Origin of the sequence: Ectobacillus panaciterrae DSM 19096 (assembly GCF_000430785.1) — a bacterium.
Taxonomy (GTDB): Bacteria; Bacillota; Bacilli; order Bacillales; family Bacillaceae_G; genus Ectobacillus; species Ectobacillus panaciterrae.
The window spans coordinates 1-53,875 of record NZ_KE387252.1 but is presented as its reverse complement, the minus strand read 5'-3'; the positions used below and the strand labels follow the sequence as shown (position 1 = coordinate 53,875).

The window sequence follows — 53,875 nt, the reverse complement described above, 5'->3', positions numbered from 1 at the left end:
GTAGAAGCAGGAAACTGTTTCAGCACGATGAACTATCCTAAAGCGTTATGGATTGAAACCTGTAACGTTAATCTGGAGATTTCAAAATATATATTGGTTCTAAAAAATAAAATGAGAGAGGAGGACTGGTTGATTTGAGATGGTTTTATATGTTTTTATATATTTCAAATTAACCAGGAGATTTAATATGAATTTAGCACAATTTCCTAGACAACGATATACACCTACATATACACCCATTGAGAAATTACATCATTTTTCTGAAGTGCTTGGGGGTCCTTCCATTTATATTAAACGAGATGATTTACTTGGGCTGACGGCTGGTGGAAATAAAACAAGAAAACTAGAGTTCCTTGTTGCCGATGCATTGGAAAAAGGCGCGGATACGTTAATTACATGTGGAGGCATTCAATCAAATCATTGCCGTTTAACACTGGCCGCTGCTGTTAAAGAGAAAATGAAGTGTATTCTTGTATTGGAAGAGGGGCTTTTAACAAATTCTGAGCCAGATTTTAATGGTAACTATTTCCTGTATCATTTACTGGGCGCTGAAAAAGTCAAGGTTGTGCCTAATGGGACGGACTTGATGAAAGAAATGCAGAAAGTAGCTAAAGAGGTAACGGAAGAGGGATATAAACCTTATATAATTCCGGTTGGGGGATCGAATATCGTTGGTGCAACGGGATATGTTGCTTGCGCTCAGGAGATTTTGACACAGTCCTTTGATCAAGGAGTCAATGTGAATGCTGTCGTTTGTGTAAGCGGTAGCGGGGGAATGCATGCAGGTTTGGTGACTGGTTTTTATGGAAATCAAAGTAAAATACCGGTAATCGGAATAAACGTAAGTAGAGGAAAAGTGGAACAAGAAGAGAAAGTTTTTCAGCTTGTTGAAGAAACCTCAGCACACATTGGCATTCCAAATTCAATCCCTCGTGAGGCTGTTACGTGTTTTGATGAGTATGTCGGACCAGGCTATGCTTTGCCTACGCCCGAAATGGTGGAAGCTGTCAAGCTCATGGCAAGAACAGAAGGGATTTTACTGGATCCGGTATATACAGGTAAAGCAGCAGCGGGACTCATTGATTTAATACAAAAAGGCACCTTTAAGCCGGACGATAACATCCTATTTGTGCACTCTGGCGGCGCCTCAGCGTTATACGCTAATACTTCGCTCTTTTATTGAAGTTTAATTATAGTGTGACTCGTAAAAACAAAAAGAAAGATGGGCAAGGTAATATCCTCTCTTTTGTAGGGAATAAGCAACTACAATTGTTGATAAGGTTCTGGTGCAAAAAATTCAAGATAATTGCAAGTAATCTCTAAATCTTGGACATACTGATATTAGTACTCTAAACTAGGAAACTTTTCACCTCTCTATATCTCTTCTGAAGTATTTGCACCAGAACCAAACAAGGAGATAGTACGACTACTATCAAAGTTATATGGTAGGGAAGAACCGAACTAAAAAGAGTATGGAGGGGAATAGTTATGAAAAGAACAATAGGGGAAGTTGTTACTAAAATAAAAGAAAAAGAATCGAATTACGGAAAACTTGTATCATTGCATTCAGTTGTACTAAATGAATATACACATTACAAAGTCATTGTTACTGCATATTACACGAAAACACTGCAAGAAACATATACCGAAAATATAGCAGTTGAAAAAGTTTATTCACTGTCGTTTGCGAAACAAACAGCAAAAGAAGTAGCTGATGTATTAAAGCAGGAATTTCCGGCTGTTGATGTCGCAGTTCGTGTAGATAAGGTTGGGGAATAACTTTCCCCTTTTCTTTTGTATTAAATTTTATTCTTGCACCAGAACCCTGTATATGTCTATCTTATAGGAGCATAGAAAATGGGAAGTAACATTCTAAACTCCAGGAACTTGGTGATTTCAGGGCGATATCAGAACTTTTTCATAATTTCATATACCGTAAGAAATTAATATTGTATAAACTATAGAAATAGGGCATTACCAATCGCTACATGAACACAAGACTCCATTCCTTTCCTACTGATTTTATAAAAAGGATAACACCGTGTTTATTTTGAAGATATTTGTTTTTGTTTACTTGATGGAGCTCTTAAAGGAAGTAAAAATAAGATAGAAGGATATACAAGTACAACAAACATGATATCTGAATAACATAGTGAAACAAGATCATTGAGTTATAAAAACAAGGCTATGTTAAATCCTGATGTTGATTTTTACGATAAGAAAACCGCCTCGTTGAAGAGGCGGCTTATTGAGCTATCGTACCCGTTAGAGTTGAGTCCCTTTAATTTGGTTTTGCATTGATTTCCGTTAAAGTTCATGCATCACGATGTCCCACCGAGTTAAGGCAGCTTGCTGCCGGCCGCGATGCGGTTAGTCGGTGCGGATGTGTCCCGGCAATTACTTCCTCGTTCCTTGTTTCCAGGACCGAGGGTCGCCCAGACCCGGAGCGTGAATGCGGTGTTAATATGATGCACCCGACTTCTTCGAGATACTTTCACACTGCTTTACTGTTTCTATTTTTACTCTAGTAATGTATATTTCAGTTAAGTCTTCTTTTAAACGTCACTTATTTATTACCGAGTTGTTCCGCCAAACCGATTAGAAGTCCTTCATTTCCACGAATGTAGCAGAGCCGATACGAGTCCTCGTACTGAACCACTTCGCCAACGAGCTGAGCACCATACTTGGTGAGTCTGGATACCATTTCGTCAATGTCTTCAACGGTGAACATGACGCGTAGATAACCGAGGGCATTTACAGGAGCAGTTCGGTGATCTGATATAGTAGGTGGGGTGAGAAATCGCGAAAGTTCAAGTCGGCTGTGGCCATCTGGGGTAACCATCATAGCAATCTCTACACACTGTGAACCCAGCCCGGTTACGCGACCAGCCCATTCACCTTCGACAGTAGCTCTTTCTTCGAGCTTCAAGCCAATCTCCTCGAAGAAAGAGATTGCGTCATCAAGGGATTCTACAACGATGCCAACATTGTCCATTCTTAGTAATTTGTTTTTTGCCATAGTTTTATCTCCTTATGTGTACAAATTTATTACCTGATCATCTTCATATTTATTCTATTCAAGAATTACTAATTCCTTCCAAACGATTAACATCTTGTCACAGTTCATGATAACAAAGATAAGTCACAGTATAGTAAAATGTGAAATTTGGTTTTCGGATATGTCATATTAACTTTTATTCTACGAAATTCAATTCGTAATTACCGTAATAAGATCGTTTTACGTAATAAAATTACGTAGATACCCCTTTTCTAAACTCCTAATATTTTTATACTTTAACAATTCGGAGTTACGATATTATCTCCTGCTTATTATTTTTGATCATTAAACTAAACTGCCTGCTAGTTTAACAAGTATAAGCAGAAAGCCGAAGTTTGTCATTCGTGTCGGTTACAGAAAACAGGCATGATTTCACCAACATATTTTTCTTATTCGATGCTGTATTCTCATATTCCTTGCTGTCTAAGTAACGAAACCAAGCCAAATAATGTTGCAAATATTTAGTTGCAACGCCGTTAAAGCGATCCATCCACTTTTTTAAGCGGCTGTGGTAGCTGTTTACGTTTTGGATATGGTACACGCCCTTTACACGTTGCTTTCCGTCGGACTTAAATCGGTAATGAGCCAAGCCCTTTGAATTCGCATAGGAACTGAATGCTCTCCACGAATCAGTGCAAAGCACGTTTGAGTCAGATATATGACCACCAATCGCTTCATCCAATTTTGTAGTCCGAATACGTCCACGCCCAAGTACGCCAGAGTAAGTCATTTTCTGACGGTCACGGGCAACGAGTACACATACTTGGTCATTACTAATACCACGATATTTGGCTTTTCCGCCGCGTTTACGTGGCTTACGATCGGCAATATTCCGTTTGCCCTTTTCGGAGAATAAGAAATACGTTTCGTCCATTTCAACGATTCCTTGGAACGCTTCAGTTGGAATCTGCTTTAGAGCGGCAAGAATCTTATGTCGCCAGTAAAACAAGGTGACGTGTGTGACTTCACCATTTAACTGCCCTGCGCATTTTCTCAGTGAATAACCCTCAATCATACATTCAATAAAGCGAATCCAAATATGAGGTCTCCTCGTTCGTTGCAGAGGGGTATTTGTAAGGTCATTGAACGTTTGGCGACAGGACTTACAACGGTAACGTTGACGTTTAACCTCTCCAGTACGGGATTTTACAGCGTGCTTCCCAAATCGCACAACAGAATGGTTTTTGCAATGCGGGCAAACGAGTCCCTCTTTATGCTTCTGCTCTTGAATTTCATCAATCGCTCGAACTGGAACCGCCACACCCTTGGTTCGGGACTGCAAAAAGTAGATAAGCTCTCGCTTACCATTATCGTCCAATGTATCAGCAAGTCTCTTCAGTTCCTTTAAATCCATGGGTAAATCATCTCCGAACAGTGATATTACCCTAATTATAGAACAATAGTTCGTATATATCAAATATCAACAACAAAGTTTAACATAGCCAAAAACAAAAAAGAAAACCTTGCTTCACAGCAAGGCCTTTGTGTTAGGAAAGTATATCACTCATAGATATTTCAAATTCTGGGAAGATATGCGAACGGAATATATCTTCTTCATTGTAAATATAAGGTGTTCTATACATACCGTTTTCTTCAAGAATATATTGCTCCACAATTTTCTCGTTAGGATAAATAAGTAAATACTCTCTTACTTATTCGGCATATGTTACCTTTTTAGGAGGAGGTTGATTCATACTCATAAGAGACACTTCCTTAATTATCTTTAGCCTAACACCACTCATGAAAAAATACAGCTGAATTATGCTATATGTCATTATAATTTAGTCTTATTGAAAGAAATATGAATGGACTAACTACATCTTAAGTCTTAGATGTAATTAATTCTAAAGTTCATTGTGCAAGGAAATAAATTTATCTATGATAACCTTATAACAGTAAATGTAAAAACTCTACAGTATGTATAAATGAGAGGTGTTTCCGCATTAACAAATTAGTTGTGAGAAGAGGCTTACATTTTATTTAGAAAAGGGGAAAATATTTGATGAATAATAAATGGCTAAAAATATTTATTCACGCAAGTACTTGGTTTGCGCCCATTTTAGTTCCCATTATCACATATTTTATCATCTCAGATCGAGAAATTAAAAGTTTGTCCTTACAAGCATTGATATTTCATTTCGTTATCGGGCTTTTGATTGCTGTGTCTGCTTTTTTCTCTTGGATATTAATTGGTATTCCATTCCTAATTGTTTTTGGAGCAATTGCCTTACTAGCTCCTATAGTTGGCATTATTAAAGCACTCAATGAACGTCCTTTTCGATATCCTATCATTGGATCTTGGGTTGCTTAAGACTTTAGAAAATATGTACTGTAAATCCTATTCGCTCCTTCATTAGGTCAATATAAGTGTAGACAAGAGGTATAGTTTAACTGTACCTCTTGTTTATTGAAATGTGAAAACTTACCGTATGTGTACAACAGAATAGAAAAATCCAGTTGAGAACACAGCCGGTTTCAAAAGTGATACATGTTTGAGATCGCTTATTCTTCATCTAGACGTTCTAACGATTCCTCCAGTGTCTCATTTCCAAGCTGCGTATATAATACAGTCGTATCAGTAGAGGAATGCCCCAATTGCATCATAACCTGCAGCGCGTCTTTTTCTTTGTTATAGAAGTTTGTAGCAAATGTATGGCGAAGTTTATGAGGTGTTAGGCGCACGTTAAATGCTTTCGTATACTTATCTACCATATTCTGAATAGCACGAACAGACATGGGCTTATACGAACCATTTTGAAGTGTCAAAAATACAGATTGTTCATCATCTGTTGCTTTATAACGCTCTTTACGGATTTTTAAGTATTCCTGTAAATCAGAAAGGGCAGAGGGGGAAGCTGAATCTTCCTTAGCATTAATGTACTCTTGAATGTACCAGGGCAACTCTTACATATTTGTATGCAGTCGCTCTAAATGGACAGTTTGCTCTCTGCGCAAAGTATCACGCCTTGTCAAATCTTGTTGAATTTCGCATTAAATACAACTTTAACGCATAATAGTTTACATAATAATTTTATGGTTATCCGTTATAAGATAAGACTTGGTTAATAAATTCTGCATAGTCATCTAAATGATTTTCAATAATCTTTTGTACAATTTCTAAATTAACCGCTTGATAGTCATGAACTACAATATTGCGAAAGTCTACCATGCGTTAAACAAGGATTTAATGCGAAGATTAAATGTTGATGAAAAAAGAGCTAGTTCCCCTCTTTTCACTATCTATGACACATCCAAAAATTAAAAGACTTTATTTTATCCTTCAAAAACCTTAAAATATTATATATAAATATTATCAAAGTAGGTGGGTTGTTTGAGTCTAACATCATTACGTTCCAAAGCTCGCAGTACGTTAAAAGGAAGGTGGCTGTCGTTTGTTGGTTATACATTTCTAATCCTTCTTCTTAATACTACCGTACCGAAGCTATTAGAAATGCTGGATCCTTCCAAGGATAGCTTTGGAATTGGTACTGTACTTTCAATTGTTTATGGATTATTGGTTATAAGTGCATTAACACTAGGAGAAAACGCTTTGTATTTAAAAGTCACTAAGGATGAGAAAGTTTCAGTAGGTATGATTTTCTCATTTTTTTCAAACTCCAGTAGTTACGGGAAAGCAATTATATATTACATCTTATCGGGTCTGTACCTCATCCTATGGACACTTTTGTTGATTGTTCCGGGCATTATTAAAAGTTTTTCTTATGCTATGGCACCTTATATCCTTATAGAAGAGTCTGATTTAACAGCGAACCAAGCCATTACAAAAAGCCGTCAAATGATGGACGGTTATAAGTGGAAGCTATTCTGTTTATATCTCTCCTTCGCGGGATGGTTTATCCTATCCATTATAACAATTGGAATTGGATTTCTATGGCTCATTCCATATTGTCAGGCAAGTGTTGCTCATTTTTATCATGAAGTTAAAGGTGAATCCGAAGCAAAAGAGGCTACAATAATAGAAAAAGAATAAAACAAAAAGAGGGTGGAATGGGGTCTGATTTGTGTTGCCCACAATTTGAAAAAGTGGGCAACGCAAGCAGGTGGTCACCAGAAAATAGCAAAGAGAACATGATAAAAAGCCTTTTTCTTAGTATAAATACCCAAATATAACCAAATTAGATACGGAAAAGAAAAGCTGCCTCAAAAGAGTCGTTATTCAACTACCTTTTTATAACGGTTTTACCGGTACACATATTTCGCAATAAGGGTTATTAATCATATCACCAGTGTATCTTTCCAAAATGGGTTTGCTATCAATTTGATATCCATTGCTTTGTAGAGCTGGAAAAATATCAGCATATGCTTTTTGAATATCTTCTGCTGTATGTTTGACTTCGTAAATAAGGTATTTTCCACCAGAAAGTTCACTTTCGCAAATTGAATCATCCATTTGATAATCCTTTGAAATCACAATACAAGCATCAAATCTACAGTTTTCAGGAAGTGTTGTCTCTGGGTTATCTTGTGGAATTGCAAGTAGGATTGCCGATTTAAGAAGATTTTTCTCCTTAGCCCATTTTTTTAACTTCTCCATTACTTCAATATTTGCAGGGCCATATGGACCAACTCGTCGCACATAAGCGATGCGATAGTTTGGAAGTGTTTCGACTTTAAATTTCATAGATTCTTTCTTCCTTATGTCCATTTTAATATCCACATGGAATCTACCAAAAACGGACCAATATTAAAAGGAAATTCCCCAAATTCCCCGGCCTTAATTTGGTACTAATAGAACAGTTCTAATCATACTCTTATCAAAGAAAACAATAAGAAGGAGTGTAAAGTTAGGTGATAAAAGTTAAGGTTAGTTTACGGCCCATTGTTAGTAAGATAAATTTACCCACTGTTTTGAAAACAACTATACTTCCGGGTGACTCAATTGAAAGATTATTTATTGCAACCCAGGTAGGAGAGATCTTTTACATAGAAAACGGATTTATAAGGACTTTTTTAGATATTCGCCCGCGAATCATAAAACTAGGTGGTTCTAATGGTGGTTATGATGAACGGGGATTGCTAGGGCTAGCGTTTCATCCCGAATTTTATTATAACGGTCTGTTTTATCTTCATTACTCAGTAGCTGGAACACAAGGTCCCGGTGCTCTTTCTGAATCTTTTCAGCCTAACCCGTGTGATCCCAGAACCTTAAACCAAAGGTGGATAAATAGAGAAACTCAATATGATCATATTGATACAGTTGAAGAATGGATTTTACAAACGAATGGTCAACCTCAAAAACGACGGACATTACTTAACTTAAGAAGACCATTTTTAAATCATAATGGTGTCAATAGCTTAAACTTTTCACCTGAAACAGGAAAACTTGTTTTAACAACCGGAGATGGTGGATCAGGCTATGATCCATTTAATTTAAGCCAGGATAATATGGAAATAGCCGGTAAAATAATTGAAATCGACGTAGTTAAGAATACATTTATCAATAATCCACCCGTAGTCACACGTTTTAATGAACTTCCCGTACCTATTCAGGAAACGCTTACGGTAATGGCCAAAGGGGTTCGCAATATACCAGGCATTTCATTTCAAAGGTTTTATAATCAGTACATCAAATATGTGGGAAATGTCGGACAGGATCTAGTAGAGTCGATTTTTTCATTCGTTCACTATAAACCCATACCGGTTACTCAGCTTATTCAAGCTTCTTTAATGAACTCTGAACCTGACCAAGAAGGAGTTATTAACTTTGGCTGGCGAGGGTGGGAAGGTGCTTTTCCTGCTTCGATTATAAGCGGCTGCTCTGAAAAGACTTTGGATGAGAAAACAATTGTTTATTACAATGAAGCAGTAAAAACTTCAGTGAGGCGTCTTCAGCCTCTAACTAGTTATTTTCATAAAGATCCCCGACCCGATAAGTTTGGAGGAACTGCACTTACAGGAGTCCAGCCATATATGGGGAATGGAAACCCCGATTTAACGGGAAGCGTTGTGTTTACCGATCTCGCCCGAAATGAAGAATCTCAACCTCCTATTAGAGGGGTTTTAGCTTATACCAGGGTAAGAACAGATTGTAAACTAAATGATTTTAGTGTTATTGAAACCGATTATAATTTTGGGTCTCAATCAGCTTATTATGTTAATTTGGGAACGAATTTGGATCAAACCAGACTATATTTAGGGGTTTATGGCTCTATGAAAGTGACTGATTTTAACCAAGGTACTGTTTTTGAAATTGTTCCATGATTCATAACAATAAAATTCGACTTCATACCAGATAAATCTCTTTCATGGATTTAATTAAATCGAAATATAAAACAAATATGAAAAAAATGTTTTTCTCAATTCCATAACTCCTATACTTACATTAAATAAGTTTCTATTAGATATGTTATTGAACAAACCTACGTCTTTTCTTTAACAAAAAGTGAGCATTTTACTTCCTAAAGGAACATCCTTTTGTGGAGGAATGTTAGCTAGTTTTAATAATAAGCAAGTTACCGTGCCTATTAAAAAAGCAAGGCCCTATTGGCCCTGCTTGTTATTTGACTATTACTTTTCCAACCATTCCTTCCTGGAAATGGTACCGACATATCAGTTCATATGTACCGGGCTTTTTCGGTTTCACGGTAATGGTTTTTTCTTTTCCTGGCTGGACTTCGGCGTTAATTCCAAGCTTTTCCACTGTGAAGGTGTGTTTTTTCTTACCTTCGTTTTTCAATATCAACGGTGTCGTTTTTCCATTGAGAATAGTGATGACTTTCGGATTAAAGTAATCGTCGTTTAACTTGACCTCAATCGCTTTCACGGTCTCCATAGGCTGAGTTACGACACCGGATTCGGCAAATACGCCCAGTGAGCCTAGAGTTGTCACAACCACAATCATTGCAAGCAAAACGACCAATCCTGTTAACCACTTTTTCACAGACATTCGCAATCCCTCCTTATCCTTAACACTATTTTTTTCTAATTCATAAAATATTATCACTATAAAATGGGTTCCAACGTGCTTTCAAATAGTAACTCTTTGATCTGAAACAGTGAAAAGAAAAAGATCGACTCTAATGACGATCTTCTGGAATCCATTCTTATTCAACTAACCTGCCCCTTCGTTTAATAAGCCAGTTGTATCATTTCTTTTAAATACGATACCGATATATGATTCCATTGAAAATAGAAGATGGATTACTTTTGTGTTCCATCACTAGTAGTCAGCTTATATGTGAACAATTGAAGCGTAGTTTATGTATCTTATGTAGTGGGAAAGCAGGATTCCTATTTTCTTTTCACATGCCTATCTTTGCCGTCTTTTCCATATTCTCCTATAGGGCTGAATATGGCATTGGCTAAATTTATGTGAAAAGTAAAAATCCAGAATCTGTTCATGCAAGCTCTCCTAACATAAGGAGGGCTTTTTTATGCTGTTTCTCGAAAGGGGGAAGTTACTATGAAAATAAATTTATTCTCTTCACTTGAAGAAAATAAAAAGTTTGGTTGGGCGGATTTATTTGTCACTATTGTTATTTTTTCCGTTCTGTTTTCCATTTTAAAATTGGGGGCAGGGATGCGCGTTCCCTTCTCACCCATACAGCATCCTACAATTAGTTTGGATCCGAGCTATCTTCCTTATTATGCAGGCAGATCGTTGCTTCGAATGCTTATCGCCTTTGCGGCATCCTTGTTGTTCACTTTCATCTATGGACGAATTGCAGCATTCAACCGAACGGCTGAAAAAATTATGATTCCTGCCATTGATATTTTACAGTCCGTACCGGTACTTGGATTCTTATCCGTTACGGTTATTGGGTTCATGTCACTCTTTCCAGGCAGTTTATTAGGTGTAGAGTGTGCTTCTATCTTTGCAATATTTACTGGACAAGTTTGGAATATGACGTTTAGCTTTTATCATTCGTTAGCTACTATCCCTCGTGATCTTCAAGAAGCAGCAAAAATAAATAAATTGGGTAGTTGGGCACGCTTCGCCAAACTGGAAGTACCTTATTCGATGATTGGACTTGTTTGGAACAGCATGATGTCATTTGGAGGAGGATGGTTTTTCTTAGCTGCCAGCGAATCGATAACTGTTTTGAATCAAGATATTCATCTCCCTGGAATAGGGTCCTATATGGCTACTGCGGTCGATCAGGGAAATATTATGGCAATTGTGTATGCCATCATCACCATGGTAATTATGATTCTCGTAGTAGATCAACTATTCTGGCGCCCAATCGTAGCTTGGTCTCAAAAATTCAAAAATGAACAAACAGAGGCGAATGAAATTACGACTTCCTGGGTCTATAATATCATCCGCCGTGCGAGATTTTTACAATACATTATTCGTACATGTAAATCGTATATCTATAACTGGAGTGTCATGATTGCAATAAAAACGAACAAAGCAAGGGAGCAACAAAAACAATTTTCAAAACTTACGCCGATACTCAAATGGCTAATTGGGATAGTAGTAGTCATCTTTATTGCAAAGTACGTGTACGAAGGCTTCTTGGAAATCAGTAAGCTATCTGTATTGGATATTCTAAAAGTCATATGGTTTGGTATATTAACAGCATGCCGTGTGTTAGTTGCAACGCTGTTGGGAATCCTATGGACTTTGCCTATAGGTGTCATGATTGGTTTTCATCCGAAGCTTGCGCGGATAGCGCAGCCCATTGTGCAGATTTTCGCTTCCTTCCCGGCCAATATGACATTTCCATTTTTGACGATTCTCTATATTAAATATGGAGTCAATATGGAAATAGGCGCGATTCCACTGATGATGTTGGGAACCCAATGGTATATTCTATTTAATGTGATTGCAGGAGCCATGGCAATTCCATCCGATTTACGAGAAGCTGTTAAGATATTACGATTAACTCGTCTACAAACATGGAAAAAACTCATTCTTCCAGGTGTTTTCCCTTATTTAATTACAGGAGGCATTACAGCAAGTGGCGGAGCATGGAATGCAAGTATTGTTTCAGAAATCGTTTCTTGGAAAGATCATACCTTACAAGCAACAGGCTTAGGTTCCTTTATTGCTCAGGCTACAACGAAAGGGAATTGGCCACAAATTATATGGGGAATTATGGTGATGGCGATTGTTGTTGTGATGGTAAACCGTCTCTTCTGGAGAAAACTTTATACGCTAGCTGAAAAGAAATATGACATTGGATAGGGTGAGGCACATGAAAAATATATTGGTCGATGTAAATCAAGTGACAAAAAAATATGATATATCTAACACCGCAGATGTAACAATCTTAGAAAATATCAACCTTAAAATTGCTGAAGGTGAATTTGTATCGATCCTTGGACCATCCGGCTCAGGGAAGTCAACATTACTTCGTATCATTGCAGGATTGGTTGCTCCTACACAAGGTTCTGTTTCTTATAACGGTGTGCCAATCCAAGGAACAAACCCTGGAGTCAGCATGGTATTTCAGTCGTTTGCTCTTTTTCCCTGGTTGACTGTATTAGAGAATGTAAAGTTAGGACTCGAAAATAAATCCCTACTTAACGAAGAAAAAGAACGAAAGGCCCTGGAAATCATTGATATGGTGGGACTGGATGGCTTTAAGGGCGCTTATCCGAAGGAACTGTCCGGCGGAATGAGACAGAGGGTAGGGATAGGGCGTGCTTTGGCGATGGAACCAGATATTTTACTCATGGATGAACCTTTCTCAGCTTTGGATGTATTGACTGCAGAAAATTTGAAACGGGATTTGTTAGAACTTTGGACAGAGAAAAAAATCCCAACCAAATCCATTATGATGGTGACTCACAGCATTGAGGAAGCTGTATATATGTCTGACCGAGCTATCGTATTATCTCGTGATCCTGCACGAATCATTGCAGATATCCCAATCACTTTAAGTCATTGGAGAGAAAAACAGGATACTCACTTTACCGAATTAGTTGATAAAATTTATTCGATTCTAACACATCGAGAGACCAAGTCCGTTGTTGTTTCTGACACGCAGAGAAAGAAACTACAATCGATCCCTGAAGCTCCCTCTGGCGCTCTTACTGGTTTTATCGAGCTATTGGATGATTTGGGAAGCAAAGCTGACTTGTATAAATTAGCGGATCAATTCAGTTTAAACCTAGAAGATTTTTTACCTATTGTTGAAGCTACAAGCTTACTGGGGTTCGCAAATGTACAACAGGGGGATATTGATCTGACCCCTACTGGTCATCAATTTGCAGAGGCAAACGTATTAGAACGTAAAGATATTTTTAAACGACAGGTACTTAAACATGTGCCTATGATGGAAAAGATTTTATGGACCCTCCAATCAAAGTCTAACAATAAAATGCCGAGAGAATTTTTTGATGAGATTTATAAGCAGCACTTTGGTTCAGAAGAAGCAGCACATCAATTGGATATTACTATTGACTGGGGGCGTTATGCAGAGCTATTCGCTTATGAAGAAGCGACAAAGCAATTGTTTCTCGAACCAGAAGAATCACAAGAAAAATATACTTTTTAATGGGGACAGGACTCCATAGAATACATGTAACAAAGATTCACATGAGGTATAAAAAGAGGATTTCCTTCTGTAATCCTCTTTTTATGTAGATAGCTGTATGGAGGTGGAACATATGGTGTGGCAAGACATGGTAATCCGTTTATTCGTAGCTGTATTCGCAGGAGCATTCATTGGAACCGAACGTCAATGACGTCATCGTATGGCTGGTTTACGAACTAACGCTCTTGTTTCGTTAGGAGCTTGTTTATTTGTTTTATTGTCAGTCATGGTAGCAAAAGAATCCAGTCCTACACGTATTGCTGCTCAAGTTGTAAAATGGCCTTGATGTAAAAGTTCCCATGATATCTCATACATGTCCTTCTGGATATTATGGGGTCTGTGTAGCAACGGAGAAATATCACGTAACGAGTATTAGTGGACATAAAAATCCAATAAAGAAGTGCTTTTTGACTTTAAAAACCTAACTTTTATAGAGAGGGCAGGATTACAGATTAAATCGTAAGACTTTTTAATGCTTCATTTCCTATAAGGGTTCTGGTGCAAAAAGAATCAGATAGACAAATCATTATGAATATTACCTATTCTATGGGTAGTTTTTATTCGGAATAAAAAATTAACACCGAATTTTTATAGTGTAAAAAACAGAAATGTTCGCTATTAACCATATATTTTTATTTTGACAAAATTAGAGGTTTGCACCAGAACATTCCAAATCATATCATTGCAGTTTAATTCGACTTCTTTCAATATTCCGCTCATTTATTTGTTGGGAGACCCCCTACAACAAGATATGGTTTTTGCGGAGCAGACACCTGTTTCTTTTCCTGTTCTTTTACACGTGCAGAAATATTAAGAAGCAAACCTACAGATGCCAAATTAACAACGAGGGAGCTGCCACCAAAACTAATGAACGGGAATGGTACCCCTGTAAGCGGGAGCATGCCTGTAATGCCTCCAATGTTTACGATAGATTGAATGGCTAGCATGCTGCCAATTCCAAGAGTCAGCATGCTAGCAAATGGATCCTGACTCTTCTTGGCCAGTTGAAATGCTCGAAGCACAATGGTAAGAATTGCAGCTAAAATCACCGCAATCCCCAGAAAACCTAGTTCTTCAGAAACAATCGCCATAATAAAATCTGTATGTGGTTCTGGCAAATACCCCGTTTTTTGAATACTATTGCCAAGCCCTAGACCACGAATACCACCTGATGCAATTCCAATAAAAGAGTTTATAAGTTGAAAGCTATTTCCTGATGGGTCATGAAATGGATCGATAAATGTTTGAATACGGGCTTTCTGTACGGATGACAACTTGGCTTGTATAACAAAATATAATGCAGGTCCCAAAACCAATGCAGTTAACCCTACTCGTTTCGATAGTAAATTGATACGTGCACCAGAACAAAATGTCATCGTACCGGCTACACCAACAATTAATAAAGCAGTTCCAAGGGCGGGTTCCTTATAAATCAGAATGAATACGCTGAAAAGATACATTCCAATTCTTCCAACCCCCTGTATATAGGAATTACTTAGTTCATGCTTTTTAGCGTAAAAACGAGCTACAACAAGTATAACAGCTAATTTTGTAAATTCAGCTGGTTGCATCCCAAATATCCACGATTGTGCATGGTTAACTACAGTGCCTTTCCATAGTACCAGAACAAGAAGTGCAAGTGTGCTAATTTGAATACATAAAGCAACTCCTCTTCTTTTCCACACAGAATAACGCATTCGAAACATGATGAGTAGAGCGAATAATCCCCCTCCCATAGCTCGTAACTGTGAAACAAAAAAGTGATTGCTCGCATATCCATATCTTGTAATAGCAACAACGGAACTTGCACTGTATACCATAATAACACCAATAGTACATAATAAGATCGTTGGAAGCACTAAAGAGTAATCCAAGGACATCCATGCTTTTTTCATATTGAATCCTCTTTCTTCTATAAATATGAGTTGTTTTATTCTATACATGCATTCTTCTAGTTCTGGTGTAAAAACTTCGACATCTTGCAGTTAATCTCCAAAATTTGAACATTCTGATACTATTCATCTAAAATAGGAAATAACAGCATGAAAGCTAATGATTTAGTCCCTCTTTTTGCTCATTATAACTTAACTACTGAACGTAGTGTTAAAGAAGTTTATGGGTTACATTTGCAAAATAAAAAGGAATTCTAACGTAAAAAGTCAGATAGCGCTTTTGAATCTCTGAAGTTTATCTAGATTAAAGTCAAATCCTGTGACTTCAATAAAATTATAAAAATATATAGACTATTGATAAAAAACAAAGTATCTAAAAGATGGATATAGCCAGTACTATGTAGCAAAGAAGTTAAAGTTAGAGCGAGTCCTGGTTTGTTACTGATATGAAGCCCTTATATAGTAGGTCACAACAGATAAATTTTAATCGAAATGTAAAAAGCCATGTTCTAGGGGGTGAGGAACATGGCTTTTTTAAAATACTAAAACAGATTAGGAAATAAATGGTATTATATGTATTGAGTAGACACACCGAAGAAAGCAATGTACTGTTAACTCTGAAGGGCTACTTTTATGTTTTTGACTAGCACCACGGGTATACTTATTATGTATTACCCTTCTCATTTATTGTTTAACGCTTTAAAAGAAAGGTGAATAAACATGGCGGAATTCCGTACGGATCCATTTAATCATTCGCATAAAAGCAGAGAAAAAAGGGCGTTTAAACGTCTCCTTAAGCGATTCTTTTTATTATTTTTTGCAGCCGGAATTATCATTTCGATTCCTTGTTTCATATACTATTCTTTAAAAACTACCAAAGCTGGGTCCAACAAAATCGTACATCATGTTGTGAAAAAAAATCCGTCCCCTGAAAAGGCTACGGCTACCCAGGAGGTAGATATTAATAATGACCCTGCAATTGACGAGTACTTAAAAAGTTTAAATTTTAACGGATCTGCGTTAGTTGTGAAGGATGATAAGGTTGTTATGAATAAAGGGTATGGTTATGCCGACTTTGAAAAGAAACTCCCAAATAATTCGGAAACTGTATACTATATAGGATCGATTACAAAAGTGTTCATTTCTACTTCTATCATGCAGTTGCAAGAACAAGGGAAGTTGAATATAACAGATTCTTTATCTAAATATATCCCTGATTTTCCATATGGAAATCAAATTAAGCTGTATAATTTATTAACTCACACGTCAGGTATTCCGGAACATTCAGAACCAAACGAGAAAATTTCCCACGCTGATTTAATCAAGAAGATTGAACAAGGACATTTAATATCCCAACCAGGAACAAAATGGAATTACAGTGATTCTAACTATTCTATACTTGCATACATTGTAGAAAAAGTAACCGATGAACCGCTCGATATGTATGTTAAAGAACATATTTTTAATATAGCACGTATGAAACATACTGGGTTTGGAGAAGCATTTTACAAAGAACAGTTTGCCTCAAAAGGATATAAGCAGAAGGAAAATGAAATGATTTCACCGTCCCTTCCCGACATGTCCCAGCTATTTGGCTGCGGTGATATATACACAACTGCATATGACTTGTATTTATTTGATAAAGCTCTTTATACTGAAAAATTATTATCAAAAGACAGCTTAAAGCAGTTTTTCACTCCATTTAAACATAATTATGCCCTTGGGTTATATAGGGATCCTGGAAGCTACTCTGATCACGGTGTGCTCCCAGGATGGAACACTTTAAATAGCTTCAGCAAAAACGGAAATGAATTCATTGTGTTGCTTTCCAATGTACAAAACGGTGTAAAATCATTGGGAGCCGTGAATAATCAGATTTATGTCATGTTAAGAAATAACCATTGAACGCCTATATTTAAAGTTATAAAATTAGCCTTTTCCGTTAATAAGCAGAAGGAAATAGTGTTTATTGCACTAGCAATGCTATTTGCTTATATTGACGCGATTACAATATATTTGCGTGACTATCATAATTTTATTCCGGAATGTTTGCGTATTGATTTGCAGTTTCAAGGACAGACAGGTATAACGGCAGAGAGTATTGCCGATTAAAGAAAAAACCTCCTGTAGGGTGCATTTGGCATCTGTAGGAGGTTTTTTATTGAGGAAGTTTTAGAATTCGTAAAAAGATACAAATTATTGGATTGTGGGACACTACCTGTTAGAACAAACGGGTGGTGTTTTTTATGTCTCATTTTTTGGATTCAGTTCAACAAGAAGAATAGCGGTTTTGGAGATATTTGTTTCCGCCAGCTCGATAGCGATGGGGTACCGACCGTATTTCACGAATTTTGTATGCTAAGGATAGAAGCCTTGATACATAAAGCTTTTTAGTAGGGGGGTTAAAAACGGGTATTTAGGGTTCTTGGACTATTAAGTGTCCAGTCGTCCTAAGAATGTTTGTTTTTTGTTCCAAAACTCATTTTCGAAATCAAAGTACCATTCAATAAGATATATATCTAATCAAAGTGTTTAAAATATGGCTGTGGTTTTCCTTTTTACCAAAATTAGGTGTAAATATATCTTTACATTCAGGCTGGATTCATCTAATCCGTTGGTAAAGATATCTTTACATTGTAGGTGAGAAAATGGGAGTAAAAAACCGAATTAAGGAATTACGAACAGAACATAACATTACGCAAATTCAGATGGCTAAGGATTTACAGGTAACGAGACAAACCATTGTTGCGATTGAAAATAATCACTACAATCCTAGTTTGGAACTAGCATTAAAGTTATCGCGTTATTTTAGTACAACGGTTGAAGATATTTTTAAGTTAGACTAACATATGGATTTTAAAAATAAGGGGGCAGGGAACTTCATGAAATTGAAAAAACAAGATGAAATGGAACAATATCAAGTAGCTAAAGCTAGTAAGAATGCCTTCATTTTTTATACACTTTCTTTATTAATTTGGTCATTATATGACAATCTTACAAATCATCATTTAGGCAATGCATTCTTAATTATGTGTATAGGTAATGTTGTTTATTTCGCTAGTCTTATTATTCAAAAGAGAAAAATCGATAGGCTCGAAGAAGAAATCATTGAGGGAAATAAAATTGTAAAATTCATTAAAAGAAATAAGTATTTAATTTTAGGTGCATTATTCATTGCTGTTTTAGTCATTATTGGCTTAATTATAAAGTAGATTGAATAAATTTGTTAATATGAGTATAAAGAATTGCAATTGAAAATTGAAGATTTAATGTTTGTCTTGAATTAAAATGTATGCATTAAAATACCAAATCCTTTGGCTATTATATAAAAAAGCAGAAAGGACTCAAATATCCTCTTCTGCTTTTTCCTGCATTAATGAAATTCTACATCTATTCTTCTCTTGTTATCGTTTTTTAATTTTGGAATATGTACCTCTAGTACACCATTCTTATAAGATGCTTTTACACCTTCGTTTGACACTGTGCCTGGAAGTGACACAGACCGATTAAAATGCCCAACAAACCGCTCCTGTCTATGTATGCGTCCTTCCCTTATTTCATTTGTTCGATTGATTGTTCCACTAATAGTAAGCTTATTGTTTTCTATATCAATGTTTACATCTTCTTTCTTTTCCAGTCCGGGGATATCACAAATTGCGACAACCTCATTTTCTGTTTCATGAACATCTATTCGCAGTCCCAAAAAATGATCTTCAAGTCCCCGGTTAGTCGTTGGAAAATCCATAAAAAAGCGATCAAACTCTCGTCTTACATTGTCAAGATGACGAAATGGTTCATAAGGTATTAACGCCATTTTATTTCCCTCCACTTCATTTATTTAGCCAACATTATATTTTTCAGATTTAATCCATATTATTCAGAGTAACACCTCATGCTTATGAAGATATTGTTTAGAATTGGGAGCATTACAGCTGCTATGATGGGGCTATTTGTAATTTTGGGTATAGTCTCATATTTTAACGGAACTGCTCCATCATAAAATAACTGCCGATAATGTAACGTTATGTAAAGAAGCTAGCTAAGAGCTAGCTTCTTCATTCTTTAGGAATACCAATACTTCATGTTACGTAATGCTCACATGAATATGGGATATAAAAGGACAGAAGTAGTCGCTGGCATAATGTTTATTACTATATACAAGTGAATAAAAAAACCGTCTTTTGATAGTGGGGGGAGATCATCCGGCGACGTGCAGAAGCGCTCAAACCTTCATAATGGTTCATGCAAGGGTAAACCAGAGAGAAGAAGCATACCATACTCCCTTTTGGTTGCACATAGCACATGGACATGTCGAATTTATAATTCACTCATATATAGTTTTCTACGCCGGGAGCCAGATTTGGAATATAGAACCTTCGCCTTCCTTGCTCTTAACTTGTATAGTTCCTCCATGAATGTCTATGAGGGATTTTGTTATCGCTAACCCCAGTCCGGCTCCTCCATATTTTCGAGACCGTGATGACTCTATTCTATAGAACCTGTCAAACAAATGAGATACATGCTCTTTCGGAATTCCAGGGCCATTGTCTTGAACAGCCAGCAAAATTCCTTGGGAATCCCATTCCAGCGATACCCTTATGATACCGGTCTTCGAATCTGTGTGCTGCACTGCGTTATGATACAGGTTGAGAATAACTTGTTTTATTTTGTCCTGATCAAACGTCGCTTTTACATTCGGCATTATGGAAAAGATGACTTTTCTTTCTCCGGCAAGCAATCGAAGTTGTGACTCCATCTCGTAAATCACGACATCCAGGAAGCCTTCCTCCATTTGAACGGTTGGAATGCGATCAAGTTTCGCTAATAAAATAAGATCCTGTACGAGTTTATTGAGGCGTTCCGATTCTCCATACATACTCTTTAAGGCTTTATGCAACTGATCGGGATTGGTAGCTGCGCCGCGCAGTAAGACTTCCAAAAAACCGTGTATGGATGTCAAAGGAGTTCGGAGTTCATGTGAAGCATCAGCAATAAAACGCCGCATTTGTTCTTTTGCTTCTTTTTCTGCTTCAAAAGAGACTTCCAGCCTTTTCAACATCCCATTAAAGGCCACGGCCAGACGATCAATTTCCAGCTGACCTTGATGAGGCGGTAATCTGTCATCCAAATTGCCGGCATTGATTTGTTCCACCTTATTTACCATATTAGATAAAGGGATGAGGGTTCGCCGGAGAACAGGCAGAAAGGTTAACAAACCTACAACTAGCGCGGTGGTGGAAAGGGACAAAAATATAATCATTTGGCGAGTAAGAACGTCCTTTAATGGTTTTGTATCTGTACTCATCTGAACGACCCCTGACACACTCGGTTGTATTTCTATGGGCTGGAGAACAATCAATTGTTCCATGCCACGATTATCCTTGATAATCTTGTAGTTTAATCTGTGATCCGTTTGGAGAGCATCAAAATATTCCTGTTTTGTCAATTTTGGAACAGGTCCGGCATGAGGTTCTTTCGATAAAACTGAAAAACCGCCGTCCCCGCTCGTATTTATAAATGCAATTGTAACACCAGGAAAAAAAATCAAGGGTCTGGCCGAACTGTTTGTTTCTGGAGTTTTGATGCTGCGTTCCCAAACTTCATCAGGGATCGAGAACATTTGACTTTGGAGACTAACAGCTCTATTTTGATACATAAATTGTTTCATAAGTACATATTGAAATACTCCAATAAGGAGCAGTAAACCGGCTAGAATAAATAAAGAACGGGAGAGGAGCTGAAGGCGAAGCGATTGAAACATAAAGAAACGTCTTAACTTCCCTTTTTTTCGCTCTGTCATGAAATATCTACCCGATAACCAGCACCACGCAGGGTGCGAATCAAAAGACGCTCCCGGTCGTTCAACTTCTCTCTTAAAGATCGTATATACACTTCCACAATATTTTCTTCCCCACCGAAATCATATCCCCAAACCTTATCTAAAATCATCGATTTACTGAGGACAAGACCATGATTGATGACTAAAAATTTAAGGAGTTCATATTCGGTAGCAGAAAGTTCAAGAATTCGGTTATCGAAACTGATTTCTTTGCGCCGATCGTCGATACGAAATGGACCGATGACAACTTCTTCTAATAAATTAGGAAATTGGTTTCGGATCCTTGCATGGATGCGAGCCAACAATTCTTCAAAGCTGAAAGGTTTAACCATATAATCATCGGCTCCGAGGGTGAGCCCTTTCACTCGATCATCAACTTCTTCCTTGGCTGTTAGCATAATCACAGCGATGTTTCCTATCTTTTTAAGCATTTTGCATACTTCAAATCCATCCATGCCCGGCATCATGACATCAAGTATGGCAACATGCGGCTGGAATTGCTTAGCGAGATTGACGGCTGTCAAACCTTCTTGTGCAGTTTGTACATCAAACCCTTCATTTTGCATTCCAAGTTCTAAAAATTGTAAGATAGCTGGTTCATCATCCACGAGCAGAATCTTAACCCCTTTAATCTGGTGCATCAGATTGCCTCCTCTTATTTCATATTATTTATCTCTGTTATATTTCTAATTATTCGTTTTCAGCTGAAACTGGTCTGAGTGAGAACTGAAAATAAGCTGAAAATTTATGAATCTTTCCATAATTTGTTTCACATTCGTACTAAAATCTACACACTCAGCTTTCAGCTAATTTTCAGTTTATATTCAAGTTCATCTCAGTTTTAAATTACATAATAAGCTCATGGAAAGTCAAATAAACAGTGGAGGTCCTGAATAGGAGAAATATGGTCATCACTTCTATGATGACATGTATTATGTGAAGTTTCATTCTGTTTTCTTATGACCCTGTTTCTCATTATTAACTGGATACTGAAAAAAGTTAAGGAACTTTCAAGGTGCACTTTTTATACGCAACACTGTTCAAGTTAGGCGCGCGCGAAAAAATCATTCATATGGCTATACAACGAAAAAAAGAAGCAATACAAAATGTTTTATCGATGATTCTATTGTTCTTTCCATGTTCAAATTAAGATACCCATAAATCGAAAGGAAGGATTACTTTTCAAAGATTAAATCCTATTTAAAAAAAGGAGTAGAAACCAAATATGAAACTGAAGTTTAAAGGAAGTATTGACTTTCTCTTATTAGGAATTATCGTTCTATCTATTTTTCTAAATTTTTATCAGTTGCAGGATGCAGGAACAAACACATACTATACCGCTGCGGTTAAAAGTATGTTAAAGAACTTCCATGCCTTTTTCTATGCATCCTTTGATCCGGCTGGATTTATTACCGTGGATAAGCCGCCTGTCGCGTTATGGATTCAAACACTAAGTGCCTCTATATTTGGATTAAGCGACTTTAGTGTGCTTTTGCCGGAAGCGTTAGCAGGAGTCATCTCAGTTTGGCTTATGTATATCATTGTAAAACCTAAATTCGGCCGTGGAGCCGCTTTACTATCGAGTTTAATATTGTCCTGTACTCCTATCTTTGTTGCTGTAGTTCGTACAAATAACGTTGATAGCATTCTTATCGTAACATTATTAACCGCTACATGGGCATTGATGAAATCGGTGGAGAAGCAAAAAATCGGCTGGCTGATATTGAGCTTTGTTTTAGTAGGGGTAGGATTTAATATCAAGATGCTTCAAGCTTACATGGTATTGCCAGCTTTCTATCTGTTTTATTTTATCGCTGTGAAAACAAATTGGAAAAAACGAATCGCTCAGTTGGCTATAGCTACCGTCTTATTAGCAGCTGTTTCTTTTTCTTGGGCGACGATTGTAGACTCAATTTCTAAAGATAAACGGCCTTATATCGGAAGCAGCCAGACGAACTCTGTTCTAGAGCTGGCGCTTGGATACAATGGAATTTCCAGGCTGACAGGAAATCAAGGCGGTAACGGATCTGGAAAAGCTCCACAGGGCACTCCTCCTGCAAATAACCAAGGTACAAGCAATAAGGGACAGTCTGGAAGCGGCAATGATGGTACTCAGCAAGGGCCGCCTTCTATGAATGGCAGCAATATGCCGAACCAATCCGGAAATGGGGGGCCTCCATCCTTTGGAGGACAAGGTGACGGCAAACAAGGCGGTTCGAGCGGTATGTTCGGAACAGGAACTCCGGGTGTAGCACGATTATTCTCAAAAGAGCTGTCCGGTCAGACGAGCTGGCTGCTGCCATTTACTCTCTTTGCGGTTGTCGGTGTGTTTGCATCCTTCTGGAAAAAGCGAGAGTTCACGATGCAGCATAAGTTTACGGCATTTTGGTTGGCGTGGCTGCTTCCGATGATGGTGTTCTTTAGTATCGCAAAATTCTTCCATCAGTATTACCTCAGCATGATGGGTCCGGCGATTGCGGCATTAACTGGAATCGGCTGGATGGCGTTATGGGGATTGTATAAAGAAAAACAAGGCTGGCAAAGCTGGCTGCTGCCTGCTTCCGTATTCGCTACTTCCTTATTCGAAGCGTTGGTTTTATATGAAAACAGCAGCGCGATCGCAGCAGGCTGGATCGCGGTACCGATTGTTTTAGGGCTTTCCCTGTCTGCTCTTCTCGTTATTATGCGTCAACGTGAAAAAGCAGCATATTACTTGTCTCTGGCCGGTGTACTGGCATTGCTTATCTTCCCGTTCTACTGGACGCTTTCGACTATCTTAGAGGGAGGCAATAGTGCTACTCCTATTGCGGGACCAAACGCACACGGTATGGGAGGCGGTCCTATGGGAGGCAACGGTCCTATGATGGGAGCGGGACCAAACCAAAGCCAACAAGGCGGTTCTGCAACGGGAGCCGGGGCCAATCAAAAAGACGGCCGAATGGGATCGCAAGTGAATCAGCAGTTGCTCACGTATTTAGAAAAGCACTATAATGGCGAAACATTCATCCTCGCTACAGAAAGTACGCAGGAAGCGACTTCTATTATGCTGAATACGAATTATACGGTAATGGCGATGGGTGGATTCTCAGGAAGCGACCCTGCCTTGACTCCTGCGAAGCTTGAGAAGATGGTGAAGGCAGGCAAAGTCAAGTATTTCTTGATTTCCGGTCAGGGTAGAGGCAACCAGGAGGTTAACGCATGGATTCAAAAGAATTGTAAAGAGGTTCCAAGCAGCGAATGGCAGTCTTCCCAGCAAACAGATAATCAACAGCCGTTCGGTATGAAACAATCACAGAAGCTGTATGTGTATCAAGGATAATAGGGACGGGAGAGTTTTCTCTCCCGTTGCCTTGAAAAATAACGAGAATGAGCAAAGAAGGAGGAGTTATTATGTCTGCACATGTGAAATATTCAATTGTTATCCCCGTATATAACGAGGAGGAAGTGATCTATGAAACCTATAAACGACTGAAGCGAGTCATGGATTCTACAGGAGAAGGATACGAGCTTCTCTTTGTGAATGACGGAAGCCGCGATGAAACGGTCTCCATTTTAAAAGAATGTAGCGGTATAGATCAATCGGTAAAGCTAATTGATTTTTCGCGAAACTTCGGCCATCAAATTGCCATTACCGCAGGAATGGACTATGCTGCCGGGGATGCGATTGTCATTATAGATGCTGATTTGCAAGATCCCCCGGAACTCATCTTAAAGATGATTGAGAAATGGAAAGAAGGATATGACGTAGTCTATGCGAAACGAACACAGCGGAAGGGGGAAACATTTTTTAAAAAGCAAACAGCAGCTCTTTTTTACCGCTTATTGCGCGCTTCTACGGACATTGATATTCCACTTGATACAGGAGATTTCCGCTTAATAGACCGCAAAGTATGCGAAGAAATGAAAAGGATTCCAGAAAAAAACCGCTTCGTTCGCGGGTTGGTAAGCTGGGTGGGCTTCCGTCAAACTGCCGTTGAGTATACACGCGATGAGCGGTTAGCGGGCGAAACTAAGTACCCCTTGAAGAAAATGTTGAAGCTATCCATGGACGGGATGACCTCGTTTTCCTATAAACCGTTGAAGCTTGCCACTTATACCGGGGGACTTCTTTCCCTCGCAGGCTTTATCTACATGCTCGTGGTGCTGTATTTAAAGCTATTTACCGATAGCACTGTAACGGGATGGGCCTCTATTATTATCATTCAGCTGCTCTTTAGCGGGATTGTGCTTCTCCTCCTCGGAGTCATAGGAGAGTATATTGGCCGAATTTATGATGAGACGAAAGATCGCCCGCTCTACATTGTACGAGAATGTTATGGGATGGAGCCGAAATCGAGAAAGGTACAGGGCAGCGTCAAACATGGCTAATAAGCTTCTTCCCTTTATAAAATTTGGGATCGTAGGGATTCTCAATACAGGAATTGATATCGCTATTTTTACACTTTTAACGTATGCGGGGATTCCTTACTTGCTTGCTCAATGTATCTCGTATGGAAGCGGCGTCCTCAACAGCTATATTCTCAACCGTTCCTGGACGTTTCAACGGAAAGAAAAGGTTAATCAACGTGAATTTTTAAAATTTACAGGAGTAAATCTTATCACCTTGGGCATCACATCAGGATTGCTGATTATTCTCTATCAGCATGCGGGATGGCCGATGCTGATCAGTAAATTGTGTACGACTGCGATCGGAGTGGTTGTGAATTTTATCGGAACCCGTCTCTGGGTTTTTACTGAACATCCAAAAGAAAGAAGGGACCACATATGAAAGTAAAAAAAGCCGTTATTCCAGTAGCCGGATTAGGAACTCGATTTTTACCGGCTACCAAAGCGCAACCGAAAGAAATGTTACTGATTGTGGACAAACCAGCCGTTCAATATATTGTCGAAGAAGCTGTTCAAGCTGGAATTGAAAATATTATTTTTGTGACAGGACGAAATAAAAAATCTATTGAAGATCATTTTGATAAATCTGTCGAATTAGAACAGACGCTTGAGGAAAAAGGAAAGATTGAGTTGTTAAAAGAGATTAAGGATATTTCGAATTTAGCGAATATTCATTATGTTCGTCAAAAAGAACCATTAGGGTTAGGTCATGCGGTGTTATGCGCACAACATTTTATAGGAAATGAACCATTTGCCGTTCTTTTAGGAGACGATATTATGGTGTCAGATCCGCCTGCCCTCCAACAGATGGTTCATGCCTTTGAAAAGTATGATAAACAAATAGTCGGAGTACAGCAGGTAGCAGTTTCAGACGTACACAAATATGGGATTATCGCATCGAGTGAACAATTTGGCCGGCTGCATAACGTGCAAGATTTGATTGAAAAACCTTCTCTAGAAGAAGCTCCCTCTAATGTTGCGGTTATGGGGAGATACATTTTAAAACCTTCTATCTTCTCCATTTTACAAAAAATCAATAGAGGAGCCGGCAATGAAATTCAGTTAACAGATGCATTACGAGAAATCTGTCAACAAGAAGGGCTTCTAGCATTAGAATTAGCGGGTAGTCGCTATGATATTGGAGATAAATTTGGTTATATAAAGGCAATAACAGAGATGGGATTGCAGCGAGAGGACCTGCGCCCCCAATTTCTCACTTATCTGGAGAATTTACTAAAACGCGAGATTGAAAAGGAGATGAGAGTATGAGCACAGTGCTGGTAACAGGAGGAGCCGGCTACATCGGGAGCCATACTGTACAAGAATTACTGAAGCAAGGTACAAAAGTTGTCGTACTCGATAATTTATCGACAGGGCATCGAGAAGCGATACAGACTCCCTATTTTTACGAAGGGGACATTGCAGACCATCAGCTTGTGCAGGAGATTATAGAGCGGCATCAGATTGAATCAGTGATTCATTTTGCAGCGAAAAGCTTAGTATCTGAATCTATATACCAACCCGAATTATACTTTCGGGAAAATACAATGAAATCTTGTGCTTTTTTTGAAAACTTGATCCAGAATGAGGTCAAGCGCATTGTATTTTCCTCTACCGCAGCCGTTTATGGCATAGCTGATAGCAACCCAATCTCAGAAACGGCTTCTGTATTGCCTGTCAATCCATACGGAGAATCCAAATTAATGATTGAGAAATACTTGCACTGGGTAGGAAAAGCTCATGATGTGAAATGGATCGCTCTTCGTTATTTTAATGCGTCGGGAGCATCTATTGATGGAGTATTAGGAGAAGACCATGAACCAGAAAGCCATTTGATCCCTCTCGTATTGCAAACAGCCTTAGGACAACGGGAGGGGATTTCAATTTATGGAAATGATTATCCCACAACAGATGGCACGTGTATTCGAGATTATATCCATGTTTTAGACTTGGCTCAAGCGCATATAGAGGCCTTGAAGGCTCTTCAAAAAGGTGAGATTCAACAAAACATATATAATGTCGGGACGGGCTCTGGATATTCCGTGTCTGATATTATTGACAAAGCTGAACAAGTGACGCAGAGGAAGATTGCCAAACGAATCGGCTCGAGAAGAGATGGGGATCCGCCTGTGTTAGTGGCCGACAGCACTAAACTGCAGGAACATCTAGGGTGGCAACCTCACTACAGTGATCTGGCTACCATTCTTCAAAGCGCTTGGAATTGGCATTCGACTCATCCTAATGGTTATAAAAGTAGAATCAGATTGTAGGGAAAAGAAAGAGAAATAAGACACCTAAAGTCAGTAGAGAATTTTTCTGGCGATTTTTTCAAGAAATGAAAGGAGCTTGAGATGGGAAGCGTCACGACGGATATTTTAATGTGGTTCACAAGCCTGGGTTATCTTGGAATTGGCTTAGGTTTAATGATTGAAATTATCCCCAGCGAAATCGTATTAGCGTACGGGGGATACATGGTATCGCAAGGAACAATTCATTTTAGCGGCGCTGTAATAGCAGGACTCATAGGAGGAACCGTGGCCCAATGGTTCTTATATTGGATCGGTTCTTATGGAGGAAGACCATTTCTTCAAAAGTACGGGAAATACTTATTGATTCAACCGCATCACTTGAATAGAGCAGAAAATTGGTTTCATAAGTATGGATCGGGCGTTGTTTTAACGGCGCGTTTTATTCCTGTAGTTCGACATGCTATCTCGGTTCCAGCCGGCATTGCGAAGATGTCCTTTTCACGATTTACCCTCTTGACCCTGATCGCTATGATTCCCTGGTCTATTTTATTCATTTATTTAGGAGAAACCTTAGGAAGTCACTGGGGAAATATTGAGGAAGTGGCAGGGGTCTATACAAAACCAGCTGCCATAATCGCGGTTACTCTTATTGTACTTTACATTGCTATTAAACGAATACGAAAAAATATAAGTACAATAGGACAGAAACGTAGAGATAAGGAGAGTTCATACTGATTAGAAAGAAGGTAATCAAAAGAAGAGGAGTACAATGCAAATGTCGATATTCAAAGATAATAAGCTTAAAATAGGTTTGTTCCTGATCCTTTTTACCACGATTTTATTGAGTTTTTATTCCATCTGGAATTATCATGGCAGTTCTGCATCTATGCCAAATAATATGCCGCAGCAAGGTTTCCAGGAAGGGAGAAACATTTTCTCCAATGACACAAATCAAGTTCCTCCAAATAGGGAGTTCCCGTCCAAAAATTCACCTGGAGAAAAGGCTCCTCCTAGAGAAAATATGCCTTCACCGAATGGGAATATGTTTAGACACACTGCAAATTCAGGCACAAAGTACGCAACATCCCTTGCCGTATACAGCGTGCTATTTTTTGGCTTATTTGCTGTCGCTTACTACCTGTTTGCTAACAAAAACATCAAAATCCGGCAGAGTAATAAAAAGGCGTTATTGTGGACCTTATTGGGAGTTGGGCTTTTCTTGAGAATCGCTGCCGCCCCATGGATAGGGGGGCATCCTGACATCAATCTTTTTAAAAACTGGGCAACTTCCGCGGCAAAAGGTCTTACTGGATTTTATATAAACGGTTCCAGCGATTATCCTCCTTTCTATATTTATATTTTATTTATAGTAGGTAAAATTGCGTCTGTTCCTGCCATGAACTCTTATTTTACTCTGCTTTTAAAATTGCCGTCCATATTGGCAGATATTGCAACTGCATACTTGGTCTACAGGTTGGCTGTCAAGTATCTCCCTTTGGAATTCAGCCTTTTGATATCGGCATTTTATGCCTTTAATCCGGCTATTTTTATTAATTCCACTTTTTGGGGACAGGTCGATTCATTTTTTACGTTAATTGTTGTTTTGGCAGTATTTATGCTATCTGAGAATAAGGTGTTTTTGTCCGGCGTGTTTTTTGCAGCAGCTGTGCTCATGAAGCCGCAAGGAATCATTTTTCTCCCCGTGCTTTTCTTTGAGCTGGTGAGATTGAAAAGTGTAAAATGCTTTTTGACAGCGGCTGCAGCCGGTTTGGGCACTGCGCTGGCCGTGATTCTTCCTTTTTCTTTTCATCAAGGACCGTTTTGGATTTTTAAACTCTTTTCCAGCACAATCGGGGAATATCCATATGCCTCTGTGAATGGATTCAACTTCTACAGTCTTCTCGGAGCAAATTATAAGCAGGATACGTCTACGCTGTTTGTATTCAGTTATCATACGTGGGGCATGATTTTTATTATCATAGTTACCGCTTTTTCGTGGTTCATCTATATAAAAGGACGTAGCGCAAAATTTGCTTCTATCGCGGCGCTTCTTCAAATTACTGGTGTATTTACGTTTTCAACCAGCATGCACGAAAGGTACTTGTTTCCGGCCGCTGCCCTGTCCCTATTCGCTTTTATCTATCTTAGGGACAAAAGATTGCTTTGGTTAGCCGCAGGATTCAGCGCTACTATTTTTATCAATATCTATGCGGTTTTCTATGGGATGTTCAATGGGCCGGCGGGCGTACCTTATAATTTTACGCTAATCATTACTTCACTTTTGAATGTTGTTTTCTCTATTTACCTTGTTAAAGTTGTATGGGACATCACTGTGAGAAGCAAAACGTCGACATTCACACAAAGCGGTTCCGGTGCGAAAAAGCCCCCACTAGAAATGTAGAGCGCTTAAGTTTTTCAGATTTGCTAATTAAGCAATTAATCTCAAGATAACGAAAATTATGTAACCTTCAATTCTACATTGAAGGTTTTTTTGTTCATGATAATGAATATATACAGAAACAAAAAAATTCACAAGATTATATAAAAGGGAGGAATAAGCGTGATAAGTCAAGGTTTTATGTCTCTGGTATTATTTTTGGGTATTTTTGCAGTTATGCACCTAATTCCAGAAATGGACCTTATAACGTCTATATCATGTGCTGCAATCTTTTTTATTATGAGCTTGGTAGTCTCTTACGCACTTGAGTCTGAATTATTTGATCACACTCAAGACGATCTTGTTGAATGATGTACCGACTGGTCTTTTTCTAAGGTATCAACTTTTCTGTGATTAATTGATTTCAGGTATCTCTTATGAAATAAATCAGGATGGCTTTTGGTACTTATCTCCGATAGCGCGACTTATGTCAACAAGGACAATATATAGGTAATGAAACTTGCCTATCTGGGCAAGTTTCATTTTTGATATAATAAAAAGCAGATAATTTTTTAGTATTATTCATACAAATTATTAAGAAAAAAATTCATTATTTAGCCACCAAGAGCGTCTAGAGCGTCCAGAGCGTCTAGAGCGTCCAGAACGCCTAGAGCGTCTAGAACGTCTAGAACGTCCAGAGCGTCTAGAACGTCCAGAGCGTCCAGAACGCCTAGAGCGTCTAGAACGTCCAGAGCGTCTAGAACGTCCAGAGCGTCCAGAACGTCTAGAACGTCCAGAGCGTCTAGAACGTCCAGAACGTCCAGAGCGTCTAGAACGTCCAGAGCGTCCAGAACGTCCAGAACGTCCAGAGCGTCTAGAACGTCTAGAAACTGGACCAGGGCTCATTGCTATTGGCTCTTGAGTTAAGAATTCGTCCAGTCCAGCTGCTTGTATTTCATCTACTGCTTTACGGATATCCTTATCAGTAATTATTTGCATATCACCCCTCCTTATCAATACAATGTTTTGAAAAGATAGTAAATAGACAGCAAAGAATTGTATTCTCTTATGTTTCTTTTTCCTTCAACACTATACGTTATGTTTTAGATGATGGGAAAGAGCTTATTTGTATTGAAATTGGGTATTTGTGCTGGTTCCCTAGAGAGGTATTTTCCGATAAGGGGTATGTAAAACGAAGAAGTATATAATGAAAAAATAAATGATTGTATGATGGGGCTCCATCTTGTAGAACAAACAAGATGGCGTTTTTTGGGTGTCTACTTTACTGGAGAATGAGTGAAATACAGAGCATATTGTTGATACAGAAATGTATGCAGGGAATACAGAAAATAAAGAGAGGGGCAACTCAGGTTTTACAAGAATGTATAAAACTGCGTATACTGAATGATACAAGGATTTATAGAAGTTATTGATATTACGGGAATTTAAGATAAAGTCAACTTCCTAAAATGTCACGTTATGTTAAACTGACATAAATATAATATTCATACTGTTTGATAAAATAAAATTAAAAAGAGAGGGGTAAGCGAATGATAATAGAATTTTTACCATTTAACGCCACTTATGTTAAGTAATATTCAGTATTAGGGGGATAACTAATACGGATACTTCGATTCTGCCTTTATTTAATCTAATTTACCTAACGGGCAGTTTGATTGAACAAGAAGAACTTGAATTTTATGTTAGAATCTTATTATTTATATTTTAATTATGAGGAGGGATAATATAATTCAAGGATAAAGAAAATGTAGCATGTTGACAACGAAAAAAAGGAGACAATACAAGATGAGTGAAACAATCAACTTACATAAGGATGCGATAGACATGTTAAGGGAGACAAGCCGGACCTTCTTTATTCCTATTAGTTATCTATCGCCAGGATTACAAGAAGCAGTTACATCTGCTTATTTATGCATGAGAGCTATCGACGAGATCGAAGATCATCCCCAGCTCCAGTTAGAAGACAAAAGTAATCTATTACGTTCGATCAGTCTGCTCTTGTCAAAACCCTTTCATAGCAACGAGTTAACGGCTATATTTCATCCATACAACTCCATTCTACCGGAGGTTACATTACGACTTGGTGATTGGATAAAACTTTGTCCACCAGCAATTGTAGAGAGCATCTTGAATGCGACATCTACTATGGCGAAAGGGATGGCGGACTGGGTTCTAAAGGAGTGGCGGATTAAGAATGAAGAAGATTTGAATCAATACACATTTTACGTTGCAGGTTTGGTAGGAGTAATGCTTTCAGATATTTGGAAGTGGTATGATGCTACCGAAACAGATGAGCTTCTAGCTATAGCCTTTGGTCGCGGCTTGCAGTCCGTCAATATTCTTCGCAATCGTGCTGAGGATCTAGAGCGAGGTGTAGATTTCTTTCCCGATGGATGGGAGTTAGAAGATATGTTTATGTACGCCCGACATAACCTAGCATTGGCTGACGTTTACTTGAAGGATATTAAGCCCGGTCCAATTTTTAACTTCTGCAAAATCCCGCTGGCTCTTGCTCATGGTACGCTTGATGCTTTAACAGAGGGGAAGGAAAAAATGAGTAGAGCTGCTGTAACTGAAATAGTTAGTCGAGTAGTAGGTAAATAATATTCCGCAATCTAGGGGCACAGTTTCATCTGTGTCCCTATTATACTGAACTCTTCTCCGATCATATTATATTTCCACTTCACTTCTTTATAAATTAAATACCTTATTTTCTATTAGAGAAATTGGTAATCTATATTAAGAAGCACATTAAAATTGTCTTATAGCGTTTAAAGATGTGTAGAAAAGCATGGCTATTAGCTATGCTTTTTTCATTCATATGATAAGAAAATATAAAATCGTAGGCCATGCCTAGCTCCACTTTCTCTGTGGATTTGCGGAATTACGCTTTCTCTCGACAAATTTTTTTCGAAAAATGTAAACGTATTCAAAAAAATATAAAGGAAGAATGCCGTTGAGACAGAATATTAAGAATATCCTCTACTAAAAACATATTTATGTTTTGTAGTATAGGATTTTTTCTTTGACGGCTTATATACAGAGGGAGGGGCATTATGGAGAGAGAGCATTTAATTAAACCATTGCTTGGCAATCATTACCCTATGGTTTCGCACGGGAAGGGGGTGTACTTGTTTGATACCGGGGGAAAACGGTATATCGACGGTTCTTCCGGCGCGATTACAGTAGGAATTGGTCACGGCGTACAAGAAATTATTGAAGCAATGAACAAACAGGCGCAGCAAGTGTCCTTTGTGTACCGTTCGCAGTTTACAAGCGAAGCGGCTGAAAAGCTTGCGAAGAAAATGAGTGATATTACACAAGGTGACTTAAATTGGACGTTTTTTGTCAACAGCGGAACAGAGGCGACAGAAACAGCTATGAAGCTTGCGATTCAGCACTATCAAGAAAAAGGGATAAAGGGAAAAAATAAAATTCTTTCCCGCTGGATGAGCTATCACGGCATTACAATCGGCGCGTTGTCCATGTCAGGGCATCCTTTGCGCCGTCAGCGGTTTGTTCCGATTTTGGAGGATTATCCTTCCGTTTCTCCGCCCTATTGCTATCGTTGTCCGTTTAACTTGGCGTATCCTTCTTGTGATATGGCGTGTGCGTCTGAATTAGAAGCAGCTATTGAGAAAATCGGCGCCGAGCATATCGCAGCATTTATCGCTGAGCCGATTATCGGTGCAGCCGGCGGTGCGATTGTGCCTCCAGGGGGGTATTACGAAAGAATTAAATCCATTTGTGAAAAGCATGATATTTTATTTATTGCCGATGAGGTCATGACAGGACTTGGCCGCACAGGAAAGATGTTCGCGATGGAGCATTGGGGCGTACAGCCTGATATCGTGACGCTTGGAAAAGGAATGACGTCCGGTTATACGCCGATGGCTGCAACCGTTGCGAGCGATCGGGTCATTGCACCGATTTTGCAGGGTTCGAAGCTTGTCATGAGCGGGCATACATTCAGTGCCAATCCGCTGTCTGCTGCTGTGTCACTCGCAGTCATTGAATATGTAGAGCAGCATAACCTGGTGCAGGCAGCAGAAGAGAAGGGCGATTATTTAATGAAAAAGCTTTATGAAATCAAGGAGAATTCTTCTATTATCGGCGATGTAAGAGGAAAAGGCTTGTTAATCGGTTTAGAGTTTGCAGACAGTGTAAAAGCAAGCGCATTGATTCAAAAAGCCATGAACAACGGCTTGCTTTTATATCCGGCCGTTGCAGGGAAAAACGGCAAGCAGGACAAAGCTTGCATCATTGCGCCGCCTTTAACCATTACATATGACGAAATGGATGAACTTCTGCACATTCTCAGAGCAAGTATAAAAGAAACGGAGACAGCACAAACTCTATCACTCTATGGGGCAAAGGAGGAATAATATGAATTTGGTCGAGAACACGTACAGAAAAATCACATCTGTCGAACAAATCCTTCCGCACTTTCGTGACGGAATGACTTTAATGGTAGGAGGCTTCGGCGGAGTTGGCTCACCGCCGTCCATTCTGCAAGCTTTATTAGAGTGCGGCATCAAAGACTTGCATGTAATCAGCAACGATACAGGGTTTCCTGATATCGGCATCGGCAGAATGGTACGAAACGCGAGAGTGAAGTCTATTGTCACCTCTCACATCGGTTCAAATCCATTTGCCGGCAAGCTCATGACAGAAGGCGAGCTGAAAGTGGAATTTTCTCCGCAAGGCACTTTGGCAGAGCGAATTCGAGCTGGAGGAGTCGGTCTTGGCGGTGTTTTGGTAGATGTGGGTTTGGACAGTATAGCGGAAAGCGGTAAAGAAAAAGTAACGGTAAAAGGAAAGCAATACTTAGTCGAAGAAGCTCTTACAGCAGAGGTCAGTATCATTTTTGCGAAAAAAGCCGACCCATTTGGAAATCTTGTGTTTGATAAAAGTGCGCGAAATATGAATCCACTTATGGCAATGGCCGGAGAAATTACGATTGTAGAGGCGGAAGAAATTGTGCCGCTCGGAGCATTGAGCCCGGAAGAAATCGTAACACCAGGCGTGTTTGTAAATTACATTGTTGCATCGGAAGGAGTGAACTGGAAATGGGCGTGGGAGTAGACTTTCGTCATAAAATTGCAAAGCGGGCTGCGCAAGAAATCAAAAACGGAATGCTTGTTAATTTAGGCATTGGTATTCCTTCTCTTGTTCCTGACCATTTGCCGCAGGATGTGCACGTCATGTTTCATGCGGAAAACGGCATTATCGGAATAGGACCGAGTCCGGCAAAGGGAGAAGAGGATGAGAACTTATGCAACGCAGGGGGATTTCCTGTTACCGTGTTAAACGGAGCGAGCTATTTTGACAGCGCGACTGCTTTTGGAATTATTCGCAGAGGGTTATTAGATGTGACGATTTTAGGAGCACTGCAGGTGAGCGAAAAGGGAGATTTGGCAAACTGGATCGTTCCCGGAAAACGCGTGCCGGGAATTGGCGGAGCGATGGATTTAGCGCAAAAAGCAAGGCGCGTAATCGTTGTGATGAATCATACGGATAAATCCGGCAGCCCAAAGATTGTAAAGGAATGCACACTGCCTTTAACATCTAAACGCTGTGTAGACGTGATCATTACGGAAATGGCTGTTATTGAGGTAGTAAATGATGCTTTAGTACTTAAAGAATTAATGCATCCTTACACGGCAGAAGATGTTATACAGCATACAGGTGCAGAGCTTGTGATCAGTAAAGAATTGAAAACGATTATGTAAAAAAGAGGTGAGGAGATTGAGAGAGTATAAGTCTAGAATTCAAGGTTATATAAATGAAAGTAAAAATCAATCCATAAAGTTATTGCAGCGATTGGTGCAAGAAGACAGCATTTCTGGGAATGAGAGCAGAGCGCAAGCAATTATTATGGAAAAGCTGAGAGAAATGGGATTAGAATTGGACGTTTGGGAGCCTTCCAAGGAAGAAATGCAGGAGCATCCGTACTTTATCTCTGCCCGCAGCAATTTTAACGGAAGCCCGAATGTGGTGGGAATTTTAAAGGGCACAAGCGGCGGGAAATCCATGATTTTAAACGGTCATATTGATGTTGTGCCCGAGGGGGACTTGAAGCAATGGACGCAGCAGCCGTACGGTGCAACGGTGAAGGATGGCAAGCTGTACGGACGCGGAGCAACCGATATGAAAGGCGGAAACGTCGCTCTCATTTTGGCTATAGAAGCTATTAAAAACAGCGGAATTGCTTTAAAAGGAGACGTGTATTTTCAAAGCGTGATTGAAGAAGAAAGCGGGGGCGCGGGTACGCTCGCAGCAATTTTACGCGGCTATCAAGCTGATGGTGTCATCATTCCTGAACCGACGAATATGAAGTTTTTCATTAAGCAGCAAGGCTCTATGTGGTTCCGTCTGAAAGTAAAAGGAAAAGTAGCGCACGGTGGAACGCGATACGAAGGAGTTAGCGCGATTGAAAAAAGTATGCTAGTGATTCAAGAAGTTGGCAAGCTAGAAAAGCTGCGAAATGATCGTGTGAATGACCCGTTGTATGATGGCGTGCCAATTCCTATTCCAATTAACATTGGTACAATACACGGCGGCACTTGGCCATCGTCTGTGTCCGATCTCGTAGTGCTAGAAGGAAGGTTTGGAGTGGCTCCAAGTGAAAAATTAGAAGCGGCCAAAGAAGAATTCGAGAAATGGCTGCGCGATTTAAAAATGAAGGACGAATGGTTTGCGGAGCATCCTGTTGAGGTAGAATGGTTCGGTGCAAGATGGGTTCCCGGTTCGATTGAAGCAGATCATGCTTTAGTGCAAACTCTAGAACAAAACTATTTAGAAATCACAAAACAAAAGCCTGTTATGGAAGCCGCGCCGTGGGGCACAGATGGGGGATTGTTTACGCAAGTTTCGCAAATTCCTATGATTGTATTCGGTCCCGGCGAAACGAAGGTGGCCCATTACCCGGATGAATACATCGATTTGGAGCAAATGTTTTTGGCTGCAGAAATCATTGCTTGTACATTGCTTGATTGGTGCGGTGTCCAGGAGCAACAGGAAAGCGAGGGTGCATATGAAGGCGAAGGAGTATTATGAAACTATAAAAGTGGTCGAGGAGACATTTTGTTTTGAAGCTGCGCTGGATCATTTTAACGAACGAATCCGCGTGGACTATTACTTAGGGAATGTACCGGACCTAGTCAAAAAAACAGAAATGCTCGCACAAGAATATCAGTATACGAAGCTCATTATAAAAGCAAGGCAAGAACATCTATATTCGTTTTTGCATGCCGGGTACACGATAGAAGCGGTCGTGAATGGATATTTTCAAGGAAGCGATGCTTTTTTTGTAACGAGATATAACAGCCAGGACCGAAGAAATAGTCTGTACTGGTCAAAGGGAGACGAAATCGTTGCGGCTGTTTTCAAAACGGATACGGTAAAAGAAAAGATGATTCCTGAAGGCTATATCATCCGTAAAGCTGCGAAAGCGGATGCCGGGAAGCTTGCGGGCTTGTATGGTCAGGTATTTCAAATCTATCCGACTCCTTTAAATGAAGCAGCTTACGTAGAAAAGACGATGGAAGAGGGAACTGTGTACTGGGTGTATGAAAAAGATGGCATCATCGTGAGCGCAGCATCGGCTGAAATTGATTTTTCCCAGCGGAATGCAGAGCTGACCAATTGCGCTACACTTGAAGATCACCGCAAGCACGGTTTGATGAAAGAATTGCTGAAACAGCTGGAGAAAGATTTACGGAGTCAATCTGTATACTGTGCCTATACGATTGCACGATCCTTGTCGTATGGAATGAACGCAGCTTTTTGGCAGCTTGGCTATACGTATACAGGCCGATTAACAAACAACTGTTATATCTTTAACAAATTGGAAGATATGAACGTATGGGTCAAAGATCTTTCCAAAGGAGCATCTTAATGCCTGACCGCCGAAAATCCAGCGCTAAATCGCCGGATTTTCGGCAGTAAAAGGATGGTGAACACATTGATTGAAATTCCGACAAATGAAATGATTAGCGCCATTTTAAACAGCATCGATGAAGCCATCCATGCAGTCGATAAAAACGGAATGACCATTTTCTATAACCAAGTGGCGGCTGAGCATGACGGAGTCTCTGTCGAAGAAGTATTGGGCAAACATGTGCTGGAAGCCTTCCCTTCTCTGACGAAAGAAACAAGCACATTGCTGAAGGTGCTGAAAACAAAGCAGCCTATCATTCAGCAGCCGCAGCGCTATCAAAATATAAACGGTCATTTCATTGATACGATTAATACAACTATTCCGATTATACTGGAGGGCAATTTGATTGGTGCTGTTGAAATTGCAAAAGATTACTCCACGATCAAAAAGCTCGGAGAAAAGGTTTTGGATTTGCAGGCGCGGATGAATCCGCCTGCAAAACAAAACAACAGTAAGCAGACACACTACTATACCATTTCAGATATATTGACAAACGATCCCGTTTTGCTCGAAGTGAAGAAACAAATGGAAAAAGTGGCTCACGCCGATTCTGCCGTGTTGGTTGTAGGGGAGACTGGCACAGGAAAAGAGCTGTTCGTACAGTCTATTCACCACCTTTCTCACCGGCGAAGCAATCCTTTTATCGCGCAAAACTGTGCGGCTTTGCCTGAATCGCTGCTTGAGAGCTTGTTATTCGGAACGACAAAAGGAAGCTATACAGGAGCAGTGGACCGGGCTGGACTGTTTGAACTGGCGGATGGGGGCACCTTGTTTTTGGATGAGATTAATTCGATGCCGCTGGAGCTTCAGGCAAAGCTTTTGCGCGTATTGGAAGACGGAGTCGTTCGCCGTATCGGCGATCAAAAAACGCGCAAAGTAAATGTGAGAGTTGTTGCGGCTATCAACGAGTCCCCGTTGGATTGTGTCCAAAAAGGAATATTGCGCCCGGACTTATACTATCGCTTGAATGTGTTCTCTTTATTCATTCCTCCTTTGCGGGAAAGAAATTTTGATATTGAATTGCTTACGTCCCATTTTATTGAGAAATTTAATGAACGATTCTTAAAGCGTATACGAAATGTGGAGCACAGTGTATTTGAGCTATTTCATCAATATAACTGGCCTGGAAATGTTCGTGAGCTGAAGCATACGATTGAGCATGCGATGGTTATGGCGGAAGGTTCTACGCTTACGGTAAAGCATCTTCCCATGCAGCTCCAACAAATAAAAAAGAGTACGGAAACAAAGGAGATTCAGCCGTTGCGCGAGGCATTGCAGGAAACAGAGACTTCTCTCATCAAACGTGCTATGTTACAAACGAACGGCAATATCCAGCAAGCCGCCACGCTTCTTGATATTCCGAGACAAACGCTTCAATATAAGATACAAAAACAAAATATCTCGATATAAACCGCCAAAATTTCGGCGGTTTTTCTTTTGTTAATGAGAAGTTCTGCAAAAATTTATATGAGCTGATACGAAAAAACCGAAGAAAACCGCATTAATAATTAGAAAATTAATAATATTTAGTTATTTTTAAAGGGGTTTTTATGTATTAGACATGATTTGGCACGGCACTTGCATTATAAAAAGCACAACCATTTGAAAGGGGATGTAAGTATGGTAAATGCTGTTTATGCACCAAATAGGCACTGGAAAGAAATAGAGTTGTGGAAGGACGTGACAGAGGAGCAATGGAACGATTGGATCTGGCAGCTCACAAACACGATTAAAACATTGGACGATTTGAAAAAAGTCATCAATCTAACTCCGGAAGAAGAGGAAGGAGTCAAAATTTCTACAAAAACCATTCCGCTCAACATCACGCCATACTATGCTTCTTTAATGAATCCGGATGATCCGCGCTGTCCGGTCCGTATGCAGTCTGTTCCGATTTCTGCGGAACTTTATAAAACACGATACGATTCAGAAGATCCGCTTCATGAGGATGAGGATTCTCCTGTTCCGGGGCTTACGCATCGCTATCCGGATCGGGTTCTGTTTTTGGTGACGAACCAATGCTCCATGTACTGCCGTTACTGCACAAGACGCCGCTTCTCAGGACAAATCGGCATGGGCGTGCCGAAGAAACAGCTCGATGGTGCTATCGATTACATACGCAACACGCCGCAAGTCCGCGATGTATTAATTTCCGGCGGAGACGGTCTGCTCATTAACGATAATATTTTGGAATATATCCTGAAAAACTTGCGCGCTATCCCGCATGTAGAAATTATTCGCATCGGCACAAGAGCACCTGTCGTGTTCCCGCAGCGCATTACGGAAAATCTTTGCAATATCCTGAAAAAATATCATCCGATTTGGCTCAATACACATTTCAATACATCCATTGAGATTACAGAAGAGTCTAAACTTGCATGCGAAATGCTTGCTAATGCCGGTGTTCCGCTCGGAAACCAAGCTGTTATTTTAGCAGGTATTAACGACAGCGTTCCAATCATGAAAAAGCTGATGCATGACTTGGTCAAAATCCGTGTGCGTCCATACTATATTTATCAGTGCGATTTATCGGAAGGAATTGGTCATTTCCGCGCTCCTGTTTCCAAAGGGTTAGAAATCATTGAGGGCTTACGCGGCCATACATCTGGATATGCTGTACCGACATTCGTAGTTGATGCGCCGGGCGGAGGCGGGAAAATCGCCTTGCAGCCGAATTATTTGATTTCGCAAAGTGCAGATAAGGTCGTTCTTCGCAACTTTGAAGGTGTTATTACCACTTATCCAGAGCCGCAAAACTATGTTCCGGGCCGAGCGGAAGATTACTTTAAAGAAATTTATCCGGACATGGAGCAAAAGAGCTCCAATGCCGGTATTGCAGGATTAATGAATGAAACGAAGTTCTCTCTCGTTCCGGAAGGATTGCAGCGCATGGATCTCCGCAAGACGTATGCGACGAACCCCGAGCATGCGTCATTGAAGGATAAACGTGATAAACGCGATGAGATGAAGGAAAAGAAATATCAAGCACAGCTGACAAAGGGCCAAAAAAGCGAAGAGCTTGTAGCTAGCGTGAAAACTGGGGGAGAAGCAGGATGAGATGTCAGTGGTGTGAATCTGTCAATGTGATAGAAACAACCAATACGGTATATTGGGAGCTTCCCGACGGAACAAAAGCCATCGAAATTATAGAAACGCCATGCGTCGAGTGTCAGGATTGCAGCATAGCTTATCAAACAGACGCGACTGTTACTGCGATCGAGGAGCAATTGTTTTTAATTGATACGAAGAGGCTTGAGAAAACGATTACGTATGGACAATTATTGCAGCAGCCGCGATTATTGAAGAGAAATTATTTTGATTTCTCTGTATAAAGATTGGAAGCGATTTTTCGCTTCCGATTTCTCTTGTCAGGCACGCAGCCTGCATGACCTTCAAAAGTTATGTTCTGAGAAAAGAAAAATGAAAGCGTTTTATAAATGTAGCGATCAGAAAAGAACAAATGGACAAGCACTGGGGAATACGAGAGTAAGCGAGGAATACGTATTGCAAAGACTGATTGAAAAAGGAGCATGTTCATGAAAAATATAGTGGAAACGGCGGAAATCGCTGTATTTGAGTCAAAGACGGCATCTCCTCCGAACGAGCTGAAGCGGGGGCTGAAATCACGTCACTTGACGATGATTTCACTGGGCGGAACAATCGGGACAGGCTTGTTTTTGGCAAGCGGTAACGCCATTCATAATGCCGGTCCGGGCGGTGTGCTTGTTTCTTATATCGCCATCGGGATTATGGTGTACTTTTTAATGACAAGTCTTGCAGAAATGGCCACTTATATGCCGGTTGCGGGATCCTTCAGTACATACGCGACGAAATTCGTAGACCCTGCTTTAGGGTTCGCGCTTGGCTGGAACTACTGGTATAACTGGGCCATTACCATTGCGGCTGAATTGTCCGCAGTAACGATGATCATGAAGTTTTGGTTTCCGCATACTCCTTCGCTTTTGTGGAGCGCTTTGTTTTTGACGATTATGTTTCTGCTAAACTATCTGTCTGTTAAAGGATTCGGCGAAGCGGAATACTGGTTCTCCTTAATAAAGGTTGTAACGGTAATTATCTTTTTGATTACGGGAACCTTAATGATTTTTGGAATCATCGGAGGAGAAGCGGTCGGCTTTACAAATTTCACGATTGGCGATGCACCGTTTCACGGCGGCTTTATGGCTACGCTCGGTATTTTCATGGCGGCGGGCTTTTCTTTTCAAGGCACAGAACTGTTAGGAGTAGCGGCAGGGGAAAGTGAAAATCCGCGGAAGAATATCCCTCGCGCTGCCCGTCAAGTGTTTTGGCGCATTCTCTTATTCTACATACTAGCCATTTTTGTCATTAGCTTATTAATTCCATATACGAATGAGAGTCTTGCAAGCAGTGATGTAACGGTAAGTCCGTTTACGCTTGTATTTGATAAAGCGGGAATTGCGTTTGCGGCTTCTGTTATGAATGCCGTCATTTTAACGGCAGTACTATCCGCGGGAAACTCAGGCATGTATGCGGCAACACGTATGCTTTGGGATATGGCAAAGCAAGGGAAAGCGCCGGAAATGCTCGCCAAGCTGGATAAACGCGGAGTGCCGGTCAACGCTTTGCTGGTGACGTCTTCTATTGGCGCATTGGCGTTTTTGGCTTCGTTGTTTGGCGATGGCGTCGTTTACGTTTGGCTGCTGAATGCATCCGGTATGTCAGGGTTCATCGCTTGGCTCGGTATCGCAGTCAGTCACTACCGTTTCCGGAAAGCGTACATTGCACAAGGGAGAAATATGAACGAGCTGCCGTTTCAGGCAAAATGGTTCCCGTTTGGTCCGATATTTGCCTTTGTGCTTTGCGGTATTGTTATTTTAGGGCAAAATTACTCTGCTTTTACAGGGGATGGCATTGACTGGAACGGCGTGTTCGTTTCCTATATCGGCTTACCGCTCTTTTTCGCTGCATGGCTTGGCTATAAGTTTATCAAACGAACGAAAGTTGTTCCGCTCGATCAGTGTGATTTTAAAGTTGATATAAACTGAGATTCATAAAACCATCCAGCTTCATATACACAAGGAGGATTTTCATATGAAAGAAAGAAAGTTTATTAAGATTGAAGGGGAATTTTTAGGTGAAAATACGAAGGCGTTGCTTGAGAGAAGACAAGCCGCTGTACCGAAAGGAGTAGGAAACAATACGCCTATTTTTGTAAAGCAAGCTCACGGAGCACTTTTAGAGGACGTAGACGGCAATGTTTTCTTGGATTTTGCAGGAGCAATCGGTACGTTAAACGCCGGTCATACGCCAAAAGAAGTGGTGAAGGCCATCCAAATGCAGGCGGAACAGTATTTGCATACATGTTTCCATGTGGCAATGTACGAACCGTATATCGCGCTGGCGGAAAAGCTGGCGGAGGTGACGCCGGGTGCATTCGAAAAGAAAACGATTTTACTGAATAGCGGAGCCGAGGCTGTAGAAAACGCCGTTAAAATCGCCAGAAAATATACAGGGCGCAGCGGCATCGTTTCATTTACCCGAGGCTTTCACGGCCGTACGCTTCTTGGAATGTCGCTTACGAGTAAAGTAAAGCCCTACAAATTCCAAATGGGGCCTTTTGCCCCCGGGATATACAAGGCTCCTTACCCATACGAATTTCATCGTCCAAAAGCGATGACGAAAGAAGAATATGCGGCATTCTGCCTTCAAGAATTCAAAAACTTTTTGCTGACGGAAGCGGCCCCGGAAGAAATTGCAGCTGTCATTATGGAGCCTGTTCAAGGAGAAGGCGGGTTTATCGTTCCGCCGAAAGCATTTGTGAAGGGCGTATATGATTTGTGCAAGCAGCATGGGATTTTATTTATTGCGGACGAAATTCAAACAGGCTTTGCCAGAACGGGCGCATGGTTCGCGTCCGAACATTTCGGGATTGCGCCGGATTTGATTACGATGTCAAAATCGATTGCAGCCGGATTACCGATCAGTGCCGTAACGGGCCGCAAAGAGATTATGGATGCCGCTGATCCGGGAGAGCTTGGAGGTACATATGGCGGAAGTCCTCTTGGATGTGCAGCTGCGCTTGAGGTAATGAAACTCATTGAACGTGACGAATTGGTGCTGCGCGCTCATAGAATTGGAGAAACGATTAAAGATCGTTTTGAAAAGCTTCAAAAAAGGTTTCCTATCATCGGTGATGTGCGCGGACTCGGGGCGATGGTCGCGGTTGAAATGATCGATCCGAAAACGAAGGAACCGGCAAAAGAGTTTACAGCGTTGTTTACGAAGGCTTGCTGTGAGTCCGGTGTTATTCTTCTCAGTGCAGGTATATACGGAAATGTAATCCGCTTTTTAGTTCCGCTTGTCATAACGAACGAGCAGCTGGAAGAGGGATTGTCCGTTTTAGAAGATGTGTTTCATGATGTATATAGCCTGGAGGTGTAATGTTATGAAAAGAAAATTGTATATACGCGGAGAATGGAGAGACGGCACGGAATATGCAGAGTTAACGGCTCCGTACAGCGGTGCGAAGATAGCTGAAATTCCGCAAGCTGCGAGAGAAGATGTGCATGAGGCTGTACAGGCTGCAAAGCTTGCGGCGCTTGAAATGAAAGAAATGCCTGCGCATAAACGGGCAGCTATTTTAGGACAGCTGGTCAAACAGCTGCAAGAACGGCGAGAAGAGCTGGCACAAATCATCGCTTTGGAAGCGGGAAAACCGTTAAAAGCAGCTTTAGGAGAAGTGGATCGTACCATTGCGACATATATTTTCGCACAAGAGGAGGCAAAGCGCATCCATGGGGAGACAATTCCCCTTGATGCTGCGCCTGGCGGGGAAGGAAGAATATCGTATACAGTACGTAATCCGATTGGCGTCGTGGCGGCTATCACGCCTTTCAACTTTCCTGCCAATCTTGTTGCGCATAAGGTGGGACCGGCAATCGCCGCAGGAAATACGGTCGTATTAAAGCCGGCCAGCCAAACGCCTCTCTCTGCCTTCATGCTGGCCGAAATGCTGGATAAAACGGATTTGCCAAAAGGTGCCTTCAACGTATTGACAGGGAAAGGTTCTGTAGTAGGAGAAGAACTGGTGAGGCACCCGGATGTAGCCGGCATTACATTTACGGGCAGTCCTGATGTCGGCATTGAAATGAAACAGAAAGCGGGATTGAAACGCATTACGCTGGAGCTGGGTGCCAATTCTGCAGTGATTGTGGATCAAGAGACAGAGCTCACAAAAGAACTGATACAGCGTATTGTATGGGGGTCTTACGTAAATAACGGACAAGTGTGCGTATCCGTTCAGCGTGTCTATGTGCATGAGAGTATATACAGCTCATTTAAGCAATTGTTTGCGGAAGAAGCGAAAAAGCTGGTCATCGGAGACTCATTAAGCGAGGAAACGGATATATCGGCGCTTATTTCAACGAAGGATGTGAACAGGATTGATAATTGGGTGCAAGCTGCGGTTGGACAGGGCGCCAATATCGTTCTTGGCGGGAAACGATGGAATGAACGAATCTATGAACCGACGATTTTAGAGAATGTAAATGAAAAGATGGAAATTTGCTGTAAAGAAATTTTCGGACCGGTCGTCGTACTTCAGGCATTCGATGATTTCCAGGATGCACTTTCCCTTGTGAACCAATCGAGATACGGATTGCAGGCCGGCGTTTTCACGAACAATCTGGCTCACGCCATGGAAGCTGCGAAAAAGCTGGAAGTGGGAGGAGTCATGATAAACGACGTGCCGACATTCCGTGTCGACCATATGCCGTACGGAGGCGTGAAAGAGAGCGGATTCGGAAGAGAAGGCATCAAGTATGCCATTGAAGAAATGACAGAATTGAAATTGGTGACATTCAAACTATGATAGAAGCATGGGCCGGTTGCAAAAACAATCGGCTTTTTGATTAGTTTGCATATAGCAGCCATTTTGAACTACCCACCACTTACTCGCTAACGCTCCTTGAAGTGGGGGATTCCTAAGAACACCAACCTATCGGCTAGTTATGCATTAGGCTACCCCCGTCGCTCCGACGGTTGAGAGACGAATCGCTTCGTTTCTAAGATTCTGTCCTGCGTTCAAATCTCGATCGTGATGGGTTTCGCAAGAGGGGCATGTCCACTTACGCAAATTGAGATTCTTCACGTCTTTATGTTTGTAGCCGCAACGGGAGCAGAGCTGGCTGCTTGCAAATGTCTTGGACACAGCGACGATTTGCTTGCCGTACCATTTGGCTTTGTATGCCAACATTGTGCGGAATTGCGACCAGCTTACTTCACTGATGGCTTTTGCAAGCTTGCCGTTCTTCAGCATGTTCGACACCTGCAAATCTTCTATCCCGATGAGGTCATGGTTTTCGACCACATAGGTAGAGATTTTTTGCAAGTAGTCTGTTCTGGCATTCACAATACGTTCATGAATACGCGCAACTTTGATGCGTTGTTTATTCCAATTGGCAGAACCTTTGGTGCGTCTGGACAGAACACGCTGGGCTTTCGTTAATTTGGCTTCCAGCGTACGAAACCACTTTGGATTCGAGAATACTTCTCCTGTACTTAAAATGGCAAAGTCCTTGATTCCTAAGTCAATGCCAACGCTTGATCCCATTTTCTGTTTAGGTTGTACCTCTACTTCTGCCAATAGGGATACAAAATATTTGCCAGATGGATTTCGTCTTACTGTGGCGCTTAGAATACGGCCTTCCACTTCACGGCTTTTGGCAAAATGAACAAGGCCCAGCTTAGGGAGCTTGATGTAATTGCCCTCTACTGCAATGTTTCCATTTGTATGCTTTGTGGTATAGGATTGGACTTTGTTTCGTTTACTTTTGAAGCGCGGCGCGTCATTTTGTTTTTTGAAAAAGCGTTTGAACGCATCGTCAAGGTTCTTGAGGGAAGATTGCAAGGCAATGCTGTCTACTTCTTTCAGCCATGGCACTTCTTTTTTAAGCGCTGTGAGTTGTTTTGAGCAAGAATTGTAGGTTAAACCTTCACCTGTTGCCTTATAGGCATCATTCCATAGGGTAAGGAAGCGATTGAATACAAAGCGGCTGCAGCCAATTGTTTTATTGATGAGGGTGGATTGTTCTTTGTTGGGGTAGATACGGAACTTGTATGCCTTGTTGACTAACATGGTACTTCACCTCCTTTTTCCATATAGGTAGTATAACATGTATATATTGGAAGAAAAAGGGAGATTGAAGAAAAAACAAACGAATGTTCCGTTCGTTACAAACACACGATTGGAAAGGTTGGATTTCTACAAAGAACAGAAGGAGTTTGACACTCGTGCACAAATGATACTGTATCTTCTGCAGATCGCACTCGAGCAGTCGGACAATCGGGATGGCATATAGCCATCCCTTGTCCGAAGGCGATTCATCCCCACCCTACTCATTGGGCTGCGCCCTTCCCATTCCTTGAGGATGAGGTCTTCTCGCCTACAAAAGATAAAATAAATTTTAGAAGGAATAGGGTTTGCAGACCAGTTTACTAGACTAATCAAAGAAAAGCGTACATATCATATAACAAGAGTAACATTCTTTGCAGGAGGTAAACCATGGTAACGGGTCTTATTGTTTTTATCGTTCTGCTCATTGGTTTTACTTTTTTCAAGCTGTCCCGAAATAAAAAGTTGCCTTCTAACACATATACACCGTACGATGAAATCATGTATGGCGTAACGGAGCAGCCTTTGGAAGCACCTGTAGAAGACACGAAGCATGTCCGCAACTATACAGCAGAGTGAAGGATGGCCACGGCCATCCTTCACTTTTTATGAAAAGCTTTTGGCTGGAATTTTAGCTGTTTTAACAATGTGTTTGTATCTTTGTTAAACGTAAAAAAATACGGACTGTTTTCGTCATCAAGCACCATAAGGTAAGGCTTTTCGTGTCCGTTATAAATCACAATTACTTCATCAACGACACTATACAGCCACTGATTTTGCATCCTGAAAGCCGGTTCTAACGGAATTTTAATCATATAGCCTTCGTTTGGAAGCGGGCTGAGTTTGTTGTATACAGCAGTAATTTCTTTTAAGTAGCTGCTTGCTTCTTTTTGTATGCCTTCGTTTGCCGGAATTTTTTTCATAATGCGTCCTTTGTTTACATCAAAAATTTCGACATTGGAAGAAGTTTGTGCCATTGCGCCAGACGTAAGAGACAAGAATAGAAGCAATAGAAAAATAGTTTTTTTCATATATTATCACCTCGTGGATAATATACCCAAATTGTTAAAAATTATGAAAGTGTGATTTGTGTATTTTTTGCGGATAGTAATAGCTGTAAGTCATACAATAAGAAAAAATGCAAGAAGGGATTGTTATGAAACGCTGTATGATTGCTTTTGTTATTTTTGCAACCAGTTTTCCTCTGTCCATGCCTGCAACGCAAACCGCTCATGCGATACGAATCGAACGGGGAGATCCCGCATACGCAAAATGGGGGAAACTGGCTGTCTTAAAAACAAAAGAAAAATACCCGCAAGCTGATGTTATTGATTATTTGTATGTAGGAAGAGAAAAGAAATCGTCCGGAGTTGCAGTTGAAAAATTTAAATTATGGCTGAGACAAAACGAAAGAGAATTCGGTGTGTTTGTCGATATTGAATTTGATTTGCCGGGAGAAAATATTATTCAAATTACCTTTAAAGAATCACCGATATGATAAACGCATAGTTTTTCGTCATATAAGCAAGCTAACGACAGGAGGTGCAGCAATGGAGCCGAAAAAACCAGGAAACGAGAAAATGCCTGACTTTCATGAATTAGAAGACAGAATGATTGCAGAGCCATCCAATCAGCCGACACTTGTGATTAAAACGAACTTGGATCCTAAAAACGCGACGGAGGACAATCCGTACTATCAAAATAACAGCGACAAGAACTCCAAACAGCTTCGGGAGTTTTTTGAAGAAACATGAAAAGGGATTGAGTAAAATCAGTCCCTTTTTCAGTGCATTAAACTCTATATCCGAAGCCGATAATCTCTATGGAACTGCCTGCTTATATGATGTATATAAATGCAACTAAAAAAATCGACAAAAAAACGGTTCTTTTAGGTGGGAGAGAGCATCTGACTAAGCGTAGAAGCGGTCAAACCCTTTTCGTGGCCCATGCAGGGAGAGAGAAGCAGCATATCATATTCTCTTTTGGTTGCACATAGCACATGGACATGTCGAAATTATCATTCACTCATATATCTGCAAATATCTTACAGGAAAATCAGTTTACGGAAAAAGGATTACATTTTTTTCCTGTCTGTATTACACTAGATACATAGACCGATAGAAGGGAAGGGCAAAAGTCATGATTGAAATTTTGGACGTTTCAAAAAGCTATAATGACGCTACATTTGCAGTCAAGAACTTGAATCTTACAATCCCGAACGGCGAAATTTTCGGCTTTCTCGGTCCGAACGGAGCGGGAAAATCGACGACTATCAAAATGATGACAGGCATTCACAGCGTGGACAGCGGCAGCATTTTAATCAATGGAATGAATATAGAGAAGCAGCCGCTGGAAGTGAAGAAAATATTCGGCTATGTGCCCGACAGTCCAGATATGTTTCTTCGGTTAAAAGGAATCGAATATTTGAACTTTATGGGCGATATGTATGAAGTGCCAAGCAGCATCCGGCAGGAACGAATTCGAGCTTTAGCAGAACGCTTTGATTTATATGGCGTGCTGAATGATCAAATTCAAAGTTATTCACACGGCATGCGCCAAAAAATTATTATGATCGGTGTGTTGCTTCATGAGCCGGAAGTGTGGATTTTAGACGAACCGCTCACTGGGCTTGACCCGAAATCCGCTTTTCTTTTAAAGCAAATGATGCGGGAGCATGCAGATAAAGGGAAGACAGTCTTTTTCTCGACGCACGTGCTTGAGGTGGCGGAAAAGCTATGTGACAGGGTTGGCATCATCAATAAAGGCCATCTGCAATTTTGCGGCAATTTACAAGAAATGCGCGAGCACTTCAAGTCTGATGAGTCGCTGGAGAAAATGTTCCTGGAGATGACGGACAATGCGTAAAATATGGCTGCTTACAAAGGTATTGCTGAAAACGAACTACTCTGAGTTATTTCAAAGCAAAGGGAAAATTGCCTTATATTTGTTTTCTTGGCTGATGCTTTTATTTGTAGGATTCAGTTTTTTCGGAATGATTGCTTACGGAATGTATGAAGTGTTGGCACAAAGCGGCCAGCAAGGCGTTCTCCTTGGGATGGGTCTTGCCGTCGCAAGCATATGGGTGTTTCTCATGAGCATTACTTCGATTCTCACAGTGTTTTACTATGAGGATGATGTGGAAAATTTATTGCCGTTGCCTTTCCAGCCTTCGCAAATCGTGACGGCGAAGTTCATTACGGTTTTGCTGACGCAATATGTGTTTTCTTCTTTCTTTTTATTTCCCATTATCATCGTGTACGGCATCCGCAGCGGCGCGTTTATTACATATTATTTGTATTCGTTTGGTATATACTTACTGTTCCCGATTATTCCACTCGTTATCGTTTCATTATTGATGATGATTTTGATGCGCTTTACGAACCTCGGAAAAAACAAAGACCGCAGCCGCTTGTTTATGGGTTTTTTCTCCATCGTTTTCATTGTTGGATTGAATTTGTTTATGCAATGGAATAATAGGGGCGGTTCAGCCGAAAGAATGGCTGCCATGCTGACAGGTGATGGATCATCACTTCTTGTGAGTGCTACAAAATATTTTCCAAGTACATATTTGGCTGCTTTGGCATTGCTGCAGAATGAACATGTGCAAGGATTGCTTTATTTGCTGCTGTTCGTGCTCATTTCCTTCGTTTTTTTTGGTGTTTTTTATTTTACAGCGCAGAAGTATTATTTAAAAGGAGTAATTGGTTTATCGAGCGGCTCCTCTAAGCGAAAGGCGCTCAGCTCAGGCGGATACGAGAAGACGACGAAGCAAGGTTCAAAATGGGCAGCATATGTAAAAAAGGAGCTGCGCATTCTCGTTCGTACACCAGCCTTTTTCTTGAACTGCATCATTCAAGGATTTACAACGCCCGTTATCTTTTTCTTTGCCTTTTTTCTGCAAAATGGAAGCATGGGCTGGCTGAAGGGAGCCCTTAAGAGTCCTGATCAATTGGGGTTAGCGCTCGGCGTCGGATTTTGTGCCGGGATGTTCCTGCTTAGCTCTAACATGACAGCGACAACTTCCTTTTCAAGGGATGGGGGTAACTGGTTTGCCAATCGGTATTTGCCGATTCCGGCATCCACAATCGTGTTTGCGAAGGTGTTTACATCATGGCTCGTCAATGCCTCCATTTTGCTGGCATTTGGGATCGCCATTGTGGCGCTGGCGAATACGCCTGTTTTATTTACTATTTTATGGTTGATTCTTTGCCTGAACGGTTTGTGGCTCACAAGCTTAATCGGTGTAAGATGGGATGCGCATACGGCAGATGTGCACTGGGAGAACGAGCAAAAAATGTTCAAAGGCCGCTATACGCCGCTTTGGAATTTTCTCCTAAACATCATCATTGCTGGAGCAACGGTCGGAGTTGTGCTGCTTCTGCATTTTTTCCTGCATGCGGGAATATGGTTCACGTTTGTCGTGTTGTTCTTGCTTTATGGCATTGCAAATGTGATTGTTCACCGTGCTATGCAAATGGGAGCAGAACGTTTGTTACGGAAAATACAATAATAATATTATGTTAACTAAGAAAAGATGCTGGAATTCAGCATCTTTTCTTATGTAAGGGAAGAGGGAACTGCTTCTGCTACAGCAATTAAATCGCTTCCTTTTACAAAAATTTGGAGACCGCGTTTTCCGGCACTAATGCTAATCGGGTTGAGTACGTCAGCTGACTCGTCTATGTAAAGCGGATAGCGTTTTTTTACGCCAAGCGGGGATACGCCGCCGCGTATGTATCCCGTCACACCTTGTATGTCCTTTACCGGCACCATTTCAACCTTTTTATTGCCGCTTGCTAAAGCGAGCGCTTTTAGGTTCAGTTCTTTATGAGAGGGAATGCAAGCCATAATGACTCCGGTTTTATCTCCTTTTAATACAAGCGTTTTAAAAACGTGTTCAAGGGAAAGACCTACCTGCTCAGCGACATGGCGCGCGTCCAAGTTGTTCTCGTCCCATTCATATTCATGCAGGGTGTAGCGAATTTTTTTTGCATCCAGCATCCGGCATGCGATTGTTTTTCCAGCCATTTTTATCACCTTCCTAACATAAGTATACAAAATTTTTCATGATTTGGCAGGGAGATAAGGTAAAAAAACAGAATACGTTTCATTATGAAATATCGGGGTAAGGGAGAGAAAAAAGATGACAATAAAGACGGCAGATCTTTGCGACGCATACGATGCGTACGTACAAGTATGCGAACCTATCTTTACATCATACGGAAAGCAGGCTTCTTTTACAGGACCGATTGTAACGCTGAAGGTGCTCGATGATAATGTGCTTGTGAAAAAAGCGTTGGAAACGGTACCGGCTGGGACAGTGCTCGTTGTGGATGGCGGGGCATCTGTTCGTTGTGCATTGCTTGGCGATAACTTGGCAGCCATCGCGGCTTCCCGTAAGCTGGCAGGGATTATCATTAATGGCTGCGTGAGAGATACGGCAGAGCTGAAAGATATCGAGATTGGTATTTTAGCAAGGGCAAGCGTTCCTAAAAAAAGCAAGAAAGAAGGAAAAGGTGAAGAAAATGTTACGCTGGAATTCGGCGGTGTACAGTGGCATTCAAATCATTACGTGTATGCTGATGAGGACGGTGTGATTGTATCTGACCGCTTGCTTGGAGAAACAGAATAAAAACGGAAGCATCGTGTATTGTGGCATTTTAAAAACTTCTGCATCACAATGACATTACTATAATGAAATAAACGGCAAACGATATGATTTTACAGAATCCCAATTTCTTAGCGTGATTGCATACGATGATTTGCCGGCCTTGCGCGAAGAGACTTTTTTGATACGAATGCACAGCAATATAGCTATTTGCGGGCAAATGTGTTACAACATGTAAGAGGAAAATATGGTTTGCTTGACTAGTCCGCAAATGGAGGGAATGCATGATGAAACTGCCAAGAGAAGATAAACTGCAGCTTGCCGCGAAGCTTCAAGAATATTTCAGAGAGCAAGACTGGGAAGAAATCGGCAATTTGGAGGCGGAGGCTTTTCTGGATTATATGATTAAAGAAGTGACTCCGTATATTTATAATATGGGAATCAAGGATGCACGCCAGCTTGTGTTAGAACGAATGCAAGGTGTTGAGGAAGATTTATACACGCTTGAAAAACCGATACGGAGATAAAAAGACGGATGCCCCGTCTTTTTTTGTTATTTTTTAGTACGTGAAAAAGGAAAAATATGATAAGCCTTGCTATGATAAGGAAAAATGAAAATTACATATCGTAAATATTAATTACCGGATTGAAAGGAGAATGAAGGAATGAATTACGATAGTGAACTACCACGAACCTAAAGGTATCGTGGCTTCTGAAAAGAAGCTACATAGTCTTTAGGTTCGTCCCTTCGGGGTAAGTTCACCAGACTCAGTTAGGAGAAATTCCAGCTACGTTAATGAGGTCATGACACCTTCGGTTGACGCACCAGACCGTTGCTCTGTCGTCC

At 40.5% G+C, this 53,875-nt stretch carries 53 protein-coding genes and 2 pseudogenes; 41 read left to right on the top strand and 14 right to left on the bottom strand.

Annotated features, from left to right (window positions below; genetic code table 11):
- Positions 1-187 precede the first annotated feature (187 nt).
- Positions 188-1,183, top strand: coding sequence for a D-cysteate sulfo-lyase (cuyA, locus tag H540_RS0127100; RefSeq protein WP_028403237.1), 996 nt, complete (start codon positions 188-190; stop codon positions 1,181-1,183).
- Positions 1,184-1,488: 305 nt separating this feature from the next.
- On the top strand, positions 1,489-1,779 hold the full coding sequence (locus tag H540_RS0127095) for a hypothetical protein (protein ID WP_028403236.1): 291 nt from the start codon (positions 1,489-1,491) through the stop codon (positions 1,777-1,779).
- Between the two features lie 787 nt (positions 1,780-2,566).
- On the opposite strand, the gene H540_RS0127090 is transcribed toward H540_RS0127095, so the two are convergent.
- Both H540_RS0127090 and H540_RS0127085 read right to left on the bottom strand, forming a co-directional pair.
- Positions 2,567-3,019 (bottom strand): VOC family protein, encoded by a 453-nt coding sequence (locus H540_RS0127090; protein WP_028403235.1) that lies wholly within the window; start codon positions 3,017-3,019, stop codon positions 2,567-2,569.
- A gap of 346 nt (positions 3,020-3,365) precedes the next feature.
- Positions 3,366-4,412, bottom strand: coding sequence for an IS1595 family transposase (locus H540_RS0127085; protein WP_051317311.1), 1,047 nt, complete (start codon positions 4,410-4,412; stop codon positions 3,366-3,368).
- 648 nt (positions 4,413-5,060) lie between these two features.
- On the opposite strand from H540_RS0127085, the gene H540_RS0127080 reads away from it, so the two are divergent.
- A complete protein-coding gene (locus tag H540_RS0127080) occupies positions 5,061-5,369 on the top strand; it encodes a magnetosome magnetite crystal formation protein family (RefSeq protein WP_028403233.1) in 309 nt (102 codons plus the stop codon).
- A 191-nt stretch (positions 5,370-5,560) separates the two neighbouring features.
- On the opposite strand, the gene H540_RS0127075 is transcribed toward H540_RS0127080, so the two are convergent.
- The gene (locus tag H540_RS0127075; RefSeq protein ID WP_028403232.1) at positions 5,561-5,959 is read right to left on the bottom strand and encodes a tyrosine-type recombinase/integrase; all 399 of its coding nucleotides are present in this window, start codon (positions 5,957-5,959) and stop codon (positions 5,561-5,563) included.
- 136 nt (positions 5,960-6,095) lie between these two features.
- A pseudogene (locus H540_RS32765) lies at positions 6,096-6,227 on the bottom strand (HepT-like ribonuclease domain-containing protein); the annotation flags it as partial.
- 162 nt (positions 6,228-6,389) lie between these two features.
- Between H540_RS32765 and H540_RS0127070 the strand changes: the two are divergent.
- Positions 6,390-7,049, top strand: coding sequence for a DUF975 family protein (locus H540_RS0127070; protein ID WP_028403231.1), 660 nt, complete (start codon positions 6,390-6,392; stop codon positions 7,047-7,049).
- A gap of 198 nt (positions 7,050-7,247) precedes the next feature.
- Here H540_RS0127070 and H540_RS0127065 read toward each other — a convergent pair whose 3' ends face one another.
- Positions 7,248-7,700, bottom strand: a complete 453-nt coding sequence (locus H540_RS0127065) for an AraC family transcriptional regulator (protein ID WP_028403230.1) — start codon at positions 7,698-7,700, stop codon at positions 7,248-7,250.
- A gap of 167 nt (positions 7,701-7,867) precedes the next feature.
- Between H540_RS0127065 and H540_RS0127060 the strand changes: the two genes are divergently transcribed.
- Positions 7,868-9,280 carry a PQQ-dependent sugar dehydrogenase gene (locus H540_RS0127060; protein ID WP_028403229.1) on the top strand — a complete coding sequence of 471 codons (1,413 nt, stop codon included), beginning with the start codon at positions 7,868-7,870 and terminating at the stop codon, positions 9,278-9,280.
- Positions 9,281-9,575: 295 nt separating this feature from the next.
- On the opposite strand, the gene H540_RS0127055 is transcribed toward H540_RS0127060, so the two are convergent.
- Positions 9,576-9,965 (bottom strand): cupredoxin domain-containing protein, encoded by a 390-nt coding sequence (locus H540_RS0127055; RefSeq protein ID WP_028403228.1) that lies wholly within the window; start codon positions 9,963-9,965, stop codon positions 9,576-9,578.
- Between the two features lie 516 nt (positions 9,966-10,481).
- On the opposite strand from H540_RS0127055, the gene H540_RS0127045 reads away from it, so the two are divergent.
- The 3 genes and pseudogenes from H540_RS0127045 to H540_RS32760 form a co-directional block, all read left to right on the top strand.
- The gene (locus H540_RS0127045; RefSeq protein WP_028403227.1) at positions 10,482-12,209 is read left to right on the top strand and encodes an ABC transporter permease; all 1,728 of its coding nucleotides are present in this window, start codon (positions 10,482-10,484) and stop codon (positions 12,207-12,209) included.
- A gap of 10 nt (positions 12,210-12,219) precedes the next feature.
- A complete protein-coding gene (locus H540_RS0127040; protein ID WP_081415297.1) occupies positions 12,220-13,524 on the top strand; it encodes an ABC transporter ATP-binding protein in 1,305 nt (434 codons plus the stop codon).
- 112 nt (positions 13,525-13,636) lie between these two features.
- Positions 13,637-13,837: pseudogene (locus H540_RS32760) on the top strand (MgtC/SapB family protein); the annotation flags it as partial.
- Between the two features lie 442 nt (positions 13,838-14,279).
- Here H540_RS32760 and H540_RS31055 read toward each other — a convergent pair.
- Complete coding sequence (locus tag H540_RS31055; RefSeq protein ID WP_081415296.1) at positions 14,280-15,458, bottom strand: FtsW/RodA/SpoVE family cell cycle protein; 1,179 nt, start codon at positions 15,456-15,458, stop codon at positions 14,280-14,282.
- A gap of 717 nt (positions 15,459-16,175) precedes the next feature.
- Here H540_RS31055 and H540_RS31050 point away from each other — a divergent pair.
- The 4 genes from H540_RS31050 to H540_RS0127005 all read left to right on the top strand — a co-directional run bounded on the left by H540_RS31050 (position 16,176) and on the right by H540_RS0127005 (position 18,667).
- A complete protein-coding gene (locus H540_RS31050) occupies positions 16,176-17,360 on the top strand; it encodes a serine hydrolase domain-containing protein (RefSeq protein WP_051317310.1) in 1,185 nt (394 codons plus the stop codon).
- Between the two features lie 57 nt (positions 17,361-17,417).
- On the top strand, positions 17,418-17,567 hold the full coding sequence (locus tag H540_RS35335) for a hypothetical protein (RefSeq protein ID WP_155891163.1): 150 nt from the start codon (positions 17,418-17,420) through the stop codon (positions 17,565-17,567).
- 536 nt (positions 17,568-18,103) lie between these two features.
- Entirely contained in the window at positions 18,104-18,301 is a 198-nt protein-coding gene (locus H540_RS0127010; protein WP_028403225.1) for a helix-turn-helix transcriptional regulator, read from the top strand.
- A gap of 36 nt (positions 18,302-18,337) precedes the next feature.
- Positions 18,338-18,667 (top strand): hypothetical protein, encoded by a 330-nt coding sequence (locus tag H540_RS0127005; RefSeq protein WP_028403224.1) that lies wholly within the window; start codon positions 18,338-18,340, stop codon positions 18,665-18,667.
- Between the two features lie 161 nt (positions 18,668-18,828).
- Here the strand turns inward: H540_RS0127005 and H540_RS0127000 are convergent, their stop codons facing one another.
- The 3 genes from H540_RS0127000 to H540_RS0126990 all read right to left on the bottom strand — a co-directional run bounded on the left by H540_RS0127000 (position 18,829) and on the right by H540_RS0126990 (position 21,935).
- Positions 18,829-19,269 carry an Hsp20/alpha crystallin family protein gene (locus tag H540_RS0127000; protein WP_028403223.1) on the bottom strand — a complete coding sequence of 147 codons (441 nt, stop codon included), beginning with the start codon at positions 19,267-19,269 and terminating at the stop codon, positions 18,829-18,831.
- Positions 19,270-19,797: 528 nt separating this feature from the next.
- Complete coding sequence (locus H540_RS0126995) at positions 19,798-21,255, bottom strand: sensor histidine kinase (protein WP_028403222.1); 1,458 nt, start codon at positions 21,253-21,255, stop codon at positions 19,798-19,800.
- Positions 21,252-21,935, bottom strand: coding sequence for a response regulator transcription factor (locus tag H540_RS0126990; RefSeq protein ID WP_028403221.1), 684 nt, complete (start codon positions 21,933-21,935; stop codon positions 21,252-21,254). Before H540_RS0126990 ends, H540_RS0126995 begins: the two co-directional genes overlap by 4 nt.
- A gap of 584 nt (positions 21,936-22,519) precedes the next feature.
- On the opposite strand from H540_RS0126990, the gene H540_RS0126985 reads away from it, so the two are divergent.
- From H540_RS0126985 to H540_RS0126950, 8 genes are all read left to right on the top strand, one after another.
- Positions 22,520-24,613, top strand: coding sequence for a glycosyltransferase family 39 protein (locus H540_RS0126985; protein WP_028403220.1), 2,094 nt, complete (start codon positions 22,520-22,522; stop codon positions 24,611-24,613).
- 71 nt (positions 24,614-24,684) lie between these two features.
- On the top strand, positions 24,685-25,662 hold the full coding sequence (locus tag H540_RS0126980) for a glycosyltransferase family 2 protein (RefSeq protein ID WP_028403219.1): 978 nt from the start codon (positions 24,685-24,687) through the stop codon (positions 25,660-25,662).
- Positions 25,655-26,062 carry a GtrA family protein gene (locus H540_RS0126975; RefSeq protein WP_028403218.1) on the top strand — a complete coding sequence of 136 codons (408 nt, stop codon included), beginning with the start codon at positions 25,655-25,657 and terminating at the stop codon, positions 26,060-26,062. Before H540_RS0126980 ends, H540_RS0126975 begins: the two co-directional genes overlap by 8 nt.
- A complete protein-coding gene (gene galU, locus H540_RS0126970; protein ID WP_028403217.1) occupies positions 26,059-26,949 on the top strand; it encodes a UTP--glucose-1-phosphate uridylyltransferase GalU in 891 nt (296 codons plus the stop codon). The genes H540_RS0126975 and galU overlap by 4 nt, the downstream gene beginning before the upstream one ends.
- Positions 26,946-27,950, top strand: coding sequence for a UDP-glucose 4-epimerase GalE (gene galE, locus H540_RS0126965; RefSeq protein WP_028403216.1), 1,005 nt, complete (start codon positions 26,946-26,948; stop codon positions 27,948-27,950). Before galU ends, galE begins: the two co-directional genes overlap by 4 nt.
- Before the next feature lie 81 nt (positions 27,951-28,031).
- Positions 28,032-28,664 carry an undecaprenyl phosphate transporter UptA gene (gene uptA / locus H540_RS31045; protein WP_051317309.1) on the top strand — a complete coding sequence of 211 codons (633 nt, stop codon included), beginning with the start codon at positions 28,032-28,034 and terminating at the stop codon, positions 28,662-28,664.
- A 40-nt stretch (positions 28,665-28,704) separates the two neighbouring features.
- A complete protein-coding gene (locus tag H540_RS31040; protein WP_155891162.1) occupies positions 28,705-30,330 on the top strand; it encodes a glycosyltransferase 87 family protein in 1,626 nt (541 codons plus the stop codon).
- Positions 30,331-30,489: 159 nt separating this feature from the next.
- Positions 30,490-30,678 carry a hypothetical protein gene (locus H540_RS0126950; RefSeq protein WP_028403215.1) on the top strand — a complete coding sequence of 63 codons (189 nt, stop codon included), beginning with the start codon at positions 30,490-30,492 and terminating at the stop codon, positions 30,676-30,678.
- Between the two features lie 222 nt (positions 30,679-30,900).
- On the opposite strand, the gene H540_RS33890 is transcribed toward H540_RS0126950, so the two are convergent.
- Positions 30,901-31,305, bottom strand: coding sequence for a CotG/ExsB N-terminal domain-containing protein (locus H540_RS33890; protein ID WP_162144563.1), 405 nt, complete (start codon positions 31,303-31,305; stop codon positions 30,901-30,903).
- Positions 31,306-32,112: 807 nt separating this feature from the next.
- On the opposite strand from H540_RS33890, the gene H540_RS0126945 reads away from it, so the two are divergent.
- The 12 genes from H540_RS0126945 to H540_RS0126885 all read left to right on the top strand — a co-directional run bounded on the left by H540_RS0126945 (position 32,113) and on the right by H540_RS0126885 (position 46,118).
- The gene (locus H540_RS0126945) at positions 32,113-32,931 is read left to right on the top strand and encodes a squalene/phytoene synthase family protein (RefSeq protein ID WP_028403214.1); all 819 of its coding nucleotides are present in this window, start codon (positions 32,113-32,115) and stop codon (positions 32,929-32,931) included.
- A gap of 452 nt (positions 32,932-33,383) precedes the next feature.
- Positions 33,384-34,712: an aspartate aminotransferase family protein gene (locus H540_RS31035; RefSeq protein ID WP_051317307.1), complete on the top strand. Its 1,329-nt coding sequence runs from the start codon at positions 33,384-33,386 to the stop codon at positions 34,710-34,712.
- A gap of 73 nt (positions 34,713-34,785) precedes the next feature.
- Positions 34,786-35,412, top strand: coding sequence for a CoA transferase subunit A (locus H540_RS0126935; protein ID WP_425388191.1), 627 nt, complete (start codon positions 34,786-34,788; stop codon positions 35,410-35,412).
- The gene (locus H540_RS0126930; RefSeq protein WP_028403212.1) at positions 35,397-36,059 is read left to right on the top strand and encodes a 3-oxoacid CoA-transferase subunit B; all 663 of its coding nucleotides are present in this window, start codon (positions 35,397-35,399) and stop codon (positions 36,057-36,059) included. The genes H540_RS0126935 and H540_RS0126930 overlap by 16 nt, the downstream gene beginning before the upstream one ends.
- 16 nt (positions 36,060-36,075) lie before the next feature.
- A complete protein-coding gene (locus tag H540_RS31030) occupies positions 36,076-37,386 on the top strand; it encodes a peptidase (RefSeq protein ID WP_051317306.1) in 1,311 nt (436 codons plus the stop codon).
- A complete protein-coding gene (gene ablB / locus H540_RS0126920; RefSeq protein WP_034672038.1) occupies positions 37,364-38,227 on the top strand; it encodes a putative beta-lysine N-acetyltransferase in 864 nt (287 codons plus the stop codon). The genes H540_RS31030 and ablB overlap by 23 nt, the downstream gene beginning before the upstream one ends.
- A 66-nt stretch (positions 38,228-38,293) precedes the next feature.
- Positions 38,294-39,679, top strand: coding sequence for a sigma-54 interaction domain-containing protein (locus H540_RS0126915; protein ID WP_028403210.1), 1,386 nt, complete (start codon positions 38,294-38,296; stop codon positions 39,677-39,679).
- Between the two features lie 210 nt (positions 39,680-39,889).
- The gene (gene kamA / locus H540_RS0126910) at positions 39,890-41,326 is read left to right on the top strand and encodes a lysine 2,3-aminomutase (protein WP_028403209.1); all 1,437 of its coding nucleotides are present in this window, start codon (positions 39,890-39,892) and stop codon (positions 41,324-41,326) included.
- Positions 41,323-41,601: a YokU family protein gene (locus H540_RS0126905; protein ID WP_028403208.1), complete on the top strand. Its 279-nt coding sequence runs from the start codon at positions 41,323-41,325 to the stop codon at positions 41,599-41,601. The genes kamA and H540_RS0126905 overlap by 4 nt, the downstream gene beginning before the upstream one ends.
- Positions 41,602-41,805: 204 nt before the next feature.
- Entirely contained in the window at positions 41,806-43,293 is a 1,488-nt protein-coding gene (locus H540_RS0126895; RefSeq protein ID WP_051317305.1) for an amino acid permease, read from the top strand.
- A gap of 46 nt (positions 43,294-43,339) precedes the next feature.
- Positions 43,340-44,689 (top strand): 4-aminobutyrate--2-oxoglutarate transaminase, encoded by a 1,350-nt coding sequence (gene gabT / locus H540_RS0126890; RefSeq protein ID WP_028403205.1) that lies wholly within the window; start codon positions 43,340-43,342, stop codon positions 44,687-44,689.
- 4 nt (positions 44,690-44,693) lie between these two features.
- Entirely contained in the window at positions 44,694-46,118 is a 1,425-nt protein-coding gene (locus tag H540_RS0126885; RefSeq protein ID WP_028403204.1) for an aldehyde dehydrogenase family protein, read from the top strand.
- Positions 46,119-46,262: 144 nt separating this feature from the next.
- On the opposite strand, the gene tnpB is transcribed toward H540_RS0126885, so the two are convergent.
- Positions 46,263-47,384, bottom strand: a complete 1,122-nt coding sequence (gene tnpB, locus H540_RS0126880; protein ID WP_028403203.1) for an IS200/IS605 family element RNA-guided endonuclease TnpB — start codon at positions 47,382-47,384, stop codon at positions 46,263-46,265.
- 37 nt (positions 47,385-47,421) lie between these two features.
- Here tnpB and H540_RS0126875 point away from each other — a divergent pair, with 37 nt between their 5' ends.
- Complete coding sequence (locus tag H540_RS0126875; RefSeq protein WP_028403202.1) at positions 47,422-47,607, top strand: hypothetical protein; 186 nt, start codon at positions 47,422-47,424, stop codon at positions 47,605-47,607.
- A 203-nt stretch (positions 47,608-47,810) separates the two neighbouring features.
- Positions 47,811-47,999, top strand: coding sequence for a hypothetical protein (locus H540_RS0126870; RefSeq protein ID WP_028403201.1), 189 nt, complete (start codon positions 47,811-47,813; stop codon positions 47,997-47,999).
- 20 nt (positions 48,000-48,019) lie between these two features.
- Here H540_RS0126870 and H540_RS0126865 read toward each other — a convergent pair whose 3' ends face one another.
- Complete coding sequence (locus H540_RS0126865; protein WP_028403200.1) at positions 48,020-48,451, bottom strand: hypothetical protein; 432 nt, start codon at positions 48,449-48,451, stop codon at positions 48,020-48,022.
- Positions 48,452-48,576: 125 nt separating this feature from the next.
- Between H540_RS0126865 and H540_RS0126860 the strand changes: the two genes are divergently transcribed.
- The 4 genes from H540_RS0126860 (at position 48,577) to H540_RS0126845 (ending at position 51,930) form a co-directional block, all read left to right on the top strand.
- On the top strand, positions 48,577-48,918 hold the full coding sequence (locus tag H540_RS0126860) for a DUF3889 domain-containing protein (protein WP_034672036.1): 342 nt from the start codon (positions 48,577-48,579) through the stop codon (positions 48,916-48,918).
- A gap of 52 nt (positions 48,919-48,970) precedes the next feature.
- Positions 48,971-49,174 (top strand): hypothetical protein, encoded by a 204-nt coding sequence (locus H540_RS0126855; RefSeq protein ID WP_028403198.1) that lies wholly within the window; start codon positions 48,971-48,973, stop codon positions 49,172-49,174.
- A 385-nt stretch (positions 49,175-49,559) separates the two neighbouring features.
- Positions 49,560-50,285, top strand: a complete 726-nt coding sequence (locus H540_RS0126850; RefSeq protein ID WP_028403197.1) for an ABC transporter ATP-binding protein — start codon at positions 49,560-49,562, stop codon at positions 50,283-50,285.
- Complete coding sequence (locus H540_RS0126845) at positions 50,278-51,930, top strand: putative ABC transporter permease subunit (RefSeq protein ID WP_028403196.1); 1,653 nt, start codon at positions 50,278-50,280, stop codon at positions 51,928-51,930. Before H540_RS0126850 ends, H540_RS0126845 begins: the two co-directional genes overlap by 8 nt.
- Positions 51,931-51,977: 47 nt before the next feature.
- On the opposite strand, the gene ybaK is transcribed toward H540_RS0126845, so the two are convergent.
- On the bottom strand, positions 51,978-52,448 hold the full coding sequence (gene ybaK, locus H540_RS0126840; RefSeq protein WP_028403195.1) for a Cys-tRNA(Pro) deacylase: 471 nt from the start codon (positions 52,446-52,448) through the stop codon (positions 51,978-51,980).
- 115 nt (positions 52,449-52,563) lie between these two features.
- Here ybaK and rraA point away from each other — a divergent pair, with 115 nt between their 5' ends.
- The 3 genes from rraA to H540_RS0126830 all read left to right on the top strand — a co-directional run bounded on the left by rraA (position 52,564) and on the right by H540_RS0126830 (position 53,555).
- Entirely contained in the window at positions 52,564-53,052 is a 489-nt protein-coding gene (gene rraA / locus H540_RS0126835) for a ribonuclease E activity regulator RraA (RefSeq protein WP_028403194.1), read from the top strand.
- Positions 53,053-53,119: 67 nt separating this feature from the next.
- Complete coding sequence (locus H540_RS35790; protein WP_425388190.1) at positions 53,120-53,266, top strand: hypothetical protein; 147 nt, start codon at positions 53,120-53,122, stop codon at positions 53,264-53,266.
- 46 nt (positions 53,267-53,312) lie between these two features.
- A complete protein-coding gene (locus H540_RS0126830) occupies positions 53,313-53,555 on the top strand; it encodes a DUF2164 domain-containing protein (protein ID WP_028403193.1) in 243 nt (80 codons plus the stop codon).
- Positions 53,556-53,875 lie beyond the last annotated feature (320 nt).

Bases quoted from the DNA above. Each gene is read 5' to 3' on its own strand.
- cuyA (WP_028403237.1), top strand. From the start codon at position 188: ATGAATTTAGCACAATTTCCTAGACAACGATATACACCTACATATACA.
- H540_RS0127095 (WP_028403236.1), top strand. From the start codon at position 1,489: ATGAAAAGAACAATAGGGGAAGTTGTTACTAAAATAAAAGAAAAAGAA.
- H540_RS0127090 (WP_028403235.1), bottom strand. From the start codon at position 3,019: ATGGCAAAAAACAAATTACTAAGAATGGACAATGTTGGCATCGTTGTA.
- H540_RS0127085 (WP_051317311.1), bottom strand. From the start codon at position 4,412: ATGGATTTAAAGGAACTGAAGAGACTTGCTGATACATTGGACGATAAT.
- H540_RS0127080 (WP_028403233.1), top strand. From the start codon at position 5,061: ATGAATAATAAATGGCTAAAAATATTTATTCACGCAAGTACTTGGTTT.
- H540_RS0127065 (WP_028403230.1), bottom strand. From the start codon at position 7,700: ATGAAATTTAAAGTCGAAACACTTCCAAACTATCGCATCGCTTATGTG.
- H540_RS0127055 (WP_028403228.1), bottom strand. From the start codon at position 9,965: ATGTCTGTGAAAAAGTGGTTAACAGGATTGGTCGTTTTGCTTGCAATG.
- H540_RS0127045 (WP_028403227.1), top strand. From the start codon at position 10,482: ATGAAAATAAATTTATTCTCTTCACTTGAAGAAAATAAAAAGTTTGGT.
- H540_RS0127040 (WP_081415297.1), top strand. From the start codon at position 12,220: ATGAAAAATATATTGGTCGATGTAAATCAAGTGACAAAAAAATATGAT.
- H540_RS31055 (WP_081415296.1), bottom strand. From the start codon at position 15,458: ATGAAAAAAGCATGGATGTCCTTGGATTACTCTTTAGTGCTTCCAACG.
- H540_RS31050 (WP_051317310.1), top strand. From the start codon at position 16,176: ATGGCGGAATTCCGTACGGATCCATTTAATCATTCGCATAAAAGCAGA.
- H540_RS0127010 (WP_028403225.1), top strand. From the start codon at position 18,104: ATGGGAGTAAAAAACCGAATTAAGGAATTACGAACAGAACATAACATT.
- H540_RS0127005 (WP_028403224.1), top strand. From the start codon at position 18,338: ATGAAATTGAAAAAACAAGATGAAATGGAACAATATCAAGTAGCTAAA.
- H540_RS0127000 (WP_028403223.1), bottom strand. From the start codon at position 19,269: ATGGCGTTAATACCTTATGAACCATTTCGTCATCTTGACAATGTAAGA.
- H540_RS0126995 (WP_028403222.1), bottom strand. From the start codon at position 21,255: ATGACAGAGCGAAAAAAAGGGAAGTTAAGACGTTTCTTTATGTTTCAA.
- H540_RS0126990 (WP_028403221.1), bottom strand. From the start codon at position 21,935: ATGCACCAGATTAAAGGGGTTAAGATTCTGCTCGTGGATGATGAACCA.
- H540_RS0126985 (WP_028403220.1), top strand. From the start codon at position 22,520: ATGAAACTGAAGTTTAAAGGAAGTATTGACTTTCTCTTATTAGGAATT.
- H540_RS0126980 (WP_028403219.1), top strand. From the start codon at position 24,685: ATGTCTGCACATGTGAAATATTCAATTGTTATCCCCGTATATAACGAG.
- H540_RS0126975 (WP_028403218.1), top strand. From the start codon at position 25,655: ATGGCTAATAAGCTTCTTCCCTTTATAAAATTTGGGATCGTAGGGATT.
- galU (WP_028403217.1), top strand. From the start codon at position 26,059: ATGAAAGTAAAAAAAGCCGTTATTCCAGTAGCCGGATTAGGAACTCGA.
- galE (WP_028403216.1), top strand. From the start codon at position 26,946: ATGAGCACAGTGCTGGTAACAGGAGGAGCCGGCTACATCGGGAGCCAT.
- uptA (WP_051317309.1), top strand. From the start codon at position 28,032: ATGGGAAGCGTCACGACGGATATTTTAATGTGGTTCACAAGCCTGGGT.
- H540_RS31040 (WP_155891162.1), top strand. From the start codon at position 28,705: ATGTCGATATTCAAAGATAATAAGCTTAAAATAGGTTTGTTCCTGATC.
- H540_RS33890 (WP_162144563.1), bottom strand. From the start codon at position 31,305: ATGCAAATAATTACTGATAAGGATATCCGTAAAGCAGTAGATGAAATA.
- H540_RS0126945 (WP_028403214.1), top strand. From the start codon at position 32,113: ATGAGTGAAACAATCAACTTACATAAGGATGCGATAGACATGTTAAGG.
- H540_RS31035 (WP_051317307.1), top strand. From the start codon at position 33,384: ATGGAGAGAGAGCATTTAATTAAACCATTGCTTGGCAATCATTACCCT.
- H540_RS0126935 (WP_425388191.1), top strand. From the start codon at position 34,786: ATGACTTTAATGGTAGGAGGCTTCGGCGGAGTTGGCTCACCGCCGTCC.
- H540_RS0126930 (WP_028403212.1), top strand. From the start codon at position 35,397: ATGGGCGTGGGAGTAGACTTTCGTCATAAAATTGCAAAGCGGGCTGCG.
- ablB (WP_034672038.1), top strand. From the start codon at position 37,364: ATGAAGGCGAAGGAGTATTATGAAACTATAAAAGTGGTCGAGGAGACA.
- kamA (WP_028403209.1), top strand. From the start codon at position 39,890: ATGGTAAATGCTGTTTATGCACCAAATAGGCACTGGAAAGAAATAGAG.
- H540_RS0126905 (WP_028403208.1), top strand. From the start codon at position 41,323: ATGAGATGTCAGTGGTGTGAATCTGTCAATGTGATAGAAACAACCAAT.
- H540_RS0126895 (WP_051317305.1), top strand. From the start codon at position 41,806: ATGAAAAATATAGTGGAAACGGCGGAAATCGCTGTATTTGAGTCAAAG.
- gabT (WP_028403205.1), top strand. From the start codon at position 43,340: ATGAAAGAAAGAAAGTTTATTAAGATTGAAGGGGAATTTTTAGGTGAA.
- H540_RS0126885 (WP_028403204.1), top strand. From the start codon at position 44,694: ATGAAAAGAAAATTGTATATACGCGGAGAATGGAGAGACGGCACGGAA.
- tnpB (WP_028403203.1), bottom strand. From the start codon at position 47,384: ATGTTAGTCAACAAGGCATACAAGTTCCGTATCTACCCCAACAAAGAA.
- H540_RS0126875 (WP_028403202.1), top strand. From the start codon at position 47,422: ATGTATATATTGGAAGAAAAAGGGAGATTGAAGAAAAAACAAACGAAT.
- H540_RS0126870 (WP_028403201.1), top strand. From the start codon at position 47,811: ATGGTAACGGGTCTTATTGTTTTTATCGTTCTGCTCATTGGTTTTACT.
- H540_RS0126865 (WP_028403200.1), bottom strand. From the start codon at position 48,451: ATGAAAAAAACTATTTTTCTATTGCTTCTATTCTTGTCTCTTACGTCT.
- H540_RS0126860 (WP_034672036.1), top strand. From the start codon at position 48,577: ATGAAACGCTGTATGATTGCTTTTGTTATTTTTGCAACCAGTTTTCCT.
- H540_RS0126855 (WP_028403198.1), top strand. From the start codon at position 48,971: ATGGAGCCGAAAAAACCAGGAAACGAGAAAATGCCTGACTTTCATGAA.
- H540_RS0126850 (WP_028403197.1), top strand. From the start codon at position 49,560: ATGATTGAAATTTTGGACGTTTCAAAAAGCTATAATGACGCTACATTT.
- H540_RS0126845 (WP_028403196.1), top strand. From the start codon at position 50,278: ATGCGTAAAATATGGCTGCTTACAAAGGTATTGCTGAAAACGAACTAC.
- ybaK (WP_028403195.1), bottom strand. From the start codon at position 52,448: ATGGCTGGAAAAACAATCGCATGCCGGATGCTGGATGCAAAAAAAATT.
- rraA (WP_028403194.1), top strand. From the start codon at position 52,564: ATGACAATAAAGACGGCAGATCTTTGCGACGCATACGATGCGTACGTA.
- H540_RS0126830 (WP_028403193.1), top strand. From the start codon at position 53,313: ATGATGAAACTGCCAAGAGAAGATAAACTGCAGCTTGCCGCGAAGCTT.